The 57,671-nt window shown below is 34.9% G+C and carries 63 protein-coding genes (1 of these 63 running past the window's edge); 36 read left to right on the forward strand and 27 right to left on the reverse strand.

Going from position 1 to position 57,671, the window contains the following annotated elements; genetic code table 11:
* Positions 1-8 precede the first annotated feature (8 nt).
* The 5 genes from BM383_RS10375 (at position 9) to BM383_RS10395 (ending at position 5,021) form a co-directional block, all read left to right on the forward strand.
* Positions 9-437, forward strand: coding sequence for a DUF305 domain-containing protein (locus BM383_RS10375; protein ID WP_093025225.1), 429 nt, complete (start codon positions 9-11; stop codon positions 435-437).
* 170 nt (positions 438-607) lie between these two features.
* Positions 608-1,630, forward strand: coding sequence for a DNA topoisomerase IB (locus tag BM383_RS10380; protein ID WP_093025226.1), 1,023 nt, complete (start codon positions 608-610; stop codon positions 1,628-1,630).
* A 94-nt stretch (positions 1,631-1,724) separates the two neighbouring features.
* Complete coding sequence (locus BM383_RS10385) at positions 1,725-2,564, forward strand: universal stress protein (RefSeq protein WP_093025073.1); 840 nt, start codon at positions 1,725-1,727, stop codon at positions 2,562-2,564.
* 127 nt (positions 2,565-2,691) lie between these two features.
* On the forward strand, positions 2,692-3,597 hold the full coding sequence (locus BM383_RS10390; RefSeq protein WP_093025074.1) for a formate/nitrite transporter family protein: 906 nt from the start codon (positions 2,692-2,694) through the stop codon (positions 3,595-3,597).
* A gap of 197 nt (positions 3,598-3,794) precedes the next feature.
* The gene (locus tag BM383_RS10395) at positions 3,795-5,021 is read left to right on the forward strand and encodes an MFS transporter (RefSeq protein ID WP_245766569.1); all 1,227 of its coding nucleotides are present in this window, start codon (positions 3,795-3,797) and stop codon (positions 5,019-5,021) included.
* On the opposite strand, the gene BM383_RS10400 is transcribed toward BM383_RS10395, so the two are convergent.
* Positions 5,022-6,002 (reverse strand): NAD(P)H-quinone oxidoreductase, encoded by a 981-nt coding sequence (locus BM383_RS10400; RefSeq protein WP_093025228.1) that lies wholly within the window; start codon positions 6,000-6,002, stop codon positions 5,022-5,024.
* Positions 6,003-6,153: 151 nt separating this feature from the next.
* Here BM383_RS10400 and BM383_RS10405 point away from each other — a divergent pair, with 151 nt between their 5' ends.
* From BM383_RS10405 to BM383_RS10430, 6 genes are all read left to right on the forward strand, one after another.
* Positions 6,154-6,573: an organic hydroperoxide resistance protein gene (locus tag BM383_RS10405; RefSeq protein ID WP_093025075.1), complete on the forward strand. Its 420-nt coding sequence runs from the start codon at positions 6,154-6,156 to the stop codon at positions 6,571-6,573.
* A gap of 2 nt (positions 6,574-6,575) precedes the next feature.
* Positions 6,576-7,052, forward strand: coding sequence for a glutathione peroxidase (locus BM383_RS10410; protein ID WP_093025076.1), 477 nt, complete (start codon positions 6,576-6,578; stop codon positions 7,050-7,052).
* Entirely contained in the window at positions 7,052-7,498 is a 447-nt protein-coding gene (locus tag BM383_RS10415) for a MarR family winged helix-turn-helix transcriptional regulator (RefSeq protein ID WP_093025077.1), read from the forward strand. Before BM383_RS10410 ends, BM383_RS10415 begins: the two co-directional genes overlap by 1 nt.
* Before the next feature lie 114 nt (positions 7,499-7,612).
* Positions 7,613-8,578 carry a thioredoxin-disulfide reductase gene (trxB, locus tag BM383_RS10420; protein WP_093025078.1) on the forward strand — a complete coding sequence of 322 codons (966 nt, stop codon included), beginning with the start codon at positions 7,613-7,615 and terminating at the stop codon, positions 8,576-8,578.
* A gap of 251 nt (positions 8,579-8,829) precedes the next feature.
* Complete coding sequence (locus tag BM383_RS10425) at positions 8,830-9,678, forward strand: hypothetical protein (protein ID WP_093025079.1); 849 nt, start codon at positions 8,830-8,832, stop codon at positions 9,676-9,678.
* Positions 9,679-9,895: 217 nt separating this feature from the next.
* Positions 9,896-10,780: a hypothetical protein gene (locus tag BM383_RS10430; protein WP_093025080.1), complete on the forward strand. Its 885-nt coding sequence runs from the start codon at positions 9,896-9,898 to the stop codon at positions 10,778-10,780.
* 358 nt (positions 10,781-11,138) lie between these two features.
* On the opposite strand, the gene BM383_RS10435 is transcribed toward BM383_RS10430, so the two are convergent.
* The 3 genes from BM383_RS10435 to BM383_RS10445 form a co-directional block, all read right to left on the reverse strand.
* Complete coding sequence (locus tag BM383_RS10435; protein ID WP_093025081.1) at positions 11,139-12,824, reverse strand: PspC domain-containing protein; 1,686 nt, start codon at positions 12,822-12,824, stop codon at positions 11,139-11,141.
* Between the two features lie 4 nt (positions 12,825-12,828).
* Positions 12,829-13,161 (reverse strand): PadR family transcriptional regulator, encoded by a 333-nt coding sequence (locus tag BM383_RS10440; RefSeq protein ID WP_093025082.1) that lies wholly within the window; start codon positions 13,159-13,161, stop codon positions 12,829-12,831.
* A 96-nt stretch (positions 13,162-13,257) separates the two neighbouring features.
* Positions 13,258-13,722: a DUF4870 domain-containing protein gene (locus BM383_RS10445; RefSeq protein WP_093025083.1), complete on the reverse strand. Its 465-nt coding sequence runs from the start codon at positions 13,720-13,722 to the stop codon at positions 13,258-13,260.
* A gap of 148 nt (positions 13,723-13,870) precedes the next feature.
* Here BM383_RS10445 and BM383_RS10450 point away from each other — a divergent pair, with 148 nt between their 5' ends.
* From BM383_RS10450 to BM383_RS10460, 3 genes are all read left to right on the forward strand, one after another.
* Positions 13,871-14,326: a DUF4442 domain-containing protein gene (locus tag BM383_RS10450; RefSeq protein ID WP_093025084.1), complete on the forward strand. Its 456-nt coding sequence runs from the start codon at positions 13,871-13,873 to the stop codon at positions 14,324-14,326.
* Between the two features lie 58 nt (positions 14,327-14,384).
* A complete protein-coding gene (locus BM383_RS10455) occupies positions 14,385-15,185 on the forward strand; it encodes a TIGR00266 family protein (protein ID WP_093025085.1) in 801 nt (266 codons plus the stop codon).
* Between the two features lie 85 nt (positions 15,186-15,270).
* A complete protein-coding gene (locus tag BM383_RS10460) occupies positions 15,271-15,468 on the forward strand; it encodes a hypothetical protein (protein WP_093025086.1) in 198 nt (65 codons plus the stop codon).
* Positions 15,469-15,524: 56 nt separating this feature from the next.
* Here the strand turns inward: BM383_RS10460 and BM383_RS10465 are convergent, their stop codons facing one another.
* Positions 15,525-16,466 (reverse strand): hydrogen peroxide-inducible genes activator, encoded by a 942-nt coding sequence (locus tag BM383_RS10465; RefSeq protein WP_093025087.1) that lies wholly within the window; start codon positions 16,464-16,466, stop codon positions 15,525-15,527.
* Between the two features lie 256 nt (positions 16,467-16,722).
* On the opposite strand from BM383_RS10465, the gene BM383_RS10470 reads away from it, so the two are divergent.
* Entirely contained in the window at positions 16,723-17,202 is a 480-nt protein-coding gene (locus BM383_RS10470) for a Dps family protein (RefSeq protein ID WP_093025088.1), read from the forward strand.
* 58 nt (positions 17,203-17,260) lie between these two features.
* On the opposite strand, the gene BM383_RS10475 is transcribed toward BM383_RS10470, so the two are convergent.
* From BM383_RS10475 to BM383_RS10505, 7 genes are all read right to left on the reverse strand, one after another.
* Positions 17,261-17,680: a DUF2141 domain-containing protein gene (locus BM383_RS10475; protein WP_093025229.1), complete on the reverse strand. Its 420-nt coding sequence runs from the start codon at positions 17,678-17,680 to the stop codon at positions 17,261-17,263.
* A gap of 116 nt (positions 17,681-17,796) precedes the next feature.
* Positions 17,797-19,125, reverse strand: coding sequence for a DUF58 domain-containing protein (locus BM383_RS10480; RefSeq protein WP_245766570.1), 1,329 nt, complete (start codon positions 19,123-19,125; stop codon positions 17,797-17,799).
* Positions 19,125-20,129, reverse strand: coding sequence for an AAA family ATPase (locus tag BM383_RS10485; protein WP_093025090.1), 1,005 nt, complete (start codon positions 20,127-20,129; stop codon positions 19,125-19,127). Before BM383_RS10485 ends, BM383_RS10480 begins: the two co-directional genes overlap by 1 nt.
* A gap of 4 nt (positions 20,130-20,133) precedes the next feature.
* Positions 20,134-21,327 (reverse strand): DUF4350 domain-containing protein, encoded by a 1,194-nt coding sequence (locus tag BM383_RS10490; protein ID WP_093025091.1) that lies wholly within the window; start codon positions 21,325-21,327, stop codon positions 20,134-20,136.
* Positions 21,328-22,101 (reverse strand): DUF4129 domain-containing protein, encoded by a 774-nt coding sequence (locus BM383_RS10495; protein WP_093025092.1) that lies wholly within the window; start codon positions 22,099-22,101, stop codon positions 21,328-21,330.
* A complete protein-coding gene (locus tag BM383_RS10500; protein WP_143106404.1) occupies positions 22,040-22,963 on the reverse strand; it encodes a hypothetical protein in 924 nt (307 codons plus the stop codon). The genes BM383_RS10495 and BM383_RS10500 overlap by 62 nt, the downstream gene beginning before the upstream one ends.
* Positions 22,938-23,912, reverse strand: coding sequence for a stage II sporulation protein M (locus BM383_RS10505; protein WP_093025094.1), 975 nt, complete (start codon positions 23,910-23,912; stop codon positions 22,938-22,940). Before BM383_RS10505 ends, BM383_RS10500 begins: the two co-directional genes overlap by 26 nt.
* 40 nt (positions 23,913-23,952) lie before the next feature.
* On the opposite strand from BM383_RS10505, the gene BM383_RS10510 reads away from it, so the two are divergent.
* Positions 23,953-24,678 (forward strand): RDD family protein, encoded by a 726-nt coding sequence (locus BM383_RS10510; protein ID WP_093025095.1) that lies wholly within the window; start codon positions 23,953-23,955, stop codon positions 24,676-24,678.
* A gap of 8 nt (positions 24,679-24,686) precedes the next feature.
* Here the strand turns inward: BM383_RS10510 and BM383_RS10515 are convergent, their stop codons facing one another.
* Positions 24,687-25,430, reverse strand: coding sequence for a peptidylprolyl isomerase (locus BM383_RS10515; protein WP_093025096.1), 744 nt, complete (start codon positions 25,428-25,430; stop codon positions 24,687-24,689).
* Here BM383_RS10515 and BM383_RS10520 point away from each other — a divergent pair.
* Positions 25,429-26,070: an NUDIX hydrolase gene (locus BM383_RS10520; protein ID WP_093025097.1), complete on the forward strand. Its 642-nt coding sequence runs from the start codon at positions 25,429-25,431 to the stop codon at positions 26,068-26,070. The two genes, BM383_RS10515 and BM383_RS10520, sit on opposite strands and share 2 nt — an antisense overlap.
* Positions 26,071-26,119: 49 nt before the next feature.
* Entirely contained in the window at positions 26,120-26,947 is an 828-nt protein-coding gene (locus BM383_RS10525) for a lysophospholipid acyltransferase family protein (RefSeq protein ID WP_093025098.1), read from the forward strand.
* A gap of 19 nt (positions 26,948-26,966) precedes the next feature.
* Here the strand turns inward: BM383_RS10525 and BM383_RS10530 are convergent, their stop codons facing one another.
* Together BM383_RS10530 and BM383_RS10535 are read right to left on the reverse strand one after the other, a co-directional pair.
* Positions 26,967-27,608: a hypothetical protein gene (locus tag BM383_RS10530; protein ID WP_093025099.1), complete on the reverse strand. Its 642-nt coding sequence runs from the start codon at positions 27,606-27,608 to the stop codon at positions 26,967-26,969.
* Between the two features lie 3 nt (positions 27,609-27,611).
* Complete coding sequence (locus BM383_RS10535) at positions 27,612-28,106, reverse strand: RNA polymerase sigma factor (protein WP_093025100.1); 495 nt, start codon at positions 28,104-28,106, stop codon at positions 27,612-27,614.
* Between the two features lie 262 nt (positions 28,107-28,368).
* Here BM383_RS10535 and BM383_RS10540 point away from each other — a divergent pair, with 262 nt between their 5' ends.
* Positions 28,369-29,697, forward strand: coding sequence for an NAD(P)/FAD-dependent oxidoreductase (locus BM383_RS10540; protein ID WP_093025101.1), 1,329 nt, complete (start codon positions 28,369-28,371; stop codon positions 29,695-29,697).
* Between the two features lie 230 nt (positions 29,698-29,927).
* Here BM383_RS10540 and BM383_RS10545 read toward each other — a convergent pair whose 3' ends face one another.
* The 5 genes from BM383_RS10545 to BM383_RS10565 form a co-directional block, all read right to left on the reverse strand.
* Positions 29,928-30,581 (reverse strand): DUF2459 domain-containing protein, encoded by a 654-nt coding sequence (locus BM383_RS10545; protein ID WP_093025102.1) that lies wholly within the window; start codon positions 30,579-30,581, stop codon positions 29,928-29,930.
* A 36-nt stretch (positions 30,582-30,617) separates the two neighbouring features.
* Positions 30,618-31,580: a hypothetical protein gene (locus tag BM383_RS10550; protein WP_093025103.1), complete on the reverse strand. Its 963-nt coding sequence runs from the start codon at positions 31,578-31,580 to the stop codon at positions 30,618-30,620.
* Positions 31,581-31,664: 84 nt separating this feature from the next.
* A complete protein-coding gene (locus tag BM383_RS10555; protein ID WP_177229104.1) occupies positions 31,665-32,933 on the reverse strand; it encodes an erythromycin esterase family protein in 1,269 nt (422 codons plus the stop codon).
* Positions 32,934-33,014: 81 nt separating this feature from the next.
* On the reverse strand, positions 33,015-33,413 hold the full coding sequence (locus tag BM383_RS10560) for a hypothetical protein (RefSeq protein WP_093025105.1): 399 nt from the start codon (positions 33,411-33,413) through the stop codon (positions 33,015-33,017).
* Positions 33,414-33,537: 124 nt separating this feature from the next.
* Positions 33,538-34,080 carry a cupin domain-containing protein gene (locus tag BM383_RS10565; protein ID WP_093025106.1) on the reverse strand — a complete coding sequence of 181 codons (543 nt, stop codon included), beginning with the start codon at positions 34,078-34,080 and terminating at the stop codon, positions 33,538-33,540.
* 556 nt (positions 34,081-34,636) lie between these two features.
* On the opposite strand from BM383_RS10565, the gene BM383_RS10570 reads away from it, so the two are divergent.
* From BM383_RS10570 to BM383_RS10595, 6 genes are all read left to right on the forward strand, one after another.
* Positions 34,637-35,005: a hypothetical protein gene (locus tag BM383_RS10570; protein WP_143106405.1), complete on the forward strand. Its 369-nt coding sequence runs from the start codon at positions 34,637-34,639 to the stop codon at positions 35,003-35,005.
* Between the two features lie 102 nt (positions 35,006-35,107).
* Positions 35,108-35,533, forward strand: a complete 426-nt coding sequence (locus BM383_RS10575; RefSeq protein ID WP_093025108.1) for a hypothetical protein — start codon at positions 35,108-35,110, stop codon at positions 35,531-35,533.
* Positions 35,534-35,546: 13 nt separating this feature from the next.
* Positions 35,547-35,960, forward strand: coding sequence for a hypothetical protein (locus tag BM383_RS10580; protein ID WP_093025109.1), 414 nt, complete (start codon positions 35,547-35,549; stop codon positions 35,958-35,960).
* Positions 35,961-35,968: 8 nt separating this feature from the next.
* Complete coding sequence (locus BM383_RS10585; protein ID WP_143106406.1) at positions 35,969-36,376, forward strand: hypothetical protein; 408 nt, start codon at positions 35,969-35,971, stop codon at positions 36,374-36,376.
* Entirely contained in the window at positions 36,373-36,996 is a 624-nt protein-coding gene (locus BM383_RS10590; RefSeq protein ID WP_143106407.1) for a hypothetical protein, read from the forward strand. Before BM383_RS10585 ends, BM383_RS10590 begins: the two co-directional genes overlap by 4 nt.
* Before the next feature lie 89 nt (positions 36,997-37,085).
* Positions 37,086-37,583, forward strand: coding sequence for a DUF4265 domain-containing protein (locus BM383_RS10595; protein ID WP_093025112.1), 498 nt, complete (start codon positions 37,086-37,088; stop codon positions 37,581-37,583).
* A gap of 87 nt (positions 37,584-37,670) precedes the next feature.
* Here the strand turns inward: BM383_RS10595 and msrB are convergent, their stop codons facing one another.
* Entirely contained in the window at positions 37,671-38,162 is a 492-nt protein-coding gene (msrB, locus tag BM383_RS10600) for a peptide-methionine (R)-S-oxide reductase MsrB (RefSeq protein WP_177229105.1), read from the reverse strand.
* A gap of 4 nt (positions 38,163-38,166) precedes the next feature.
* Positions 38,167-39,030: an alpha/beta hydrolase gene (locus BM383_RS10605; protein WP_093025113.1), complete on the reverse strand. Its 864-nt coding sequence runs from the start codon at positions 39,028-39,030 to the stop codon at positions 38,167-38,169.
* 275 nt (positions 39,031-39,305) lie between these two features.
* Between BM383_RS10605 and glgB the strand changes: the two genes are divergently transcribed.
* From glgB to BM383_RS10655, 10 genes are all read left to right on the forward strand, one after another.
* A complete protein-coding gene (glgB, locus tag BM383_RS10610; protein WP_093025114.1) occupies positions 39,306-41,213 on the forward strand; it encodes a 1,4-alpha-glucan branching protein GlgB in 1,908 nt (635 codons plus the stop codon).
* An 85-nt stretch (positions 41,214-41,298) separates the two neighbouring features.
* Positions 41,299-43,701, forward strand: coding sequence for a glycoside hydrolase family 31 protein (locus BM383_RS10615; RefSeq protein ID WP_093025115.1), 2,403 nt, complete (start codon positions 41,299-41,301; stop codon positions 43,699-43,701).
* A 29-nt stretch (positions 43,702-43,730) separates the two neighbouring features.
* Positions 43,731-44,537 (forward strand): M48 family metallopeptidase, encoded by an 807-nt coding sequence (locus BM383_RS10620; protein ID WP_093025116.1) that lies wholly within the window; start codon positions 43,731-43,733, stop codon positions 44,535-44,537.
* Positions 44,538-44,635: 98 nt separating this feature from the next.
* Positions 44,636-44,905: a TIGR03643 family protein gene (locus BM383_RS10625; RefSeq protein ID WP_093025117.1), complete on the forward strand. Its 270-nt coding sequence runs from the start codon at positions 44,636-44,638 to the stop codon at positions 44,903-44,905.
* On the forward strand, positions 44,902-45,582 hold the full coding sequence (locus tag BM383_RS10630) for an SDR family NAD(P)-dependent oxidoreductase (protein ID WP_093025118.1): 681 nt from the start codon (positions 44,902-44,904) through the stop codon (positions 45,580-45,582). The genes BM383_RS10625 and BM383_RS10630 overlap by 4 nt, the downstream gene beginning before the upstream one ends.
* A gap of 105 nt (positions 45,583-45,687) precedes the next feature.
* Positions 45,688-47,007, forward strand: coding sequence for an MFS transporter (locus tag BM383_RS10635; RefSeq protein WP_093025119.1), 1,320 nt, complete (start codon positions 45,688-45,690; stop codon positions 47,005-47,007).
* 62 nt (positions 47,008-47,069) lie between these two features.
* Positions 47,070-47,738: a hypothetical protein gene (locus BM383_RS10640; RefSeq protein WP_093025120.1), complete on the forward strand. Its 669-nt coding sequence runs from the start codon at positions 47,070-47,072 to the stop codon at positions 47,736-47,738.
* A 150-nt stretch (positions 47,739-47,888) separates the two neighbouring features.
* Positions 47,889-48,587, forward strand: coding sequence for a hypothetical protein (locus tag BM383_RS10645; RefSeq protein WP_093025121.1), 699 nt, complete (start codon positions 47,889-47,891; stop codon positions 48,585-48,587).
* Positions 48,588-48,733: 146 nt separating this feature from the next.
* Positions 48,734-49,267, forward strand: a complete 534-nt coding sequence (locus BM383_RS10650) for a DUF6252 family protein (protein WP_093025122.1) — start codon at positions 48,734-48,736, stop codon at positions 49,265-49,267.
* 25 nt (positions 49,268-49,292) lie between these two features.
* Positions 49,293-50,330, forward strand: coding sequence for a hypothetical protein (locus BM383_RS10655; protein WP_093025123.1), 1,038 nt, complete (start codon positions 49,293-49,295; stop codon positions 50,328-50,330).
* A gap of 107 nt (positions 50,331-50,437) precedes the next feature.
* Here the strand turns inward: BM383_RS10655 and BM383_RS10660 are convergent, their stop codons facing one another.
* The 4 genes from BM383_RS10660 to BM383_RS10675 are packed head-to-tail and all read right to left on the reverse strand — an operon-like array spanning position 50,438 to position 53,387.
* A complete protein-coding gene (locus BM383_RS10660; RefSeq protein WP_093025124.1) occupies positions 50,438-51,163 on the reverse strand; it encodes a head GIN domain-containing protein in 726 nt (241 codons plus the stop codon).
* A 40-nt stretch (positions 51,164-51,203) separates the two neighbouring features.
* The gene (locus BM383_RS10665) at positions 51,204-52,259 is read right to left on the reverse strand and encodes a DUF4097 family beta strand repeat-containing protein (protein WP_245766571.1); all 1,056 of its coding nucleotides are present in this window, start codon (positions 52,257-52,259) and stop codon (positions 51,204-51,206) included.
* Between the two features lie 13 nt (positions 52,260-52,272).
* Entirely contained in the window at positions 52,273-52,839 is a 567-nt protein-coding gene (locus tag BM383_RS10670) for a hypothetical protein (protein ID WP_093025126.1), read from the reverse strand.
* The gene (locus tag BM383_RS10675; protein ID WP_093025127.1) at positions 52,830-53,387 is read right to left on the reverse strand and encodes an RNA polymerase sigma factor; all 558 of its coding nucleotides are present in this window, start codon (positions 53,385-53,387) and stop codon (positions 52,830-52,832) included. The genes BM383_RS10670 and BM383_RS10675 overlap by 10 nt, the downstream gene beginning before the upstream one ends.
* A 249-nt stretch (positions 53,388-53,636) precedes the next feature.
* Here BM383_RS10675 and lon point away from each other — a divergent pair, with 249 nt between their 5' ends.
* Positions 53,637-56,087 carry an endopeptidase La gene (lon, locus tag BM383_RS10680; RefSeq protein ID WP_093025128.1) on the forward strand — a complete coding sequence of 817 codons (2,451 nt, stop codon included), beginning with the start codon at positions 53,637-53,639 and terminating at the stop codon, positions 56,085-56,087.
* A 59-nt stretch (positions 56,088-56,146) separates the two neighbouring features.
* Here lon and BM383_RS10685 read toward each other — a convergent pair whose 3' ends face one another.
* Positions 56,147-57,671: the 3' portion of a S41 family peptidase gene (locus tag BM383_RS10685; protein ID WP_093025129.1), read on the reverse strand. It continues 11 nt past the right edge of the window; the window shows 1,525 of its 1,536 coding nt (coding positions 12-1,536); its start codon lies off the right edge, out of view; the stop codon is at positions 56,147-56,149.

Raw genomic sequence — 57,671 nt, forward strand, 5'->3', positions numbered from 1 at the left:
TTTTATTAATGTTGTTATGTTCGTTCATAGCCATGTACATTACTATGTATTTGAATGCATATGAGTTAGATCATGTATACTTCAGTTTAACCCGATTGTATATGACGTGTTTGGGTATAGCTTGTATGGCGGTTATAATGCTTACCCTAATGCTAGGAATGTACAAGAATACAAAGAAAAATTTAGCCATTTATGGTGGTAGTTTGGTGTTGTTTGTAGGCGCCTTGTATTTGGTTCGAGCACAAAAACCCGTGAACGACGTACTATGGATGAAAGCAATGATACCACACCACTCCATAGCTATTATGACAAGTAAACGAGCAGATATTGAAGATCCTGAAGCCAAGAAATTAGCGAAAGAAATCATTGAAGCACAAGAACGCGAAATAGCCCAAATGAAGAAAATATTGTACCGTTTAGAGCACGAGAAAGAGTAAGTAGGGGATGATTCTTGTTTTGTAAGTATCTGAATACTTGAAAGGGAAGGTGTTGGGTTTGGTTGTATCCCTACATACGATCAATAACCTTCACAGTTTTTAAGACAACTTTACCACAATGCTAAGCAAGGGATGTATGCTTGCAAGCTACATTTATGGTAAAAATTGTTATGAATACGCAATGCCCACCACAGTTGATCTATGTATCGGATACCGACCCGGGTTTTACCCGTAAGAAAAAGGGCAAAAAGTTTCTGTACCTAGATCAGCAGCGAAACCCTATTAGCAGGCCCGAAGTGCTTCAACGTATCGAAAAGTTGGTCATTCCGCCCATGTGGGAAAGTACTTGGATATGCCCTAAAGATAACGGACACATACAAGCTACGGGAAATGATTTAAAAAAGCGCAAGCAGTACATTTACCATACCGAATGGGTAAACTACCGCCAGCATAGTAAGTTTGATAAATTATTTGATTTTGGAAACAGTCTTTCTTCCATGCGTCGTAAGATTAATGAGGATTTAAAAGAACCTGATTTTACCTATCGAAAAACGCTTGCACTTGCCGTTAAATTGCTTGACTGTAATTACTTGCGCATTGGTAATGACTTCTATTTGAATGAAAATGAAACCTATGGACTCACCACCATCCGAAGAAAACATTTGGATGTCATGAAGGGAAAAGTGCATATAGAATACAAAGCAAAGAGTAACAAATACCGCAAAATAGATGTTACCAACAAACGATTGGTCAATCTACTGAAAGAGATCAACGAATTACCGGGCTACGAAGTGTTTAGATACAAGGAAGGAAGCAAAACACATCGTATTTGTTCAGATGACGTTAATCAGTACATTCGTGAAATCAGTGGACACAATTTTTCGGCTAAAGATTTTAGAACTTGGGGCGGAACAGTTACAGCTATTGATGAGTTTGAGAATGCCAAACAATACTGTGAAGCAGGAGCTAATCGCAAACTAGACACTGCCATTGTACGTCGTGTCTCCAAAATACTGGGAAATACAGTGGCAACGGCTCGTGCCTATTATATTCATCCTGTAGTGCTTCAAACATTACTAACAAAAGATATAGCCGAATTTGATACGCCCGAAGTACAAAAAATGTATACCCATAGCTATTTGAAAAAGCACGAAGCTATCGCCTTAAAAATGATTGAGGCGGGAGCGGAATAACGGTAACTACTATAGTTGGAGTGTGCGTAAATTAACACAGTTTTTTGGCCTTTTTGAGCGTTTTGTTGTACCTTTAAGGTAAATAAACAAAGCCATGAGACGAGTTTTAATACCCACCGATTTTTCAGAGAATGCAAACAATGCATTAGAGTTTGCAGTGGAACTTTACAAGTATGAAGAATGTACCTTCTATCTATTGAATACGATTTACGATTCAGACAATGTGTTGCATAGTAGCATTTATGAGGTATACAAAGAGCGTTCGTTAAAAGAATTAAACGCCATTGTTGCTAAAATGAAAGAGAAACACCCAGAAACACCACTTTATTTTGAGAAAATAAGCACAGTAAATCTCTTAAATGAAGAGATAGAAGCTATTGTAAAAGAAAAGCACATAGATATTATTATTATGGGAACCAAAGGAGCTAGTGGCGTACAGGAATTTCTGTTTGGAAGCTATACCGTAAGTGCTATGAAAGTAGCGGAATGTCCGTTATTGGCAATTCCGGAAGGGTTTACTTTTAAAAGCCCTAAGGATATTGTGCTGGCTACCGATTATGATGTGGATTTTGAAAATTACCACATGGAAGTGTTGAAAGGTATTGCCACGAAGCACAAAGCCAAGTTGCACGCTTTGCATGTGAAAACAGATGCCAAACCAATGACTTTTGCGCAACAACAATCCAAGAAAGCACTGGAACAGAACTTTGAAGGCATGCAAATGAGTTTTGAAGAAGTGGATGATGCTAGCGTACAAAAAGCTATTTTCAGTTACCATAAAATCCATGATATAGGGCTGTTGGTGATGATCAAAAACAAACATAGCTTTTGGGAACGTTTGTTTTCCGGTTCGGTGATAGATAGTATTGGTTATAAAATAACATTTCCTTTTTTGGTATTGCCAAGCAAGTCCGTTATCAAAGAAACGGCGTAAGTACCGTTCATATGTAGTAGAGACATCCTTAAGGTTTTATTAATTTTGAAACAGATCAGTGTTAATAATCCTTTAAGGATGTTTTTTTGATAGTGGTTTGAAGTAATTTAGACACTTTACACGACCTATGAGCGAAGAATTACAAGAACAACAAGAAAAAAGAGAGGCTGATAAAAAGCAGAAGAATATTGATAAGGAAATTAAAAAATCTAAATCAAGCAATACCGATACGGCAAAGTCTCATGGTGAAATTCTTCGTGAACAGATTATAGAAGGCTTAAAGACCTATGACAGGCAATTGGCTAGTATTTTTACTTCCTCACTTACTGCGGGTATGGAAATAGGCTTCAGTTATCTATTAATGGGCGCTACCTTTAGTTTTTTTAGTGATTATTTCACAGAAGATGTCTTGTTCAAAATCATTTCGCTTGTATATCCGCTAGGTTTCATCATGGTGATCTTCGGACAATCTATTTTATTTACAGAACAAACCTCTTTACTTACTTTACCGGTTTTAAACAACAAGCGTAGCACAGGAAGTTTACTGCGTCTTTGGGGAACGGTAATTGCCGGAAATCTTATTGGTGGATATATTATTGCTTTGGTATTAATTTGGATAGGTCCACGTTTGCATTTATTTGATGCGCACATTATGGGTTCTATAGCCAAACACGTTACCGAATTTCCTCCGTTCGTGATCTTTGTGAGTGCTATTTTAGCTGGTTGGATGATGGGCTTACTATCTTGGCTGGTCACTTCTTCCAGAGATACCATTACCCGTTTTATGATCATATTTATCATTACCGCAACCATGGCGTTCACAGGTTTACATCATAGCATTATTGGTAGTATTGAAGTATTTTCAGGTTACATTGCAAGTCCGGATGTAAGTCTTGGAGATTATTTGAGCTTTGAATCCATTGCCCTATTAGGAAATGCCGTAGGAGGAGTGGTATTTGTAGCATTATTTAAATATCGTGCTTTTGTGAGTAACGTGGATATTTACAAAGGAATGAATAACAAGGATAGATAGTGAAATAAAATTGCTGTATATAAATCGTTTATATAACTATTGGCTGAAAATAAAGTGGTGAATTTCAGTCAGCAATTTAGAACATGAATACCTGAAATTCATACCCATTATCTTTATGGGGTGTAAAAGACAACGTTGTATTTCTTAAAAAAATCTTAAATAATAATTCTGTAATAGTTTTGGTACTTTCTATTCAAATGAAAGGACTAATTTTGATGCTTCATTTTTCAGCAATAGCATCGTATATGATTTTTAAGAAAAGCTTAATTTCCTTAGCTATAGGAGGTTTTGGGATAGGGTTAACCGAATTTGTAATGATGGGGATCTTACCAGATTTGGCTAAAGATTTTAACATCACCATTCCAGAAGCCGGACACTTTATTTCTGCTTATGCAATAGGGGTAATGATTGGGGCACCTATCTTAGTAATGATTGCGGGTAACTTTCCGCCTAAAAAAATATTAGTAGCGTTAATGATGGCATTTACTGTTTTTAACGGACTCTCTATTTTTGCGCCTTCGTATGAGTTAATGATGGTAACCCGCTTGCTATCGGGCTTACCACATGGTGCTTTCTTTGGTGTTGGGGCAGTAGTAGCTAGCCGTTTGGTAGATAAAAGTAAAGAAGCCAGTGCCGTAGCCATGATGCTCGGAGGGCTAACCATAGCTAATATCTTTGGTATTCCGCTAGGAACCTATGTGGGGCATAATATTTCATGGCGATTAACTTTTGCAATGGTTGCATTTGTAGGCTTGTTGGCTATTACCTCTATCTATTTTTGGATGCCTAACCTAGAAAAACGCGCCAAAACCAATCCGTTAAACGATTTGCGCGTGTTTAAAAATGTAGAGCCTTGGCTAATTTTGGGAATTACAGCTATTGGAACAGGAGGCTTTTTTGCTTGGTACAGTTATGTAACACCTTTGTTAACAGAAGTAAGTGGTTTTGAAGATACCGGATTAACCATTGTGGGTATTTTAGCCCTAGCAGGATTGGGTATGACTTTTGGTAACTTTGCCGGGGGTAAACTTGCCGATGTGGTTTCGCCAGCCAAAGCAACTGCTGTGTTACTTGCTATAATGGGACTTTGTCTCTTAGGAGTGTCTTTTGCTGCAGAATCTCAAGTGCTTACCCTTGTCATGGTATTTGTAACCGGATTCTTTGCGTTTTCTACCGCTTCACCTATTCAGATGTTAATGATCAATGCTTCTAAAGGCTCAGAAATGTTAGCTTCCGCAGCCAATCAGGCAGGTTTTAACTTAGGGAATGCCATCGGTGCTTTCTTGGGTGGATTGCCTATTGCAGCAGGTTTGGGCTATACATCGCCAGAATGGGTTGGCGCTGGTTTAGCATATTCTGGGGTAGTGATTACTCTCATCATTCTTATCAGAAGAAATAGAAACAGTAAAGCAGCTGCTGTATAGTTAAAATGTATTGGTTAATACTATTTTGCCAATGTGTGTGCTACTTTCCATAAGTTGATGCGCTTTTGCTGCTTCGGCCAATGGAAAGCATTTGTATAGTATTGGTACTACTTTTTTAGCAAGTAATAAAGGGTATATATATTCCTGTACTTCTTTTATAAGCTGATGTTTTACAGATAGTGGTTGTGGTTTTAGCATGCTGCCAGTAATGGTTAATTGTTTGCTCATTATGGTGGCAATGTCAATGGTAGACTCAAAGTTTTCCATTCCGTTGATACAAACCAAGCGTCCTTTTTCTTTGAGTAACACCAGGTTTTTCATTGTATAACTACCGCCAACCATGTCTAGAATTACATCTATAGAGGCTGAAGGTATTGCAATTTCAAAAGGAGTTTCTTTGTAAAGAATCACATTGGTAATTCCCAAACTGTTCAGAAATTCTTTCTTAGCTACAGAACCAACGGTTGTATAAACGCTAGCACTCATTGCTTTAGCTATTTGTAATGCTAAAATACCAACACCACTTGTTCCGCCATGCATTAAAAAGGTTTCTTGAGAAGGATTAAATTTTCCTAATTGAAAGATATTTAGCCAAATAGTACATAATGCTTCGGGTAAAGAAGCTGCTTCTACGTAACTAAATTCTTCGGGAATAGGCATGCACAGTCCGGCATCTACACTAATATATTCGGCATAGCCGTTGCCTTTTACCAAAGCACATACACGATCGCCAATACCAAAAGTTGTAACGGAGTCACCAACGGCTATTACTTCTCCGGCTACTTCGAGTCCGGGAATTAAGGAATCATCTGCTATATTTTTATAAAAGCTAGGATTTTCACGTGTCATCAAATCACTTCGGTTTACGCCAATAGCATGTATTTGTATCAATACTTCAGATGCAGAGGGATTGGGAGTGGTTACTTCTTTGAGCTGCAATACTTCCGGGCCACCGGCTGCAGTGATAACAATTGCTTTCATGTACCTTAATTTGTTTCCGAAAGTACAAAATGCAAGTTTTTTGAATCCTAAAATAGCGTTAAAAGCAATATAGGTTTTGGAAGCATTAGAAAAAGCACTACTTTTATATCGTGAACGATATAATCGAATACAATTTATAAAATTAGTTGATATGAAAACATTATATGTAACAGAGGTCACCTCTACAGGCGGAAGAAACGGACACGTACAAAGTACAGACGGCGTATTGGATTTTGAAGTGAAAATGCCTAAAGAACTAGGCGGAAGCGGAGAAGGCTATACCAATCCCGAACAGCTTTTTGCAGCGGGTTATGCCGCTTGTTTTGGAAGTGCGCTAGATTTAATAATCTCTAAATCTGGAATCAAATTAGAAAGTGAGCCCGTTACCAATGCCAAAGTAGGCATAGGACCTAATGATAAAGGTGGGTTTCAATTGTCAGTAACCTTAGCGGTAAGTATTCCAGACTTAGCAAAAGATAAAGTATTGAAATTGGTAGAGAAGGCTCACGAGATTTGTCCCTATTCAAATGCAACGCGTAACAATATTGATGTACAACTAGAAGTCTTATAAATATGAGTACCTTTTATAGTTTAGCAGCCACCACTCCACAAGGCAAAGAGTTGACTATGGAGACGTTGAAAGGAAAAGTAGTTTTAATTGTCAATACAGCTACCAAATGTGGATTAGCACCTCAGTTTGAAGGTTTGGAAGCATTGCATCAAAAATATCAGGATAAAGGGTTGGTTGTTTTAGGGTTTCCTTGTGATCAGTTTGCCGGACAAGAACCGGAGTCTAATGATACGGTTGAAGCTACTTGCAAGCTGAATTTTGGAGTGACTTTTCCATTGATGGCTAAATCAAAAGTAAATGGGAAAGAGACCAATGAAGTCTTCAAATACCTTAAAAAAGAACTAGGCGGTACTTTTGGTAGTGCTATTAAATGGAATTTTACTAAATTTCTCATCGATAAAGAAGGAAATCCGGTGAAACGTTATGCGCCTACTACCAAACCGGAAGCTATAGAGCAAGATATTTTAAAGTTGTTGTAATGAAAGAACTTCAGGAAGTAGATTTTCAAAAGTTAGATAATCAATTGTGTTTTCCATTGTATGCGGCTTCGCGATTAATTACGAAATGTTATCAGCCTTTATTAAAAGATTTTGAGCTTACCTATCCTCAATATCTGGTGTTAATGGTATTGTGGGAACAAGATAAGGTCCCTTTGAATTATTTGTCTGAAAAATTGTATTTACAGTCCAATACGCTAACACCATTGGTAAAACGTATGGAAGAAATGCAGTTGGTAACCCGTCAACGATCTAAAGAAGATGAACGCAGTGTACTCATTTCTTTAACGGAAAAAGGACAATCTTTAAAGTGCGAAGCCAAAGAAGTCCCCACACAATTGGTAGCAAATTTTGATAAAATGACTACCGAAGAGTTAAAATTGTTACACCAATTGTTATACAAATTGATTGGTAACTTTGAAGAATAAATAGATGCTGTAGAGGCTGTTTATCATCATATAAACAGATTCAATAGCAGATATGTTTCATAGTTATATGAAAAACAATATTTTTGTTCGGATTCAAAAAAAAAGTAAAACAAGATGTCAAACACTATAGAAAATGTAACCTGTCTTATTATAGGTTCGGGACCTGCTGGGTATACAGCGGCTATTTATGCAGCGCGTGCTAACATGAACCCTGTGATGTACCGAGGAATGCAACCGGGCGGACAGTTAACAACCACTAATGATGTAGAGAATTTCCCTGGTTATCCTGAAGGAATTACTGGACCCGAAATGATGATGCAGTTAGAACAACAAGCAAAACGTTTTGAAGCTGATATTAGAGATGGTTGGGTTACTAAAGTTGACTTTTCTGGACCAACGCATAAAGTTTGGGTAGATAACGGAAAGAAAGAGATTCATGCAAAGTCCGTAATCATTTGTACCGGAGCTTCAGCTAAATATTTAGGATTACCGTCTGAGCAACATTATCTTGGAGTGGGTGGTGGAGTATCGGCTTGTGCCGTTTGTGACGGATTCTTCTACAGAAATCATGATGTAGTGATTGTTGGAGCAGGGGATTCTGCTTGTGAAGAAGCTCATTATCTTTCTAAACTTTGTAAAAAAGTAACCATGTTGGTAAGAAGAGACGAGTTTCGTGCTTCTAAAATCATGGCAGAACGTGTTCAGAAAACAGAAAATATTGAGATTCTTTTCAATACAGAAACAGAAGAAGTTATTGGAGACGGACAATTGGTAAGTGCTATCAAAGTGAAAAATAACGTAACTGGAGTAAGTACTGAAATTCCAGCAACCGGATTCTTTGTAGCTATTGGGCATAAACCAAATACAGACTTGTTTGTAGATTACCTTGATTTAGATGAAACAGGTTATATCATCAACAAACCAGGTACAGGTAAAACCAATGTGCCGGGAGTTTTTGTAGGAGGAGATGCTGCAGATCACGAGTACAGACAAGCCATTACAGCAGCTGGTTCCGGTTGTATGGCAGCCTTAGATGCAGAGCGCTATTTGGCAGAAGTAGAAGCGAATCAAGAAGCATAAGTAGAAAATATTTTTCATTTTAGATAGAAAAGAGGTCTTTTTAAAGGCCTCTTTTTTTTATGGAGTTTACTATTTCGTTTTAGTTTAGTGAGGCTTCGTCGATAAATATGAGCGGTTTGAGTTTCATAAAAGAAGGTTGGTAGTGCTTTTTACAGCATTAGTATAAGATAGAGGAAAAAGCTGGCTGAATTCTGTGTCCAAATTTATTTTAGCAGCCTAATTTATTAACCAACATTTTTAATTTTCTTTCAATGAAAAAATTACTTCTTTTTTTGTCCATGGCTTGTGCCATTTCATTAGTTTCATGTGGAGACGATGATGAAGATCCGGTAGCAACAGCCATTACTGTAAGTTCAGATGTAACAAGTGCAGAGTATGGGAGCACATTTACCTTTACTGCAGAAGACGACCTAGGAAATGATGTAACCTCAGAAGCTACTTTCTACGTAGATGGAACTTCAATTTCTGGAACAAGCTATACTCCAGATGCTATTGGTACTTATGAAGTGTATGCAGTTTATGAAGATTTAACAAGTACTTCAATCACTATTGAAACGGTTGTTCCTGCAGAACCAGATAATGGTTTTGTGGTTAGTGATGGAAGCACCTATACAACAGATGCATCATTATTTATTTTCTACGCTGATTATAGTGATTATGGATACAATATTTGGGTGACTTCTGTGTACAATTCAGAGACTGAAGAGGAAATTGATATTTATTTGGCAATATCTTCAGATGAAACCTATCCAGGAGATGGTTCTTACGTATATGATAGCAGTTTGTCATCATTACCTATGGCTTATATAGCTGGTTTATATTATGGGGATACCGAAATAATAGCGTATAGTGCTGGCGACATGGATTTGGAAAGTTTAGATTTAACTATAGCAGATCTTTCAATTGATGAAGATGGATTAACAGGTACTTGGAGTTTAGATTATGATATAGAAACTGAAGAAGGAACAACTGTCTCTGGAAACTATACTGGAGCTTGGGAGTTTCTTGACTATACCTCATATACAAGTTCTAAAGTTAGTCAAGAAAAAGACTTTAAATTTAAGAGAGTTTCTTTACCCGCAATTTCTACTAAATTTTAAGTTAGTTTATTGAAATATTCTCAAGGGTATTAGCAAATTTTTAAAATTTTTGCTGATACCCTTTACTTTTTTCTACATAATCAGTTATAAGAGGGTAAAAATGGATTTCTTTCAAAAATGAGGGACTACCAATGTTTTGTGAACATTAAATTGTGATTAATTTTGCGAAAAGTAATACATTAGCGGCATTAGAATTATTAACCACTAAAATTTTATTATGAAAAAATTATTTTTATTTCTTACAGTGGCTTGTGCATTATTAACATCTTGTGGAGATGATGATGAAGATGCAAGTGCTACAATGATTACTATTTCTGCAAATGCAACAACAGGTGTTCCTGGTGATACTTTTACATTTACAGTAATGGATGATCTAGGAAACACTGTAACTAGTAGCTCTACTATTTATGTAAATGGTACAGCAATTTCAGGATCTACTTACACAGCTGATGCTTCTGGGACTGATGAAGTTTATGCAATGTATGAAAATTTAACTAGTGCTTCTATTTCTATTGAAGTTGCAGCCGTTGCTGAAGAAAATTCAATTTTTTATGATGCTGCTAACTACTCAGTTAACAATAGCGCATTAGTATTCTGGGGAGGTTATGATGACAACGGAACTACAAAGGCTTACTGGTCTTTATTAGCTTTCACTGGTACAACAATTGATGATGCTAATGTTGAGGTGTCTGATAACTATTTAGATGTAGAATTTTTAACTGCTTTAGATTCTGAAGGTAGTTTAGTTCCTCCAACTCCTTCTACAGCAGAATATTTAGACGTTTATCAAATGTACGTTGATGGTACTGCTGTTGTAGATTTAGAAAATGATGTAACAGTAACAGAAACAAACGCTGATTTTGCATTAGGTACTACTTTTGAAGATTTAACAGAAACTTCTGTAGAATATTCTTTAGATGTTGATTTAGATGGTGTAGCTACTACTTTCATGTACGATGGAGCTCTTTTAGGTGTTTATGATGCATCTGGAAGCAGAATTAACATGAATGAGGATGTAAGAGGAGTTATTTCTGGTACATTATCAACAAAAGCTGAATTAGAAGCTAAGAAAGCAGCATTTTTCGCTCAATTAGCAAAATAATATATTTTAGCATTAAGCAGCTTTAAAGGCGATTCTTTTGAATCGCCTTTTTTTATATATGGTTTTAAAGGTAGCTTGTTATAACTGGAAAGTAATTCAATTTAGATTATCCGATATTTATATTGTTGGTTTGATGATCATTTAACAGTTATAACTTATCAAAACGAAAAGAGCGCAGATAGATTCTATCTGCGCTCTTTTCGTTTTCCACTGCTTTGACGTTTGAGGTCAAAGCAGTTATCTTTTCAGTTTAAAACCACATTACCAATTGGCATAGTGTTAAAATAAGTGTTACCAGGAGTTTTGATAAAATTTCCATAGTAGTTGAGTTTTTTAGTTTAGTTAGATGTTTTTAAAATTACTCACTGTCCGAAGCTCTTCTTTCAACTTCTAAAACAGGTTCAGGATCTGTATCGGTTTCAATTACGGTATTGTCTTCTTCCAATGTTTCATCTTCCGTCACTTCAGTTTCGGATTCCGGGAAGTCACAATTCACACATTCCAATTGCTCTTTCCCCATGAGCCATTGATAATCTGGCATATCTCTGTCGTAAATATCAAAATTATTATCTACGCTACGTAATACACGTTTTAGAGATGCATCTAAATCTACATGTGTGTTGGTAGGAAGATAAACCGTTACATAAATGCGTTGTTCAAAATAACCATTTTCTACCTCGGTAAAAAGGTAATCATTTAATTCTAAAGTATTGTTATTAAATGAATAAGAATATATGATGTCGTTTGCCGCATCTTTTGCTGCTCTTAAATTAGCACCTTCAGATCTTTTTGAAATTCTTATAAAACCAACAGAATCGCGGGTATGTTCTATATCTAAATAAACAGATGTTTTGTAAATCTTTTGTTCTCCATCAACTTCTACATATTGAATTCCATTACTGCTAGAAATATTATTGTACAGTTTTCGGTCACTTAATAATATGGTAAGCGTATTGTCTTGAGAAACGTTTAACTCATAGTTTTCACTTATAGTAGTTCTCGTACTGGTTTCCGCGGCTTTCTTCAACCCAAAAAATATTAATCCTAAGACAGAAAGAATCCAAACTCCGAGTAAACTGTATTTAGCTACATTTCCAATAGATTTGATGCTAGAGAAAATAATTTTTAGACCTAGAATAAACAGAAACAAAAATGGAATTCCAATAGCAAAAAAGATACAAAGTGAGAAAAACCATAATGGGATGCCACTTAAGAAATACGTTTGCACGTGTGTAATGGGAGGAAACTGCATAAAGCTAGTGCTTCCTACCGCAAAAAGACTCAAGATTAATCCTATCAAAGTACTCGCAGCAACAATTATGATAAGAATTCCAAAGAATTTCCCAATGACTTTTAGAATGGACACTAGTACATTTCCAATAGATTCAAAAACCGTTTGCGAACCCGACTTTACTTTTCGACCCACTTTTTCATAATCTACGTTTTTCACGCGCTCGGTAACATCGTCAAATCCTTCTTTTACTTTTTTCTCGATATTGCTAATGTTTACCGGCTCCCCCCGCATGGCAAGCTTTTGTGCTGTGGTAGTAGCTTCGGGCATTACAATCCAAAAGATGATGTACACCAAAATGATACTAAAGAAACTAGCAAACAGTAACAAAATCCATAACAGACGAACCCACAATGCATCAATACCTAAATAATAAGCCAACCCAGAGGAAACCCCAGAAATATATTTGTTATCAGGATCTCTTAACAGCTGCTTATTGTTTTTGGTACTTTTCGTTTTTTTAGCCGGTTCGTCTTCAAAAATTTCCTCGTCTACCATGTAGTCTTCTGGTTGCCCCATAATGGTAATCACCTCGTTCACATCAGTAATGCTAACCACCTGACGCTCGTTTACCAGTCTTTCTGAGAATAGTTCTGCAATACGAGCTTCAATATCAGAAATGATTTCATCCCTTCCTTGCGAATCAGAAAACGATCGTTTTATGGTGTTTAAATAGTGTTGCAACTTTGAAAATGCTTCTTCATCTATATGAAAAAACATGCCTCCTAAGTTTATATTTATTGTTTTGTTCATGATGTTACTGTTTTTGGCTTGTTACAATGGTTACTGCGTTTTGGAGTTCTTCCCAAGTGGTATTGAGTTCTTTTAAAAATATTTTTCCTGTTTCTGTAAGTGAATAATATTTTCTTGGTGGTCCGCTGGTTGATTCTTCCCAACGGTAACTTAATAATCCAGAATTTTTCAATCTGGTAAGTAAAGGATAAATAGTACCCTCTACTACCAGCATTTTAGCGCCTTTTAAGGTTTCCAGAATTTCTGCAACATACTTGTCTTCATCTTTTAGAATGGATAAGATGCAGTATTCTAGAACACCTTTGCGCATTTGCGCCTTTGTGTTCTCAATTTTCATAAGCCTGATCTTTGAATGTAATTAAACTGTTCATTTTTTGTGATTGATTGATGATTAATGATTGATTTTTGATTTGATTGATGAATGAACTCTATGCTATTTTATAATATTTAACGTAAACGGAATTTTATAGTAAATACCTTCATTGGCTTTCATAGCAGCTAAAACAGCGCAGATAATTCCGTAGATCCAAAGGGAAATAAGTAAACTACCGGCCGTCAAAAGCCAAAAAATATTTCCGTGGATATGATCAAAACTATCCCAGAAAAAATTGTCATTTTGAAATGTAATGTGAAACATATCCCAAGATGCGTCCATGTTTAAAAGCGCAAAAGGAATTCCAAGAATAAGGAGCAATAGTAGATGATATACTATGATACTTATTTGCAGATTCAAAGCTTGTTTTCCATGATGGTCTATAAAGTCACTTCGGTCTTTGTTAATAGCCCAAAGTACGATAGGAGCAATAAAATTCCCTAGCGGAATAAAGTATTTACTAAATACAGAAATGTGTATAAAAGTAGCTACGTTTTTGTGATGTTGATTGATTGATGATTCCATAGCATATTATTTTCTTATGCAAATATATATCTAAAAAAAGGTATTATGCAAAACATAGTACCTAAATTTAACATTTAATTAAGAGGTTGGTTTGGGAGTGCATTTCGTTTATTTTTAATAAATTAGACTACTTTGTAAATATGATATTATGGAATTTACTCCTAAAAAGTTCAATGCATTCTTAGCGCTAAAGTTGCCATCTGCTTGGCTTTGTGGCGTTCGGGTTCAACAAATTTCTGATGAAAAATGTACAACATCTGTAAAACTAAAATGGATTAATCAAAACCCATTTAAATCCATGTTTTGGGCTGTCCAAGGAATGGCTGCAGAATTGGCTACAGGTGTTTTAGTTATGCAAGCGATTCAAAATTCAAACCAAAAAATATCCATGTTGGTGGCTAGTAATAGTGCTACATTTCATAAAAAGGCAAAAGGGAAGATTGAATTTTTAGCTTTTGATGATCATGAAATTAAGACTGCCATAACACAAACGTTGGCCACGGGAGAAGGACAAATATTTACCATAAATGCAACCGGAATAGATGAGGAAGGAGATACTGTTTCTGAGTTTTCTTTTGTGTGGACCATTAAACTGAAAAAATAATTTGTAACAAAACAGAAAGTTCATTTACCAATAAATAGAATAACTTAAAAATTAGCTTATGACATCACACGAAATAGATTATGAGATTTTTGGAGAAGAAATGCAATATGTGGAAATAGAACTAGATCCTCAAGAAGCAGTAGTTGCCGAAGCCGGAACTTTTATGATGATGGATAATGGAATCAAAATGGATACCATTTTTGGAGATGGATCTAACCAGAATCAAGGGGTGATGGGAAAACTGTTTTCTGCCGGAAAACGCATGCTTACAGGGGAAAGTTTGTTTATGACGGTTTTTTTGAATAATGATTTTGGTAAGAAAAAAGTAAGTTTTGCATCTCCTTATCCTGGGAAAATTGTACCTATTGACTTAACCAATTATCGAGGTAAATTCATTTGTCAAAAAGATGCTTTTCTATGTGCAGCAAAAGGTGTTTCTGTTGGCGTAGAATTTAGTAGAAAATTGGGAAGAGGTCTTTTTGGTGGTGAAGGGTTCATCATGCAAAAACTAGAAGGAGATGGAATGGCGTTTGTGCATGCCGGAGGAACTTTGGCTAGAAAAGAATTAGCTCCCGGTGAAGTAATGAAAGTAGATACCGGTTGTATTGTTGGGTTTACGCAAGACATTGATTATAATATTGAGTTTATCGGAGGAATCCGAAATAGTATTTTTGGTGGAGAAGGATTGTTTTTTGCCACGCTAAGAGGTCCGGGAGTTGTTTATGTACAGTCGTTACCTTTTAGTCGATTAGCTGGAAGAGTGCTTCAGGCTGCTCCACAAATGGGAGGCCGTGATAAAGGTGAAGGAAGTATTTTAGGTGGAATTGGTAATTTGCTAGATGGGGATAATCGATTTTAACTAAATTGTTAATATTTTAACATTTATGTAGTAATATTCGATACCAATTTTACGTTAATTTGCATATCATTTAAACCTAACAATTATGGCCAGAGCTATGTTGGAGTACACCAAAACTGTGCTTTCTAAAGTAAGTTTTGATGCTGTACTCTTCAAACGTGAACTCGAAAAAGCTGCAAAAAGGTTATTACCTTACGAAATTGAAGAATTACGTTTGTGGCTAAAGAGTTTCACCAACCAAAACCCCGAACTGTCAGATTGTTTATTGTTATTAAATAACTAAAAAAGAAAGCCACTTATGATAAGTGGCTTTTTTAATTTTCGATATTTTATTAGTATTTATTTCTTTGAAACCGGACTAATGATTTGTACATTCTGAAAAGCAATTGCACCTCTAATAACCCCCATAATCACTTCGCGCAAAGCATCTATGATATGTAATTTTAACTCACTTCTGTGGTAAATTAAACTCACTTCTCGTGCTGGTACGGGTTCGTTAAAATGGTGAAGATTTGATTTTTCAGTTTCTTTTAAATCTGTTGTGTGCAAATAGGGTAGAAGCGTCATACCAAGTCCTTCATTTGCCAAGCGAATCATGGTTTCAAAACTTCCACTTTCAAGCTGAAAACGTTCATCATTAAAATCCTTCGCGTTTTTACAAAGATTAATTACTCCATCTCTAAAACAATGACCATCTTCCAATAAGAGAATATCTTCTATGGCAAGATCTGTAGTGTCTATTTTTCTATTGCTATACAAGCGGTGATTTTGTGGAATGTAGGCTACAAAAGGTTCATAATACAAAACACGTTCTTTAATTTGTTCGTGCTGTAGCGGAGTAGCTGCAATTCCGGCATCTAAACTTCCATCTAATAATTTTTGAATCATAAGTTCAGTGTTCAATTCTTCAATTTTCAACTGAACTTTGCTGTATTTTTTAATGAAGTTATTCAAAAACATAGGCAACAGCGTTGGCATTACCGTAGGAATGATTCCAATTTTGAATTCGCCACCAATAAATCCTTTTTGTTGCTCTACAATATCTTTGATTCTACCAGATTCATTTACAATATTTTTAGCTTGTTCAACAATCATTTTACCAACCTCTGTTAATTGGATTGGTTTTTTTCCACGATCAAAGATCAAGATATCTAACTCATCTTCTAGCTTTTGAATTTGCATACTTAAGGTAGGCTGTGTAACAAAACTTTTCTCCGCTGCCAGTGTAAAGTTTTGGTATTTGGCAACCGCTAAAACATATTGTAATTGTGTAATGGTCATGCTCCAAAAAATTTAGTCTGTAAAATTACTAAAACTATTGATAAAACTTATGATAAAAATTATTTGTATTGAAGAATACTTTCGCTAATATGATTTTCCAAGAACAAGTTTTGAATTTTTTTTTGGGATATACCTATTAAAATGTAATCATTTCAAATGATGTTTCTATAAGAACTTTCAATGGAAATTATATTCAAACGGTGTGATGTTTCGTAAATTTGAAGAAGTAGAAAAGAAATAAAAAAAATATATAAAAATGAGCTACAATAGTTTGGGATTAGATTCCGTTAAAACCGAAAAAATTGCAGAACAATTAAACGCTTTGTTAGCCAATTTTCAAACCTATTACCAAAATCTTCGTGGGATTCACTGGAATATTAGAGGTAAACGATTTTTTGATCTTCACATAAAATTTGAAGAATTATACACCGATGCAAATACAAAAGTTGATGAAATAGCAGAACGTATCTTAACCTTGGGAAGTACGCCACTGCATACTTTTGAAGATTATGTACAAGCATCTAAAGTACCTGTTGGTAAAAATATTCATGATGATGAAAAATCAGTGAATCTAGTTGTGAATTCATTAACTGAGCTATTGAAAATCGAAAGAGAAATTCTAGAAGCTTCTGATGATGCTCATGATGAAGGAACCAATTCTATGATGAGTGATTTTATCACGGAACAAGAAAAAACAGTTTGGATGATGAAAGCTTGGTTAGACGAGAAAATTTAACCTAATTTCCAATACATAAAAATGAGAACGGCTACCTATTTCGGTAGCCGTTTTCTATTTAAAATCGTATGTTAAATGTTTGGTCTTTATCGGTAACTTCAAACTTAGCATCCATAAATTGTGGCGGACCGAAAGCCACAATATTGTTGCTCATTCCATAATCTTCTTGTGGCATTCCTGTAGCGGCATAATCCATTCGATCGTTATCATTTTCATCGTGTAACACCAATATTGCATAGGTTCCAGGTGTAACATTTTCAAAAGTAACCGTAGCCACACCATCGTTGATAGTGGAAGTAGCATTCATTACCCCTTTTCCTTTCATAAAGGTACTTTTATCATGTAATGCAAAAATTACTTTTCCATTGTTGTTATGAGCGTTTTCTACCGTAGCGGTGATAGAGATTCCTTCATTGGTTTGTGCAAATCCTGCAACCGAAGAAACAATGATAAATAGAAGTGTAGCAAGTGTTTTCATAATGATTGTTTTTTTAGTTTTAATTTCTTTGAACACTTCAAAAGTGCATAGAAATACATCATTATAAAATAGTTAACTACCGAACTGTAAATTAATAGGGATGAACTGTAATAGGTTTACAATAAGCCTCTTGCTTTGATCTCTAAATATTTATTAATGGTATTTACCGTTAAGTTTTCAGGAGCTGTTAAAATAGCTTGGATACCGTGTTTTCTTAATTCGTTTACAATTAATTTCTTTTCGTAAGCGAATTTTTCCGCAATGGTTTTTTCAAAAATATCAAACGTGGAGCTAGCAGGTTTTTCTGTTAATTTTCTAAGTTCGGTATTTTCAAAAAAGATGACAACTAGCAAATGATTTTTAGCCAAAGCAAGCAAGTAAGGCAATTGTCTATGCAGGGCATCTAGAGTTTCAAAATTGGTATATAAGAGTAGTAAACTTCTGTGGGTTATGGTTCTTCTTAATTCGGTATACAATCTTGCAAAATCTGATTCTACAAAATTGGTGTCAAGATTATAGAGTGTTTCAAGAATCAAGTTCATTTGTGACGGTCTTCTTTCAGCAGCAACTTTATTTTCTACTTTGTTAGAAAACGAAAGCATACCTGCTTTATCTTGTTTCATCAAAGCAATGTTGCTAATAACCAAGGTTGCATTTACTGCATAATCCAAAAGACTAAGGCCATTAAATGGCATTTTCATAACCCTACCTTTGTCTATAATGCTATAAACCGGTTGCGATTTTTCATCTTGAAATTGATTGATCATCAATTGATTTCTCTTCGCAGTTGCTTTCCAGTTAATGTTTCGTATATCGTCACCGGGTATGTAATCACGAATTTGTTCAAACTCCATGGTTTGTCCAATTCGGCGTATTTTTTTTAATCCGTATTCATGTAAACGATTGGAAAAAGCCATCAACATATATTGCCGTAATTGTAGAAAAGATGGATAGTTGGGAACCATAGCATCTTTACCAAATTGAAATCTTCTTGCTACAAGATTTAATGGAGAATTACAGTAAAGGTTTAAATTTCCAAAGTGATATTCGCCTCTTTCTAATGGTCGAAGGTTATAAGTTATTTTCTTTTCAGAATTTCCCTTTAGGTGAGTCTCTATTTCAAAATCACGTTTTTGATACTGAAAAGGGAGTTCATCAATCAGTTTTATAGCAACCTTATAATTGTATTGGTTTTCTAAAGTAATGCTGATTTCATTATCATCACCATTACTCAATTTTTCAGGTAATTGACGTTTGGCGTTGATTCCTTTTTGTTTGTAGAGTAAAATGAGATCTATAACAAATAATGCGATAAAAACATAAAAGAGCATTTTGGCAATGTTATAAATGCCTTCATACCCATAGCCCAGCATGAATAAGATGATGAGTATAATGATAGCGGTAAAGAAACGCGCTTGTAAATATATGTTTTTAAAAAACTTCACTAGCGTGGTATTTCAATAGTTTCAAGAATTTGGTTTACAACTTTCTCTGTGGTAAAACCTTCCATTTCTCTTTCTGGAGTTAATACTAAACGGTGTTTAAGAACAGCCTTTGCACAACGCTTAATGTCATCTGGAGTAACAAAATCTCTGGCATTAATGGCTGCATTGGCTTTTGCAGCATTCAATATAGAAATGGAAGCACGTGGAGAAGCACCTAAATATAAATTAGCATTGTTACGCGTATTGCTAATGATGGCCGCTATATATTTAATTAAATTATCTTCTACTACGATCTCTTTAATAAGATCTTGATAATGCGTTATTTTTTCTGCTGTTAAAACAGGTTGAATTAAATTGAAATCAATGAAATCTTTACGTTGGTGGTTACCAAGTAAAATGGCTATTTCCTCTTCATTGGTTGGATAACCTACTTCTATTTTGAAAAGAAAACGGTCTAACTGAGCTTCAGGAAGTCTGTATGTACCTTCTTGTTCTATAGGGTTTTGTGTGGCGAAAACTAAAAATGGTGCTGACATTTTATTGTGAATACCGTCAATAGTAATTTGGCGTTCTGCCATAACTTCAAATAAAGCAGCCTGAGTTTTTGCAGGTGCACGGTTAATCTCATCAATCAACACAATATTAGAAAAGATTGGACCTTTTTTATATTCAAATTCATTTGTTTTTACGTTGAATATAGAAGTTCCCAAAATATCACTAGGCATCAAGTCTGGTGTAAACTGAATTCTACTAAAATCTACATCCATAGTTTTTGCCAAAAGTTTTGCTGTAATTGTTTTTGCTACTCCCGGAACACCTTCAATCAGTGTATGGCCATTAGCTAGAATAGAAATCACCAAAAGATCTACCATATCTTGTTGGCCTACAATTACTTTAGCAATTTCTGCACGTATGGCGTCAACAGCTTCTTGTAATGGTTGAAGATCTATTCGGGTATTAAAGTTTAGATTTTCGTCTTTTGGTTCTATAGATTCGTTTTCCATGGGTTTAAGAGTTTAAAAAGCGTTCAATTTTGGTATTAAGGTCTACCAAATCTTGTTCAGTATGAATAGCTTTATTGTTCAAATATTGTATGTAATGAATGATGTCTTTGGTTTCTTCCAGGGATTTGCCTGATTTCACAGCTAGATTTTCAACAAACTTTTTATTCAATTCCAGCGTGTTCAAGTAGAAGTTTGTTCTTATATATTCTAAAAAGTAGATAATTTTTTTCTGAATGATATTGGTGTAATCTTTATGCTGAAAATACAAACTTCCAATGGTTTTTGTGAATTCTAAAGAAGTGTTTTCTAGCGGTTGGATTACAGGAATAATACGCTGAGTGCGCTTCCCTCTGAAAATGATAAAGATAATTAATGAAATAATGGCGGTATAAATAGCCCATTTCAATGCATCTTGCTGTAAAACGTAGCGTAGCGGAGTGGTTACCACTCTTCTGCCGGCTTTGTAATAGTTATCCCAAATAATATCATTATCCAAAATATAGGAAAGTGCAGAAGAGGCATATGCTTTGTTTCCGTTTAAAATATGATAATTAGAAAAAGCATAGGGGTTGGTATGTAAATAGAAAGCTCCTTTTTGATTACCAAACGGTATTTTGACAAAATTAAGTTCGACTTCCTCATCATCTTTAGTAAGATCTTGAGTGTATCCCAGTGCTACTGTTTGTAAAGTATCAATACTGCTGATCATAGAATTTTCAACTACGGTGGTAAAATGAACACTGTCTTTGGCAATCTGACGATTACTTAGGGTGTTTAAAATATTGGTAGCCATGGTGTTTCCGTAAGCACGTTGTATGTCAATTTTTAAAGTATCATTCAGATATCCGGAAATATTCATACCGCTTATAAAAACATCATTACCACGAGCTACAAAATCTAGCAGGGCATTCGTTTCAGTCTCATCAAAATAGAAATAATTATTAATCATGATGAGTGATTGGCGTTTGGTGGAATCTTGTAAATATGGATTGTTTGTGATATTTACATCTACATCTTGAACTTGATTGGGAAATTCATTGAGCTCTTCTCGAAGAACGTAGCAACCCAATGGAATTTTATCAAATGAGGTATAGCTATCTTTCCAGTTTACAGGTTTTGGTTTGGCAATTTCTACCACTATCAAAACCATGATCACCAGACCAATAATATATAATCCTAATTTAGCTCCTTTATCCATTTACTTGATTGACTGGTTCAGTTTGTCAAAATTATACGCGGTTTTCTTATAATCTGCTTCGTCTATTTGAAATTCTCCATACCATACATAATCATAGATATAGGATACTTTTTTAAAGAAATCTTTGGTTTCCGGGTTTTGAATTTCCGACTGGTATTCTGCATTGGTTTTATCAAAATGCCAATCTATAATACGTTTGCTAGAAAGCAATTGTAAAGATTTAAGATAGAGATAACGAACCGCAATTCTATAATCATGCTCTTTTACAGCTTTTTGAATGAGCTTATCAAAATCTACTTTTTCAATAGTTTCTTCAGTAAAATTAATTCCTTCAATTTTTCGGTCAGACTTTGTGAAAACAGCATTTACAGGCGCATCTAAAAGGTATTTTACGATGAGATAAATAATAATGACAGCAAAAATACCATACACTATGTATTCCAATATTTTAGGATCTATCCAACTGGTGTCTATACCAAAAACATCTCCTAACCATCGAAAGAATTTAGCCAATATTTCTTGTAACAAATTAGTACCTCCGCTATCATTGGTTACATAGTCAAAATCAGATCCGCTATATTTTTCCGGTAAATCCTCAGAAAAATTTTTCACGCGAATGTTTGAGCTATCTTGCTTTACAGTTTGCTGTGCATAACAGTACAACTGAAAAAATACAGTTGCAAAGGATAGTGAAATGGTATATTTAGTTTGTTTATTCAGAAACGCCAATTTTGTCAATTCTAGATTGTAAATAGGTATTGTATTTTTTCTCATGCATGTTATAATACAGTACTCCATATGCTAATTGTGAGAGTGACTGAGAAAAAGTAAATGTAATGATAAAAATACAAAAGCTTAGTGTGAAAACGACAGTAGCTGTGGTACTTTCATAAAATTCAAATTGATCTTGAACCGAAAAGTAAACGAAAAAGAAAAACAAAAAACCTGGGATGGACAATACCAATAAGGTTAACAGCGTATTTAGCAAACCAATTACCAAGCCATAACCAATAACCAATAAAAAGTTAGAGATAGAAAAATCCCATCCTTCTCCCATGGCCGCCGAAAATCCTTTATTCTTTTCAAAAATAGATACAAATGTTAATCCGTAAACAGCAGAGAGCAGAAAACTTAATCCATATTGAACAAACATTCCGATAAGAGGAATGAAGCTTACAATCATAGTTATAATTATATAACCAATATAAAATAATACTCCTATAAGCATGAAGGCTACAATAGTGCCTAAGTTCTTTTTAATGGCTTTCCATACCTCACTAGAAGTGGTTTTTCCATTGTTGTTTACATAGTGTACTATATATGAACTGGAAAAACTGTAATTAATGGCATACGTGCAGAATAAAACAATCACCAAAAAAATAGCACCAGAAACCAAATATATCATATTGGAATCTTCATTATTGTTCATTCCAAACCTAAAATCTCTACTGGCAAGTCCCATAAACCCGGTAACAAGCAGGTAAGAACAGCCCAGCATAAGAATAAAACTTATAAAGTTGTATTTAAGATACTGATTTAAAAACGGTTTTATGTTTTGTTTTATGAACGCGAAATAGACATTAATTAAATCGCCAAATGACAATCTATTTCTAAGTTCTATGAATGAATGCTGCATTTTTTCGATTAAGAATTATAGGGTAAGCAATATAATAATAAACAACCAAACTAAAAGATAAAAAGATAATACTATAGGCTAGAAATGATGGCATTTGCCCTCCGTACCTAGTAATAAAACCTTCAATAAAACCTGCAATGATAAAGAATGGTATGGTACTCACCACAATTTTGAGTCCGTCTTTAGCACCTTTCATAAAAGCGACTCTTCTGGAGTATGTTTTGGGAAACATAAAACTATTTCCCATGACCAAACCGGCACAACCGGCAATAATAATTACCCAAATTTCAATAGTGCCGTGTAACCAGATGGTGCTTGTTTTTTCGAGCAACCCATACTTATAAAAAAAAGTAATAAAGCTTCCAAGCATAATACCATTACTGAATAAAATATAAATAGTTCCGGCACTAAATAATATTCCAAAAGCATAAGCAATGAGTCCCACTCGTATATTATTGATAGTGATTCCAAGAAAACTACCCATTTGACTTCCGCTTTTGTAAATAGCCATGGGTTCACCATTTGCAATATTTTCTATAGTGGTATTCACATATTGATCGCCAAGAATAAGCCTCGCAAAGCTATCGTCATTCAAAGTAGATACAGAGCCTACAAGTATTGCGGCTATGAAAAACAGGAAAGTATATAAGAGTGTTTTATGGTATTGTCTAAAGAACAGCGGAAACTCAAACATCCAAAATTCTTTGATTTTGTTTTTTGATTCTTTTTTGGTGGTATATATTTTTTGATGCGCCTCGGATGTCAAAGAATTTAAATAGGTCAGCGTCTTACTTTCAGGATAATAAGTTTGTGCATAAGACAAGTCATTAGTAAGCTGAATGTAATAAGATGCTAAATCATCAGGATTTATTTTTATATTGCCACGTAAAGCTTTTTCAAATAAAATCCATTTTTCTTTATTTTGCTTAACAAAAGAAGCTTCGCGCATTGTAAGAAATAGAATTAATTTTTAACGAATATACAGTTGAATGACCAATTTAGCAATAAACACTGCACAAAATGTAAACATTGCGTATAAAACCGTTGGCTTAGGAGAACGAATTGTTGCATTTTTAATAGATGGTATAATACTTTTAACCTATTTAGGAATTATAGAATCTATCATGGAGATTTCTAATATTTTTTCTTCGGATCGCTGGACAGAAATTGGGTTTTACAGTTTATTTGCACTTCCTGCACTTACCTACAGTTTGTATTGTAACATCTTGTTTGATGGCAGAACAGTAGGGAAGATCATTATGAAGATCAAGGTGGTGAGAGAAGATGGTAAACCTACCGCATGGAATCATTATTTAGTAAGATGGTTGTTACGCTTTATAGATATATGGATGTTCTTTTCAGCTATTGGTGTTTTGAGTATCATGTTCTCAGATAAAAAACAGAGAGTTGGTGATGCCGCTGCGGGTACTATTGTAATTTCTACCAAAAATTCTCAGAAAATATCTAGTACTATTTTAGAGGAATTAGATGAAGACTATACACCGGTATTTTCTAGTGTTATTCAATTGACAGATAAAGATGTAAATATCATCAAAGAAGTGTATCAAATAGCAATTAAATCAGCAGATTTCAGAACACTTTCCATGTTGAGAGCAAAGGTTTCTGAAACCATTCAGACCAATTCAGAATTATACGATAAACAATTTATAGAAACCGTGTTGAAAGATTACAACTACTATACACAGCAAATGTAAAGGAGATTTTAATCTTTCAAAATCTCCACCGTCATCATAACATTTTTATGGGGCCACTCGCGTGCATCTGTTGCTAACTGACTTATGGTGTCTACCACATCCATGCCGTCAATTACATGACCAAAAGCGGTGTAATCACCATCCAAATGGTAAGCGCCGGGTTTTTGAGCTACAATAAAAAACTCAAACGGAGAGGCAAGTTTATGCGGATTGTCTATTTCGCTACTGGGCATGGAAACCACACCACGGTGATGCTTGTGACCTTTTCTGGTATCTGGTGGCAATAAATAATGACCTATTTTATTCCTTTTCTTTTGCGTCTTATACATATCGGTATTCCCTCCTTGTATGATAAAATTTGGCACTACACGGTGAAAATAAGTACTATCAAAATAGTGTTTTCGGGTTAGATAAATAAAGTTAGCCCAGTGATATGGCGTGTTTTTATAAAACTGAATATCAATGTTACCATACTTTGTTTTAATACGAACTTTATCCTCTTTCAACGTTTTTGCATAGTTGAAGAAAAAGTCGATAGCATTATCCTCGGTCAATTTAAAATCTTCCTTTACATCCTCTTCAGATTTGGTTTTGGTGGTTTCTGTAGCCGTTGTGTCAATGATATCTTGAGAAACTGTATCTTTTGTAACTTCAGTTTTAACAGTTTTTGCAGCTGTCTTAGGAGCTTCTTGGCATCCGGTTGCAAAAAAAAGTAGTACTATTGTAAGTATTGAAAAAGCTTTTAACGGCATGAAATTCGATGTTTTTAAAGAATTAGTTCCAAAAATACAAAATATACCACTTCCCGGAAAAGAGGCACATTACAAAATGACTCCGGAAGAAAGAATACAACAGGTAGCAAAAATCGATTTTTCTAAAAAGAAGGTAAGGCAAGCCGGAGTTCTTTCATTATTTTATCCGGATGCTGAGGAAGAAACAAAGTTGCTTTTAACCTTGCGTCATGCATATGAAGGGGTGCACTCCAATCAAATTTCATTTCCAGGCGGTAAAAAAGAAAAAGAAGATGAAAATCTGAAAATAACTGCTTTACGAGAAACGGAAGAGGAGGTAGGGGTAAGACCAACTGAAATTTCTGTGATTCGACCACTGTCTGAGGTGTACATTCCGCCAAGTAATTTTTTAGTTCAGCCTTTTTTGGGATACACATTGACATCGCCAATGTTTAAAATTCAGGAAAAAGAAGTAGCGGCTTTGGTAGAAGTGGATTTTGAAGATTTTTTGGATGATGCACGCCTGTTTGCTGCAAAAATGAAAACTTCCTATGCAGAAAGTATTGAAGTGCCGGCATTCAATTTTAACGATTTTACAGTTTGGGGAGCCACGGCCATGATGCTGAGTGAAGTAAAAGAACTATTCAAGGGAATACTATAACGTTTGTTTTTTGTAGATTTGCGTTTATGCTAAAATTTGAGAGATAATTATGGGTTTATTTAAAAAAAATCCTTTTGGACATATACTTTTTTTAAAAAAATGGTTAATACGTGTTGCGGGGCTAATGACACACCGCCGCTATAACGGTTTCAATAAGTTACAAATAGAAGGTTCTGAGATCATTAAAGAATTGCCAGAGACCAATGTACTTTTCATTTCAAATCACCAAACATATTTTGCCGATGTGGTTTCTATGTTCCATGTTTTCAATGCAAGTTTGAAAGGGAGAACAGATAGTATTAAGAATATTGGTTATTTGTGGAATCCAAAATTGAATATCTATTACGTAGCTGCAAAAGAGACCATGAAAGCAGGTTTTTTACCTAAAGTTTTGGCATATGCAGGATCCATAAGTATTGAAAGAACCTGGCGTTCTCAAGGAAAAGACGTAAACCGACAAGTGAAAATGAGTGATATTACCAACATTGGTAAAGCACTTAACGATGGTTGGGTAATTACGTTTCCACAAGGTACTACAACTCCTTGGAAACCTATTAGAAAAGGTACCGCACATATTATTAAAAAGTATGAACCTATAGTAATTCCAATTGTTATAGATGGTTTTAGGAGATCTTTTGATAAAAAGGGAATCAATATCAAAAAGAAAGGAATCTTACAGTCTATGGTGATTAAAGAACCTTTAGAAATTGATTATAGAAACGAGTCTATTGATTCTATTGTAGAAAAGATAGAATATGCAATTGAGCAACACCCTTCGTTTTTAAAAGTAATGAGTCAAAAAGAATTGAAAGAGCAAGATGAGCTCAATCAATTGAGAAGATATAGTGCAGAACATGGAAAAACCGAACTTGATTAAGTTCGGTTTTTTTATTTTATTAAACTTCTATTTGCTTTAACTCCTTGTAATTTTTGTTGAGTTTCTTCAATAGAATTCCATAAATGAGTCGGTAGAAAAGCCAAATGACTACAGCAAAAATTATTACGAAGATAAAACTCATCCCATAAATAACTGTGTAAAACATAGTTTCATTTCCTTTGGCAGCAAATTCATCGTGTAGTTGAATCAGTTGTTCATCATAGTTCATTTCTAAAAAGATGATCACAAAACTGAAAATAACAAAATAAACAAGGTTAAACCACACATAATAGTTGACTGTTTTACGGGTTCTAAGAATATTTTTCATTAATGTTTTTGCATTATCTATAGTAGAAATTCTACGATAATTCATAAAGAACAATAGAATGAAAACAAACAAAGCAGCATTACCAAAATAGGTAAGTACTTTCATAAGCGTAAGGTCTTTAATGGAATTGTAGGCTTCCATACCTTCAGAATCTTTGAGGGTAAAAGAAATTAAACCCCAAAATAGAAATTCTAGGATACTTATCACAAATATCCATTTTACGATAGAGGATGATCTTTTCCAGATCATTTTATGTATATCGTCATACGAAAGTTTTGGGAGCTCTTGCTCCTTGCGCTTCCAGTCTTGTTTTAATAAATCTAACTCGTCCATAATTTAGGGGTTCAGTACGGTCCTTAGTTTGGTTTTAATTCGGTTCATCTTCACTCGGGCATTTACTTCAGATATTCCTAAGGTTTCAGAAATATCTTTATAATCTCTGTCTTCCAAATACAAAAAGACCAAGGCCTTGTCTATATCGTTCAACTCTTTGATAGCATCATACATTAACCGTAGTTGTTGTTCTACTTGGTCATCATATTCTTCAGCTTTAATTTTAAAACTGATGGGTTCTATTTCTTGAGTTTTTATTTTCTTCTTCGATTTTCGGTATAGCGTTATGGCGGTGTTTAGCGCCACACGGTACATCCAGGTAGTAAACTTAGCGTCACCACGAAATTTGGGGTACGCTTTCCATAACTGAATGGTAATCTCTTGAAAAAGATCATTATGAGCATCAGCATCCGAAGTATACAGCCTGCAAATTTTGTGTACTATATTTTGATTTTCTTCTAAAAGGGTTACAAATGTATGTTCCTGTTCTTTGTTCACTCAGTTGGTTTGTTTGTGTATAAGTAGCAGCTTTTTAAAAAATGTTACAAGGAAAGTTCAATTCAAATTTTAATACTCTTTTCTAAGACTATCTTAAGATAAACATAAAAGTTGTAATCCGAAGCAATATATGATTATTATCAGCTAACTTTACTCAAGAATTAAGAAGCAAAGCATCGCTTCTTCTTGATTATAATTAATGTTCAACAAGAATACTAAATATGCTCAATAAAGGTGTATTTAGAATTTAATACTACTACATATGAATATACCAGACACCAAATTGCCCAGAGTAGTTATAGTTGGTGGAGGGTTTGCCGGTATTTCACTGGCAAAAAAACTAAAAGATCTTCCTATTCAACTAGTGATGTTTGATCGTCACAATTACCACACATTTCAACCCCTTCTTTACCAAGTAGGAACCAGCGGATTAGAAGCTGATTCCATTGGATATCCCCTAAGGAAGATCATGAAAAATCACAAGAATTTTCATTTTAGATTAGGTGAAGTACAAAATATAGATGCAGATGCAAACATGATAAACACCAGTATAGGAAGTTTGCATTATGATTATTTGGTGGTGGCTACCGGAACCAAAACCAATTATTTTGGAAACAAGGAAATTGAAGCCAACGCCTTGCCTATGAAAACCATACCACAAGCGTTAAATATAAGAAGCTTCTGGTTACAGAATTTCGAAAAGGCTAGTATGACGGAAGACCCGAAAGAACGAAAAGCATACTTAACGTTTGTCATCGTTGGAGCAGGACCAACCGGAGTGGAATTGGCTGGAGCATTGGCAGAATTAAAAAGAAATGTGCTTCCAAGGGATTATCCGGATATCGATATAGAGAATATGGAAATTCACTTGCTTGAAGGTATGGGCAAAGTTTTACCACCTATGAGTGACACGGCTTCTAAAAAATCGGAGGCTTTCTTGAAAAAATTGGGTGTACAAATTCATTTGAATACCATGGTTACTTCCTACGATGGAACCACCGTAGAAACCAAAGACGGTATGAAGCTGAAAGCAAAAACATTTATTTGGTCTGCGGGAGTTACAGGAAACCCAATTTTAGGAGTTAAAGAAGGAACTATTCACGATAAAGCACACAGGTATATAGTAAACAAATACAATCAAGTAGAAGGCTACAACAATTTATTCGCCATTGGAGACATTGCTTTAATGATGTCTGATGAATACCCTAAAGGGCATCCACAATTGGCACAACCGGCAATTCAACAGGGAGCCTTGTTGGCAAAAAACATCAAACGAATGTTGAATAACAAACCAATGGAAGAGTTTGAATACGTAGACAAAGGTTCTATGGCAACTATTGGTAGAAACAAAGCAGTGGCCGACATTAAGAAGCTACATTTTGGAGGTTTCTTTGCGTGGTTTATTTGGATGTTTGTGCACCTATTCTCTTTGGTAGGTTTCCGAAATAGAGTTATTGTGTTCTTTAACTGGATGTACAATTATATCAATTTTGATAAAGCATCAAGACTTATCATTCGTCAGTTCCATAGAAAACCAACAGAACAAGATGTAGTGACTACAGATGATACTACAGAAGTTGTATCTCAATAATGTAGAGAGTTACAATTATAGAATAACAGGAAAGCTGCTTAGAATTTATTTTTTAAGCAGTTTTTTTATTTAGAACGCATAGTGATTTTTTAGACCACTTATTTTCGATTAAAATAAGTAGCCAGATGATCAACCCAAGAATCAGAAGTAATAATTGATCAAGGTAAGTTTCCATAACTACAAAGTGCTTTGCACTCTCAATATATGAAAAACAGATAAAGTTTGAAAATTTATTCGTTAGCGTAATGTTGCATCAACCCAAGGTCAAAAGGAGTCCAAAGACAGGCTTTTAAATTACTTTGTTTAAAAGCAGCGTTTACCCAAGTATTGCAAGTTTTAAAACAGGAGTAACTTCCCTTGGCTTTATAAAAATTATCTTGAGAAGCATAACCCTTGTTTGCTAAAAGTTGTATGCGATGCGCTGCAGTATTTTGAAAGGTTCCGGAAATGTAGACATTCAAAGCCGTTAATTGTTCTTGATTAATATGGATAGGAATCCATTTCTTTTGAACACTACGGTAGCGGGTTACGTGCATGAGGGTACTACTTTTTAAAAACAGAGCGCCGAAGGCATTTTTAAAAGTCAAGTCGCCCCAAGTAGGGGTATTCAAATAAAAGTTTTCATCACCCCAGCCAAAAGCCACAAATTTATCACTAGCCTTTTGATGCAATTGCAAAGCTAGGTTCTCTGTCAAAAGTGTTTTAGGAAGTACAATATCCATATGCACTCCATTTGTAGTGAGGTAAATGGTATGAGGAGTAGGTAGCTCGGAAGGTTCGGTAGATACCGTTATCAAAGAAGTGATCACCGCAATGATGAGGTATCCTAATGGAAGTAGCAGTACAAAGCCAATGTATTTGAAGAGTTTTTTAAAAAGTGTCATTAGATGGAACTTCTATTTTGTAAGGGATATAAAATACTACTCTGTGTAATACTCAAATTCATATGTAGTACAACCATAGTATATACCGTCACTATAACTTTCAATATGCGTAATATTATTGAAGTTGTCATACGTAATTTTTCTAGTACTGATGTTTTCTTTACCATCGTCAGTTGTTCTAATCTCTTTAACCCAATTTTCATGTTCATCATAAAAAGTTTTTGTTGTTGAGCTCATTGCATAATTTTGAAAATGATCTGTCCGTTGGATAAGTTTATTGTTTTTATATACATACTCAATAAAATTCATCAAAAGATTTTCTTCCCTATCAGGCTCTAGATATTTTTTTATTTCCGTTGTAAGTCCATTTTTATTTTTATAAACATACGTGGTTTCATCATCCATACCATCTGTGGTATGGATTTTAAAGATATCTAGTGAATCACTTAGAATTTCAATCTCTGTTCTAACAACAGTAGTATCATTAAGTATTCTTTTTATTTTGGTTTGTCCTTTATATTCAAACTTAATGGTACTAGTAAAATGTGAATAAGAATTACCATCTAAAAATAATTCACTTACATTAATACGATCTATATTGCCTTCTGAATTATAACGATAGGTATACTTTGCATGTTCTTCTTCTCCAACATAGTTAACATATTTATTTAAACGATGAACAGTATCGTATTCATAAATTTCTACGTGATCTAAAACGTCGTTGGTATACACTTCCTTCTTGTCTATTTTATCAAAATCATTGTAAATATAGAGTGTTTTTCTTCGTCCAAATTGGTCTACATAAAATTGGTAATACAGATACCCTTTTTCATTAAACTTAGCAATCAAAGTATCCTTACTACCACAATAGGTTCTAGTTAAAGATTTTACATTTCCCAAAAAGCCCATTTCATTTAGATGTTCAGCTGTAGCAATGTCCTCTTGAGCTTGGACAAAATAAGTGCATACAAGGAAGATTACGTAGATAATATTTTTCATTCTTGATTGTAATATAGTTCTTGTTGCTAACAACAATGTTTTAGGGAATACAGGTTATTCACGTTTCTAAAATAGTAATTTTTCTTACAAACCTTTAGTGAGACTTACTTGTCTTATAAAAATCAAACCATCATACATCGTCGCATAAGCATTTTGTGTACATTGATATTTCATGGCCTTTAAAAGTAATCCGGGACCACCTACATACAAATGCGATGTTTTTTTAGTAATCAACTTTTCCATATCGCGGTGTGTCATGGCAGTTGAAAAATCAAAATAAAAACAATCCATAGGAACTTTATACAAAGTTGCTGCTGCCAAAAAATTTAAGGGAGCTGTAATGGTGTCTACCACTCGTGTTTTGTCAGCATCATACCCAACAATAGCTCCCGAACCAAATTCCATACCCATTGCATAATAGTGGTTGGCATAAACATTTTTAAGATGCTTGCCGAGTGAGGGTACTAGTGTGCCCGTTTCTTCTCCAAAAAGCGTGATATTGTTTTGAGGAAGTTGAGAAATGTGCTCGTTATGTGCCCATACCACAGCCTTAGAAGGGTGAAGCTTTAGCACTGCTTGCACCATACCTGCCATGTGTTGGTCTCTGTAACCCCAACTGAGAGTACTTCTAAACTCAAGGTAATTTAACATGGCTTGAAGTAGTAGTAAAGCATTGGTCTTTTCTTTAAAATCAGCATTCGAATCGATACGATGTTGCAGGTTTTTTAGCGTATGAATGGTTTCCTGATGATCTTCTCCTTTTTGAACTCCTTTGAAAGTAGCCACAGCAGTTATCGCTGCTTGTTCTGTAGCTGTCAATGAATAATTGTTATAGGCTAAAAGATCGTTCAGTAGGGGAGTCAATTGATAGTTAAATTTGCAATCCATTCCATAAATATGCACTTTATTGTTGGGAGTTTGTGTTTTATTAAAAGTATACAACCACTCAATCATGGCTAGCATTTCGGGAGTGGTATTCATGGCTTGTTGTGCATTTTTTAAAAGAGCATTGGCATTGCCTGTTCCGTCTTGTATGTAGCGGTCTAGCATAGCGGCACAGCCATAACTTTCTTCTATAAAGAAAAGTTTTACGTTTCCATAGCGTACTAAGGTTTTTAACAGCCCTCCTCTTACGGTATTGTTTTCGGCATGCTGATGAGAAGACTCTCCAAAACCATAGACCGTTGCTTTTTTAAAAATAGCAGGAGCGTTCGCATAGAAAAGAGAGTCTGATATTTGTTCTGTAGGAATAGCAATAGCGTTAGAACGAATCCAATCCAGTACATTCTTTTCCTTTTGTGCAAACAAAAGTGAACCTATGAACAAGCATAATATTAGTGAATAAGATTTCATCCTACCAAGTTTTTGAATCCCTAAAATCATATCTAATTATTTATAAGTTAGTTGCTTTCTTTGTTTAGGTAATTATGGAAATTAGTCTTTATACTTCTCTTTATAGAGTTGCTCAGCTCTTTCATGCAAATCGTCTGTCATTTCTAGAGGTACTAGCGTTTGCTGTTGAATTGCCCAGGCTTGATTACCAATATCACTACTTTGAAGTACAATGGTATCGCCAACTACGGTCCATCCAATTGCCCAGGCACTTCCATCACCGGCATTGGTATTAACAGCTTGTATATTTCCTTGTTTGTTATAAAGATGAACTATTACATCAGCATAAGTGTCTTTCTCTTTTTTAGTACGATTTACCGTAGTAGAGATTTTAAAATCTCCCGAAGGGGAAGTTATTTTTTCACTTTCATAATCTGTAAAAAAACAACTGCTCATACTAAAGGCGGCAAACAGCATTCCGATATAATAGAAACGATTCATTACTTAATTGTATAAAAAAAATAACACGTCTTCGAATATACATAATATTGTAATATACAACATGGTTACTCAATAAAAAAGCAGCAAATGCATAGCCGAATAGGCTGATAGTGTCACTATATTTTCAGGAAGAACAATACATGGTGACCAATTTTTTTTGAACACCAAGGAACTTTCCAAAACCGGCAAGTAGTAAAATGGCTGTATGCTGTAATTGTTGAGGGATTTTAGGACTGTAAGCATCCATCATTTTAAGGGCTATGGCTAGGTGAAGTTTATTTTTAGGAAGTCCATCACGGGTAATTTTGCCATGTTCAGCAATTCCATAAAGAATTTTCAAAGCGCAAAGTGTTTGTTTAGGCTGCAATATCTCAACATCAAAGATGACAACTTCATTTGAGTTATTAAAAAATCGATGTGAGCAGAAAGGTAAAGCTATTGCAGATTGTTTCGTGGTAAGCAACGTTTCTTCGGTTCCTAAATACAAGCTTAGCGTACCTCGAATCACAGTAAATTTTTCTTCAATTTGCGTGTGATAATGTAAATCGGTTTGTCCTCCTCCAGGCTCCAAATATGTTCTAAAGATCAATTTTTCGCTGGTATGCTGTAGTACTTCAATACGGTCTTTCAGTATAGGATTTGAAAAAGTGATACGAGTAGAATGCATATAAAAGTACGGTAGCTAATTCGTAAACAAAATTACAATTATAACCGTGAAATTGTAGAAAGATGGAATGATTTTGTTTTGGGTTGAAACGTATCAAACAATAAAAAACTGAAATAAAATTAGCTTTTTGAAACCTCTTCCAACCGAACAACAACCGAACGATAACCGAACAACAACACAAGAATGACACAAGAACAACACAAGGATGACACATGCTCAACACAACAAAAACAAAAGTTGCGACAGTTTTAAAGATGTTTTAAAGGGTTTAAGTTGTTGATTGTTAGGTTTTAATGGTGTTTTTCTAATCAAAGTATGTGTACAGTTCGTGTACAGTTTGTGTACAATCGTAGTGAAGTGGTTGTACATTTCATTAATTTTCTTTATAGGAATAGACAGCAGAACACCAAAGTGTATTTCAATAGATAAGGATTAAACTACTAGATAAGATACTTTAATGAATAGTTTTTTGGGACGTACAGAGTGAATTTTAGAAACATTCGTTGTATAAAAAAATGCTTTGTATATTTACGCGTCCCCAAATGCCCCATAACTCTTGAAAAAGATTTTAGTCTTAAAAATTGTAGCGTCCATCGCTTTTGTAGTGATGATGGTAAGCCTGTTCAAAATGATAAAACACAGGCAATATAGAAATCAGGAAATAGCAGCAAATTCATTTACAACATTTGCTGTCATAGAGAAATTGGCTCCTAGAGCCAGAAGAGACGTGATCTTGGAAGAGGATCTGGTCTATTTTTATTTTGAAAAAAATGATTCAGTATACCATAAAATAAAGCACTTAAGTGTGAACGGAATTAAAAGATTAGAGATCAAAGCAGGTACTAGTTATCCCATAACCGTATCTAAGAGTAATTATAATATTTATGAAATAGATTTTACCAAAAGCGTACCTGCGGTTGAATAGTAGGATGTTTTTTGAATAAAATGTAGTGCTTAAATAAATGCCTTCCATTAAAATCTTTGGTATCTTTGAGTGGGGTTTACAGGCCCTATCAAACAACGCAAGATGCAAAAGACATACAGTGGCACCTATTGGTACACAGGAGCGGTACCAAAGGATTTGAAAAACGTACGAACGAATTTTCAATTGGAGTTAGAAGCAACCAATGACCTGAAGTTTACAGGAACGGTTGAAGACGATGTAACCACAGGTGGCACACCGGGTATTGGGAATATTGAAGGAGAATGGAAAAAGAATACCATAGTGTTTGTAAAACAAATGCCGGTATTTACACATTTCAATAGCGATGGGAGCATGGTAACAGGGAGACCGCCACACCAACCCATCTATTACAAAGGAAATGTAGATACTGTTACAGGTAACATCCGTGGAACTTGGAAGGTAAAGTTCTCTGTGAGCTTTTCAAAAGGAAGACTCTGGATTTTACCAAGCGTTAAGGGAGAATGGGAAATGAGGCAGCATACTGAGTGAACAATTGAATGTAATGAAAGAACCTATCTACAAAGCAGCGGTATTATTCGTAGTTTCAGCACCCATTCTATGGCTTATAGGAGTGTTATTAAAAGAACTCTCCATCGTATTAAATATTCATGATACCTATTTTGTGATCGCAATGGATGATTATATGCTGGTGCTGGTAGCATTTTTTGTGGGAGTCGCATTTTTGTTCGGATTGGCTGGATTGGTTCGCATTCCATGGAATGAAAATCAAATAAGACGCTACACAGCATTCAACTTTATCATAGGATTATGTTTAACCATGCTGGGAATCATTGCAGCATTAGAGGATGTTTCAGGAGATTGGTGGATACTTACAGTAGGGCTGCTCATAGCATTGGCGATTAGTACGCAACTTGTAATGGTGTTTCATGGTATTATAAAACTGATGAAGAAATAAAGAAGACTATGCAAAGAATTTCATTCCCAATAATGCTTTCAAATACCATGGACTATAAAGATGGTGAAGCGTTATTACCACTGTTTGATGCTTATTATAGTTCTCCAAAAGAACAAGTATATAGAGACTATTATCATCAGAAAGAATTTGTAGATTGTAAGGGCTGTGTTTACAAAGTGGTGGATAGAAAAACTCCGGAAAGTTTCTGGAGAAACCTATTCTATTTTATACCTGGAGTATACAAGGTAGAATTGATCTTTCAGAATACCTACAAAACCATGGACGTAGTAGCAGTAAAAAACAACCTTATCCAAGGTATTAGAAAATTTGATACTTCTGGAATGAACGATGTTTCAGAAGAATGGATTCAACAAATAAAAAAGGCGAATACAATCAAAGAAATTTTAATGGGATGAAAGCACTGAATCAATGGATAGCGCTCATACTTTGTTGTCTGAGTTGGTATGCACAAGCTCAAAATATGAAAGAGATCAATGCAGCAATCGGACTTTCTGATACGCTGACCTATGAAAATGAAATTCGGATTTATCAATCAGAGAGCATAACTAATTATAGTTCATTGTTGAGGTTGTACGAAGAATCAGAAGATAACTGGAAAGTGACGTATGATGAACATTTTGCCAAAGTACCTGGAAATCCTAAAGAACGCGTAGAAACGCATAGGTTAAAAGGGAAGCAAAGTTTGCATTACGTGTTTTTAGCATTGTTACGAAGCTATATAGATCAATTACCAGACCAACGCAGCATTGAATGGAAACTGAAAGAGCGAGGTGTCATCTACAAGGAAAACTACAACGGAGAGGAAACCTATCAGTTAGCTAACAAAGTAACCACAGTGCTAGACGGAACGGGGTATACAGTAATGACCAAAGTATATGGGAAGGCGCATAATTTCTCTTTTAGTAATCCCGATACCTATTACAAGTTATACCCAGAAGTTGATGAACTGGTTTTTATGAAAGAGATAATAGATACCATCCGAACTGAATTTGGGATTTGGCAAGTACAAGAATAGTATACTAGCGATGAATTACTAAAAGATAGTTCTCCAAAATTATACTACTTTTGATGGTGTACTACTAAAAACTTTCCTATACTTAACACATGGAAGAAACAAAAAAGACCAACGATAAAAAAGAAGCTGTGGTGCCTGTAAATGTGGCGTTACCCAATCACTGGGCAACGAGTGCAGAAACTTTGTGGGCAACACCTTTAGGAGAAGATTTATACCAAATAGAAAATGTACCGTTCTACGCTTACGGACTCAATTATAAAGACATTGTAAAAGCCAATATCATTGGGAAAGCCGAAATACCATTGGCGCATGAATTAGTGAAGAAAGGCGGTCACCAAACATTTCGGTTATCCTTTGCAACAGGAATTCAAAAAGAGTTTCAAGAGAAGATTTTGAATGGTTTTAAAAGCTTACACGTTACCTACGAAAGAGCAAACGAAACCTATGTTGCTTTAGATATGAAACCGCAAGGCGTTTTTAAAGAGGTATTTGCGGTATTGAATAAATTAGTGGAAAATGGCATCTTAAGCTTTGAAACCTGCGAAGCAAGAGTATTTGGTACTTTTGATGACAAACCGAAATTGTAAAAGCAACATTATCTGTTGTGATATCATGAAAATATCAATACTACAATCATTAAAAAAGCCGCTTTTTAAAAGCGGCTTTTCTATATGTTATTCTTCTTCTTCAAAATCGATACTGGCAGAGTTTACGCAGTAACGCTTTCCGGTTTCGGTAGGCCCATCGTTAAAGACATGCCCTAAGTGTCCGCCACATTTAGCACAAAGAATTTCGGTACGTATCATTCCGTGACTGTAATCTTGAACATATTCTACGGTGCCTTCAATAGCGTCATCAAAACTAGGCCATCCACAGTGACTTTCAAATTTTTGATCACTTTCAAATAATTTGGTACCACAGCCTTTACAGCGGTAAACACCTTCTTCAAAATGAAGATTGTATTTTCCTGTATTGGGCATTTCGGTTCCTTTTTGGCGCAATATTTTGTATTCTTCGTTGGAGAGTTGTGCTTTCCATTCAGCATCTGTCTTTTCAACGGCATACTGTTTCTTATCCATATCTTTTTTTTCTTTTTGTGTGTTTTGTGCTTTACTATTACAACTTACAAAAATAATAGCGAACAAAGCAATAATTACGTTTTTCATGGGTTTAAGCGGTAATAAATGAAACAATTTCTTTAATCACTTTTCGATCACCAAGTATCTTGCGGTGACCTAATTTTTTAGTCTCAAATAATGTGCCATTTGGTAGGTGTTCCACAATTTCACGCGCTGCTGTTACAGGAACGTCTACATCGTCTTCATCATGAATTACCAATACCGGTATGTGCACTTCTTTTGCTGCTATATACGAGGAAAAATCGTTTAGGGTTCTATTGATCTGTTTTTCTACTTTGTATTTCATCATGGCTCCAATTTCGGGTTTCATACGCATTTGTTTGATAAAATCACGAATAATATCATCGATGACGTTACCGCTACCCACAGTGACCAATTTCTGAAAACTTAGATTTTCTTTACAGCAATTGAGTAAAGCCATGCCTCCAAGAGAATGTCCAACAGCAGCTTCAAAAGGACCAAATTGTTTTTCGATTTCAAAGATCACTTCTATGAATTCTTTCATATTGGTTTTGGTCCCTTTTGATTTTCCGTGTGCAGGAGCATCGAAACTAATGGTACTATAACCATTTTCAACCAAAGCATCAGCTATTTTAAAAAGTTGAGTTCCTCTTCCACACCAACCATGGCTTAAGAGTATTTTCTTATCAGATTTACCATAGGTGTAGATGATTATTTCTTTGTCAATTGCAGGAATATATAATTTGGTTTGTACCGAGTTTGCATCCATTTCAAATTCACGACTGGGCATTTTAAATTTGATGGGAAGCATAAAGATGTTACCGGCGTAAAAGGCTGCAAGTTTTTTAGAAACAAACTGCAAACTCTTTCCAAAGTAAACTATAGGTTGTGGTATTTGTATGCTTTGTTGGTGTATTCCTTTTTTCTGATCCATAATTGGTTATTTCATTTTTTTTGAAAATTTAAAGACTTTTCATTCCGTTCGTGTCAAGTAATTATCTTACATTTATAACACTAGTAAAGTTAAAACTTTCTAATTCTTGAAAAATGCTATGAAGAAAAATTTGCCGCCTCAAAGTCATTTGTACAAATTTAGTAGATGTAAAATAGAACCTCAAAGAATCTAGCCAAAGCTTTACTCCCCTGACAATAATACCTGTTTAAACGAAACAACTAAACATAATTACTAACTATCTAAACCATTGTTAAATGCATCAGGTACAACCGTATTCTTTATTTACAGATTATGACATTCATTTATTCAAAGCAGGCAAACATTACAAACTTTTCGAGAAACTAGGCGCACATTTAGTTACGGTAGATGGTGTAGAAGGTACATACTTTGCGGTTTGGGCACCATCAGCAAAAGAAGTTGCTGTAATTGGCGATTTTAATTATTGGAACGATGGAGAACATCAACTCAATGTTCGTTGGGATTCTAGTGGTATTTGGGAAGGATTTATTCCACATGTAACCAAAGGAGTTCGTTACAAGTATAAGATACATTCTCATCATGATGGTGTAGTTACAGAAAAAGCAGATCCATTTGCACTGTTTTGTGAAACCCCACCAAATACAGCGTCTATAGTTTGGGATCATAACTATAAATGGAAAGACGATGAGTGGATGCAAAAGCGTAAAGAGTTTAATGATCTCGATAAACCATATTCAGTTTACGAAGTACATTTAAGTTCCTGGAAAAAGAAGGTAGCCGAAAATAGAAGTCTTACCTATAAAGAAATGGCGAAAGACTTAGTGAAATATGTGAAGATGATGAACTTCACTCACGTAGAATTTATGCCTATTATGGAATATCCTTATGATCCTTCTTGGGGATATCAGATTACCGGATATTTTGCACCAACATCTAGGTTTGGAAGCCCACAAGACTTTATGTATTTGATTGAAGAATTTCATAAAAATGATATTGGTGTCATCCTTGATTGGGTTCCGTCTCACTTTCCTGCAGATGGGCATGGTTTAGCTAATTTTGATGGTTCTGCCTTGTATGAACATCCAGATTGGCGAAAAGGATACCACCCAGATTGGAAAAGTTGCATTTTCAATTACGAGCGAAACGAAGTACGTTCATTTCTAATAAGTAATGCTATTTATTGGTTACAACAGTTTCATGTAGACGGTTTGCGCGTAGATGCGGTAGCTTCTATGATCTATTTAGATTATTCCAGAGAAGAAGGTGAGTGGGAACCTAATATGTTTGGAGAACGAGAATACCTGGCAGCAGTATCGTTTTTAAAAGAAATGAACGAAGCTGTGTACGGCAATTTTGAAGGAGTACAAACCATAGCCGAAGAGTCTACCGCATTTAGTGGTGTTTCTAGCCCAACGTATTTAGGTGGTTTAGGATTTGGAATGAAATGGATGATGGGTTGGATGCATGATACGCTTCAGTATTTCAAAAAAGAATCGATTCATAGAAAATACCATCAAAACGATATAACCTTTAGTTTAAATTATGCATTCTCGGAGAACTTTATGTTACCGTTGAGTCATGATGAGGTAGTGCATGGAAAAAGCTCATTGTTTGGTAGAATGCCTGGTGATGAATGGCAACGTTTTGCTAACTTAAGAACCATGTATTCGTACATGTTTACTCACCCGGGAACAAAATTATTGTTTCAAGGAGCAGAGATTGCACAAAGTGAAGAATGGAATTTTCAACACAGTCTGGACTGGCATTTATTAAAGTATGATTACCATAAAGGTGTGCAAACGCTCGTGAAAGATTTGAATAAATTGTACAAAACGGTTCCGTCACTTTATGAAAAGCAATTTTCACATGAAGGATTTGAATGGATCAATTTTACAGACGGAAATAGTTCAATTCTAAGTTACATACGAAAAGGGTATGACGAAAAAGATGACGTAGTGGTTGTGTGTAATTTTACGCCGGTAAAACGTGAGAACTTTAGACTGGGCGTGCACAAATCAGGAAAATTAAAAGAGATATTCAATTCAGATCTTAAAAAATACAAAGGCTCTGGAGTACGTAATACAAGAGCGTTGAAAACCGATGAAATTAGCTGGGATGGTAAAGAGCAAAGTTTTGAAATTACATTAGCTCCGCTAAGCGTCATGGTTTTTGCATTTTTGTAAATAATTGACACATATAATTATAGAATAATTAACAAGAATCTGGTATTATAATTTTAGCTTTATAAGAATATAAACTCATTGCCATATGATTACTAACACCCAACTCGAATATAGAGGAAATCAGTTCCCAAATGCAATTAAGTCGTTTGAACAAACCATAAACAATCTGTTTTTTACAGCAGAAAATGGCGTGGTTCTTTGCGTTACGGTTCTTAGAGATAGTTTGTTACGCTTTCGATTTACAACAGAAGGTGTTTTTGAAAATGATTTTTCCTATGCAATAGATGAAGAATCTATTCATGGTTATAACAAGCTTGAAGTAGTAGACGATACGTATAAATACACCATCATTACCAATAAGGTAAAATGTATTATCAACAAAGCAGATATGCGCGTTGGTATCTATGATTTAGAAGGAAATTCTATTCTGGAAGACGAATTAGGATTCCACTGGGAAGAAAATTACGAATACGGTGGTAACATTGTAAAAATGAGTAAATCAACCGTAGATGGCGAAAGTTTCTATGGTTTGGGAGACAAGCCTACTCATTTTAATTTAAAAGGAAAGAGAGTTTCCAATTGGAATACAGATGAGTATGCATACAATACAGATAGAGATCCACTTTATAAAACAGTACCGTTTTATGTAGGACTCAGAAAGGGAATTGCATATGGGGTTTTCTTTGACAATACATTCCGTACCTATTTTGATTTTTGTCAAGAGCGAAGAAACGTCACTAGTTTTTGGGCAGATGGAGGAGAAATGAACTATTATTTCTTTTATGGCCCTGAAATGCAGCAAGTAGTTTCTGTATATACCGATCTTACCGGTAAACCAGAATTACCTCCTTTGTGGGCTTTAGGATATCACCAATGTAAATGGAGTTATTATCCAGAAGCAAAAGTTAGAGACACTGCAGCTAAATTTCGTGAATTACAAATTCCGTGTGACGCTATTTATTTGGATATAGATTATATGGAAGGCTTCCGTTGTTTTACTTGGAATAAGAATTATTTTCCAGATCCAAAGAAAATGGTGGCCGATCTTATGGAAGATGGCATTAAAACCATTGTAATTATAGATCCGGGAATCAAGGTTGATCCAGAATACAGTGTTTTTCAGGAAGCTCTAGAGAATGATTATTTCTGTCACCGCGCCGATGGTCCTTATATGCGAGGAAAAGTATGGCCGGGTCGTTGCTACTTCCCAGATTTTACAAATCCTGAAGTACGTGAATGGTGGACAGATCTTTTTGAAGAATTAATAGAAGATATAGGAGTGAAAGGTGTTTGGAACGATATGAACGAACCAGCAGTTATGGAAGTTCCTACCAAAACATTCCCTTTAGATGTGCGTCATGATTATGACGGTAACCCTTGTAGTCACAGAAAAGCACACAATGTATATGGTATGCAAATGTCTCGCGCTACGTATGAAGGCGTTAAGAAATTTGCTTATCCAAAGCGTCCGTTTGTAATTACACGAGCAGCATATTCTGGTACTCAGCGTTTTACTTCTTTTTGGACAGGAGATAACGTAGCCAATTGGGAACATTTATGGTTGGCCACAGTACAAGTACAACGTATGTGTATTAGTGGAATGAGTTTTGTGGGGACCGATATTGGTGGATTTGCAGAACAGCCAACTGGAGAGTTATACGCAAGATGGATTCAGCTGGGAGTCTTTCACCCATTTTGTAGAACGCACTCTTCAGGTGACCACGGAGAACAAGAACCATGGTCTTTTGATGAAGATGTATTGAATATTTCAAGAAAGTATATAGAGCTTCGCTATACGTTGCTACCTTATTTGTACACTGCTTTTTGGAGATATGCTACAGAAGGGGAACCGATTATAAAACCATTAGTATATTTTGATCAAACCGATGTTCAAACGCATTACAGAACAGACGAGTTTATTTTTGGTAGAAAAATATTAGTTTGTCCAATTCTGGAGTTTAACGTACAGGGTAGAAGAATGTATGTTCCAAGAGGAAAATGGTTCAACTATTGGACAGATGAAGTTGTTACAGGAGGAAGAGAAATGTGGGTAGAAGCACCGCTTCACATTATGCCAATGTTTATCAAAGAAGGAGCCATCATACCAAGATATCCTGTTCAGCAATATGTTGGAGAAAAAACAATCGATGAATTAACATTGGATGTTTATTATAAACTAGGAGAAGAGAAATCATTGGTTTACGAAGATGCTCAAGATGGTTATGACTATACCAAAGGTCGTTATAGTATTATGAACTTCAAGTTGATAGGTAAAAAAGATGAGCTTGTAATTCAACAACATCATGAAGGAAAATTTGATACCGATTATAACGATCTAAAATTCAGACTGCACGGAGTGCCATTTGAGATTACCAAGGTGTTTATAGATAACGAAGAGGTAAGTTTGAAAGATTTAACATCAGATTCAGAAAATGCTATAAAAGTTAACAAGATTTTCAGTGATATCAGACTCGTAGGAAATAAATAGTATAGTATCTTTGATAAAAACTTACCAGAATGAAAAAGATATTTTTACTAGGAACATTGGCTTTCTTTGTGTTCTCTTGTAAAACAAATCCGTTTACAGGACAGAATACATTAAATTTTTATCCGAATAGTCAAATATTCCCTACAGCATTTGCTCAGTATGATGAATTTCTGAATGAAAACAAAGTAATTAAAGGAACATCAGATGCACAAATGATTCAAAACGTAGGGCAGAAAATCGCGTTGGCAGCTGATAAGTGGTTAACGGCGAATGGTCATCCTAATTATTTGGATGATTATGAGTGGGAGTACAATTTAGTACAAGACGAAACGGTAAATGCTTGGTGTATGCCAGGCGGAAAAATAGTTTTCTATAGTGGAATTTTACCCATAGCACAAGATGAAACAGGTATCGCTGTGGTAATGGGACACGAAGTGGCACACGCCTTAGCAGATCATGGAGCACAAAGAATGAGTGCTTCTACGATTCAGCAGGTAGGAGCTGTTGCCGGAAATGTGGCTATAGAAGACGAGAAAACATTAAGCCTTTTCAATACAGCTTATGCTGCCGGTACACAAGTTGGAGTAATGCTTCCGTTTAGTAGAAAGCATGAAACCGAAGCCGATAAAATTGGATTACAATTAATGGCAATTGCTGGTTATAATCCTGATGAAGCTGCAGAATTATGGAAACGTATGAGTGCAAATGGCAGTAGTAGTACTCCAGAATTTTTAAGTACGCACCCATCAAACGAAACCAGAATAGCTAATTTAACTCAGTGGGCACCAGAAGCGAAAGCTGAAGCTCAAAAGTTTGGAGTGACCTCGTTTAAATAATTAATTATAAAGTTCGTTAAAAAGCATGTCATCATTGGCATGCTTTTTTTGTATTCAATAGTATTTTGTTTAAATTTATTTTAAAAAAATTAAACAAAATGAATAACGAAAGAAAAATAGATAGAATTATAGAAATGGCTTGGGAAGACAGAACGCCCTTTGATGCCATTAAATTTCAGTTTGGATATTCAGAAGCTGATGTCATCAAATTAATGCGTACCGAACTAAAGCCTTCTTCTTTCAAGCTTTGGAGAAAACGGGTACAAGGAAGAGCAACCAAACATTTAAAGAAACGAAATTTTGAATCAGGTAGATTTAAATGCTCTAGGCAAAAAAATATTTCAAACAATAAAATAGCTAAACGATGAGAAAAATTTTGGTTATTGGTGGAAGTCGTGGTATAGGAAAAGCGGTAGTAGAGGGTTTAGTAAAAGATCATGAGGTAATAAGTTTTAGCAGAACCGAAGGTAATTTACCCGAAAGTGTTCAGCAATATGAATTAGATATTTTGAAGGATGAATTACCAGATATCGAATCATTGGATGGTTTGGTGTATTGTCCTGGAAGTATCAATTTAAAACCTATAGCGTCTTTAAAAATTACCGATTTTCGAGAAGATTTCGAAATCAATGTTATAGGAATTGTTCGTTGTATTCAAAAGTATACGAAGATCTTAAAGAAAGGAAATAACCCTTCCGTGGTTTGTTTTAGCACTGTTGCCACACAACTAGGAATGCCATACCATGCAAGTATCGCTGCCTCAAAAGCTGCAGTAGAAGGTTTGGTAAAAACCTTGGCTGCTGAGTTTGCTCCTTTAATTCGCGTAAACGCTGTGGCCCCAACCGTCACAAAAACTGATTTGGCAGAAAGATTGTTCAGAAGTGATAGTATGAAGGAAAAATTGAAAGAGAGACATCCGTTACAGAATTATTTACAGCCTGAGGACGTTGCTTCTGTAGTTCACTTTTTATTATCAAACGCCAGCAAAAGTATTACAGGGTCTATTTTACCGGTGGACAACGGGATTGTTTCTGTAAAATTATAGACTCAATTTTTTAATTGATTGCCTAAAAATAATATTGGGGAACTTAGTAAATGAAAAATAAATTGTTAATTTCAATTTTCAAACTAACTATTTACTAGCAAACCAATGAACAATCAACTAGCAAAAGGAAGCAAAAAATTGCTGAATGCCTGGGCATTTTATGACTGGGCAAATTCAGTATACAGTTTGGTAATCGCTTCTGCCGTTTTTCCTATTTTCTATGGTGGATTATTTACCGAATTTGGAAGTAATTATATTTCTTTCTTTGGTTTCACCGTGAAAAATTCTGCGTTGATCAGTTTTGTAACGGCTTTTGCTTTTTTGGTTGTAGCTATTATTTCTCCTTTACTTTCCGGAATCGCTGATTATGTGGGAAACAAAAAGTTCTTCATGAAGTTTTTTTGCTACATGGGAGCTTTAGCGTGTATTGGCTTGTATTGGTTTAGTTTAGACAGATTGTACATAAGTCTACTCCTATATTTTTTAGGATTGATAGGTTTCTGGGGAAGTTTGGTGTTTTATAATTCATATCTGCCAGATGTTGCTTTTCCTGAGCAACAAGATAAAATCAGTGCCAAAGGATATTCATTGGGGTATATCGGAAGTGTATTCCTGTTAGTTTTCAACTTAGCAATGGTAATGTATCCCGAAATGTTTGGTATTGTTGCCGAGACCAGTGGTAAAGCAGCCATGACAGCAATGCGCTATTCTTTTATTTCTGTAGGCGTTTGGTGGATAGCTTTTAGCCAATATACTTATTACTATTTGCCAAAAGGAAATCATGAGCGGCCAAAAGTAACCAAAGATGTATTACTGAATGGTTATAAAGAACTGAATAAAGTTTGGCAGAAACTATCCGAAAATATAAAATTAAAGCGCTATTTGGTCAGTTTCTTTGTCTACAGTATGGCCGTACAAACGGTAATGCTCGTAGCTACTTATTTTGGCGAGCAAGAAATAGCTTGGGGTTCGGACGATCAAAAACAAATGGGATTAATCATAAGTATTTTAATGATTCAGATTGTTGCAGTACTTGGAGCATTTTTAACCTCAAGAGTTTCCGCTAAGTTTGGAAATATTCCAACGTTAATTACCATAAATATTATTTGGACAGTGATTTGTGTTGTTGCTTATTTTGTAACACTACCCATCCATTTTTATGTTACAGCCGGTTTTGTAGGTTTGGTAATGGGAGGTATTCAATCATTATCGAGATCTACGTATTCAAAATTTTTACCGGAAACCAAAGACACCACATCTTTCTTTAGTTTCTATGATGTTGCGGAGAAAATAGGTATTGTTATAGGTATGGCGTTATATGGCGTAATTGACCAGATTACCGGTTCTATGAGAAATTCGGTATTGTTTTTAGTTGTTTTCTTTGTGGCTGGTGTATTGTTGATGCTTAGGATTCCTAAGAAATAAATTACGTTAAAGAATAAAAATGATTGTATTCGTAGCCAACTAATCAAAGCATATATCTATAAATGAAAAACAATTTTTTAAAATCGTTCGCATTATTGTTTGTTTTCGCAGCAGCAACTACTTCTTGTACAAGTGATGACGGTGAATCAATAAATGAAGGAGAAAGTACAGGAAATTATTTACCATTAGAAGTTAATAATGAATGGAACTATTCAGATGGGACGAACATCCTGTTATCTGATGAAGAAGAACATGATGGTCACATGTATTATATGTACTCTGCTGTAGATGATACATATGGAATTGAAGCTTCGCAAGGTTTTAGAAAGTCTGGCGCCACTTATTATATGTATACAGATGATTTAGAGATTAATTACGCAGGAGGTTCTATTACCACAGAAGGGTTCGAATTTGCAGTTCTTAAGGATGATCTTGAGGTAGGAGAAAGTATTACCACGGATATTTCATATGAATCGGAAACTACCATCCCTGACTATGGAACCACTAGTGTTACCGTAAATGCTACATATACCAGTACCATTGTTGAATTTCTTGACACATTAACAGTAAATGGAGAAGAATATACTGATGTAATAAAAGTTAAGCTATTATTGTCATTCAACGGAGAAAATTCTTCTACTTATTATTACTTTGGAAATAATGTGGGAGTTCTAAAATGGGATTCTGAATTAGGAGTTTCATCAAATTTAACGAGTTATTCATTGTATTAAAGACTCCCTTCTTGGTTAAACTATAGAATATTAGAATATTCACAAAAATGCGCTATCTATCTGGATGGCGCTTTTTTGTGAATTTTATGTACAAAATTTCACTTTTAAATAATAAGTGGTATTTTCCGAGAAAAATAAACCCATTTTACTATGAAAAAGAAAACATATTATTTACTTGCATTTGTGTGCGTCTTCAGCTTTATAAGTTGTAGTGATGATGATGACACTACTATAGACGAAGGAGAATCAACAGGAGATTACTTTCCATTAGCCAGTAATAACAATTGGGATATGGAAGACGAAAGTGGAAATGAGCAATCATTAACGTTATCAAGTACCGAGGAATTCAATGGTAATACTTATTATATGACGGATGCTTCTGTATTATCTGCAGCTACTGGCAGTGATATTGCAACAGCAGAAATGGGATTTCGTAAATCTGGTGCTACGTATTATAGCTACATAAAAGAATCTGAAATCGATTATTATGGATATTCATTCTCAAATGAACCATTTGAATATATGTATTTTCAAGACGATATGGAAGTAGGAGAAACTATGGAGAATGATATCAGTGTTTCTACTACCGGAGACACTCCAGTGGGTGAAACTACGCTATCTATAAATTTGTCTATTATAACAACTATGGAGCAGAAAGATGTAGCTCTTACAGTTAACGGTACTGCCTATGAAAATGTAATTGTATTACGTACCGATGCAACAGCTTCTCTTGCGGGCGAAGAGTTACAATCTATAACTACCTATGCATATTTTGCCGATCAAATAGGTGTGATTAAAACAGAAAGTTCTTCAAATACTTACGAATTGATAAGTTATCAACTTTATTAAAAACAGGCTTAATAACTGTAAAAAACCACTAAAATAACTAGTGGTTTTTCTTTTTTTAATAATAATTTAACTTCCTCTCAAAATTACTTTCAGGTACAAATAATTCCTTTATATTTGTGTTTTTGCAAAACAAACCAAACATGCTAATGAAAAACTTTACTAAAGTATCCTTTATTTTCGTGCTACTAGTTTCCTTATTTTCCTGTAGTGAAGAAGATATTGAATTAACACCATGGCCTGCAGATGCAGATCCTGTTTTTAGTGCAAATGTAGATGGTAGTGCCTTTGCGCAAGATTCTACAGGAGTAGATGCTTATGCTTACACCACTGAAATTGAGTATGATTTTAATGATGAAGATAACAATGTTATTGAAGAAGGCACCTATGATGCTATTAGAATTTTAGCAGCAAACGGTAGCAATAGTATCGCATTGGTATTTCCATCAGAAACGGTAGAAGGAACATATTCTATATCTAGTACACAAGGTTATTTTCTTGCAAATTATTTGATGAATACAGGTGAAGAATCAGCTACTAATAGAGCTAATTCCGGTTTAATTACCATTACATTACACAATCAAGATGCGAATTACGTAGAAGGATATTTTGATTTTGAAACCTCGGAACACCACATATCCGATGGAGTTTTCAAAACCTTTTATGCAGTAAGCGAAGAATAACCCAACACAACAATCAATACAGCACATGAAAATAAATTACAAATCTATACTGTATATTACGGTTTTGGCTGCATTAACCTATGCATGTGATAACGAACCCGTAGATTTAGGAGAAGAGATACCAGATGTTGTAGTAGGTACGCCAAATACAACTGATACTGATGGAGACGGATTATCGGATATTGCAGAAAACAAATTATCTGATCAAGATACTGATGGTGATGGAATTCCAGATTATTTGGATGAAGACGACGATAATGACGGAGTTTTAACAGCAGATGAAAATCCTGATACTAATGGAAACAAAGTTCCAGACGATGCGTTGGATACTGATGGTGATGGAATACCAAATTATTTAGATGCAGATGATGATGGAGATGGAATACCAACCCAGAATGAAGCTCCTCTAGCTTTACAGGATTCTGACGAAGATGGCGTTTTAGATTATTTAGATGATGATGATGACGGTGATGGAGTTCCTACGCTTGTAGAAAATGGAGTTACCTTACAGAATTCTGATAACGACGGGACACCAGATTATTTAGATACTGATGATGATAATGACGGTGTGCTAACTATCTATGAAGGTTATGAGGATGAATTGGATACCGATGAAGATGGAATTCTTAATTATTTAGATGATGATGATGACGGAGACGGCAAAACCACTGAATTTGAAGAGTCTGATCCAGATGGAGATGGTAATCCAAGTGATGCTGTAGATTCAGATGGAGACGGCACTCCAGATTATTTAGATATTTACAATTTTGATCTTTCAGCATGTGATGCAGGTGATGATCCTGAAAATCCACAAGAGATAGATAATTTTGCTTATTTTGATTTAACTGGATATACGGATGTAGTTACGGGTGGAGATGAGTCTATTACAGTTTCTTACCATGCTACAGAGAATGGAGCATATTTTAACAATCAGGTATTAAGTTCTCCATATCAAAATACAACACAATTAGAAGATGTTGTTTATATTCGTATTGCTGATGCAACAACAGGATCTTTGATAAAAATAGAAGAACTATATTTATTTGTTGTAAGTTGTGATTAATCACAACATTTAGTAAGCTGCTAATTCAATTTCTATAAATGTAAAACGGCCTCTAATCTCTTTGAGATAGAGGCCGTTTTTATTTGTTGAGGGATGTGGTTTTAAATTTAGTAGGAGGAGGAGATGTCTCCTGAACCTGTTGTTGAAAAATCTCGGGTGATAGGATTTCCAACGTACATAATATCACCAGATCCTGTGATAGAAGCTTTTAAATTGTTAGAACAATTAACTTTAATATCTCCAGATCCCGAAACATGAACATCAGCATCTTTGGTTTCAAGATCATTGGCAATAATATCACCAGATCCTGTAACACGTCCTTCAAAAAAATCGGTAGTTCCTGTAAGTTGCAAGTCTCCAGAACCAGTTACCGAAGCTTCTGTAGACTTTGCGTTTATAGGTAGAATAATATCACCAGAACCCGTTATAAGTGTTTTAAAGTCTTTGGATTCTAATGTAGTTTGCGATTTAATACTTCCAGATCCTGTTAGCGAAACTTCATATATACTCGTTACTGGAACCGTAATTTTCACTCCTTTATTGGAGCTAATATTTGTTCCGTTTTTGGTATAAATGTTTAGGCTATTTCCATTCACTTCAGTAATAATATACTGTAATAAATTTTCTTCAGCATTTATAGTAATCGTTCCTTCATCTCCGGATATCAGGGTTACATCGAAGGAAGATGATAAAGAAATTTCATCATAGGAACCAGTTTTCCTAGTTTCTGAAATAATGTTTCCGTTACCTCTTACGCTATTCCAGGGCGTACTGCATTGTACATTTAAAAAGCAAATAGTCGCAAGGCTCAAATAAGTAAAGAAAGATTTCATAATATTCGGTTTTTGATTGATTTAATTTTTTCGGTTACTATTATAGTTTCGTTAGATTCACACCTCCATAATCACTTCTGATATAGATGGTTTTTCCAGTATTTTGATATTTATAGTATCCTTGATATTTATGAGAAGTGTAGTCAGAATCTTTTAACGTGAAGTTTAAGTCTTCTTTTCCTGTGAGTCCGGCATAATCTAAGCTGATATCAAAGTTAAACGCAAAATCTGGATGATATCCCATACTGATTCCTGTATAGCTAGATCTTATTTCAACGCCTTCAGTTTTAACGCTAAGTTCTCTAATTTTAATGGATCCATAATCAGATCTAATGGATACTTTACCGTAAACGCTATCAATTCGTAAGGAAAGGTAGTCTCCATTTCCACTAAAATTCATAACATCTCCAACTGTTAAGCTACCATAATCACAATTGTATTCTACCTTGTCTGCTTTTTCAATTTTGGTTTTTGTATAATCAGCATTTAAGTAGAGATTCTTAGTTTTTTCTATAGTTAGATCGCTGTAATCAGCATTGATATTTCCGTCTTTAAAAATTCCAATGTGAGAATCTGTTGTATAATCACAGTTAAGCTCATTGTTACTTCCCCAAAGTTCTCCAATTTCTAGTTTTCCGTAATCACAACTGATTTTGGCTTTTCCGTTTAACTTATTTAAATAAATTCCTCCGTAATCATTGCTTAAATCAACTTGATTATTCACAGGAAGTTTTATAACGTAGTTAACTTCAACATTTACATTGTTGTTTTTCCAACCCCAACTCCAACCGTTTTCGTCAAAAATAGTTTTGGCACTGACCAAATTTTCATTTGCATCAAAAATAATATTGATATCGTTTAACTTGTCTATTACTTTTTGCTCGTTATTACCATTGGTTTTTATATGAACTTCTATAGCTGTTTTATTCTCATTCCAGCTGGTAATATTTAAATTTCCATAAGAGTTATTTATTTTCAAAAGAGCGCTGGACGAAACCATAAATTCTCTTTTGATGGTTTTCTCTTTGGTGTATTTACCGTTGAAATTTTTCTCTTTTGGAGTGCTTGCAAATGATATTTGGATAAATGCAAGCATAATAAATGATATTTTAAATAGTGTTTTCATGGGTTTCTGTGTTAAGGGTTTTCACTTCGTCTATGGTGTTCAAAACATTTTGTAATAATTCTATGCGCATTTGAAAGTTTGTAATCATCGCATAGATCAATTTTTTGTTTTCACCATCTTCAATTAATTCTTCTTCTAGTTTGTTGTAATCTTTTTCCAGTTTATCTAGCTGAATCATCGCATCTGAAATGATCTTTTTGGTTAAAGGAGATGATTTTTCCTTGTCCAGTTTTTCAAGTTCAGTATTGATGATGCTGGCAAAATATGTTTGCGCTTTTACTACTTCTGGAGATAGCGTTGCCACTTCGCTGTTTTGCTGTTCAAGGGTAAATAGCCCGGCAGAAATAAGTATTACTACAGATGCTGCAACCATCCACCATTTTTGTACGAAAGATTTTTTGGTCTTTGGTTTTAAAACAATGGATTCTTGTTTTTTCTCTTGTAAACGTTCGGCAAAATTTTGTGCATGATGTTGAGAAGGAAGTTCAGTATCAAAACTACCTTGTAAATCATCAAACAATTTGTCAATAGTATCTTTTTCTAAACGCATTGTGCTTCTAGTTTTTTTCTTAAACTCTCTTTTGCTCTTGAAATGGTAGTTCTGCAATTGGCTGCAGAAATATCCATAATAGCGCAAATCTCTTCATAATCATATCCTTCAATCAAGAATAAGGTCAAAGCAATTCTGTAATTGTCTTTAAGCGTTTTCATGATTTCCAATACTTTTTGAGCCTTCATATTGGTAAATTCATAATCGGCAGCAATACCATCATTAGCTTCAACCTTATATAAAACATCATCTATCGTTACCGATTCGTATTTGTTGTTTTTCCTGTAATGTTGAATACTGTTGTTTACTACAATTCGTTTTAACCAAGCACCAAAAGCAACCTCTCCTCTAAAAGAATCTAGTTTGGTAAATGCACTCAAAAAAGACTCTTGCATTACATCTTCGGCTTCAAAAGGATCTTTTACAATTCGCAAAGCTGTGTTATACATGGCTTTAAAATACAAGTTGTAAACTTCCAACTGCGCAGCTTGGTTTCCTTTTTTGCACAAAGTGATGAGTTGCTCAATATGTTGGTTAGTGTGGCTCAAAAAGTTATTCTTTGTAATAGAGATGAAGTTAGAAAGATTTTGTTACAGTTTCTTAAAACTTTTTTATTATGTATCTTGTTTTTATTTTGAAAGAGAAAAAACCTGTGGCATATTAATTGACCATAATACAAGCGCAACAACCACAAGGTAAATGTATTTGTGTTGATTTACAGTTTGTTGTAGCAATAATCGAATGTTGATAATCAAAGTTGCATGCATAGTGAATGACATGTTGACTTAGTAAAAACTATGAAGAAATTGAAAATTGGAAATTTTGACAATTTGTCATTACAAGGCATAGATGAAGATTCAGAGTTAATACCGTTAATGACTCCAGAAGATGAGGAGGAAATACAACGTGAAGAACTGCCGGAATCTTTACCCATATTACCGCTTAGAAATACCGTATTATTTCCAGGAGTAGTAATTCCTATTTCTGCTGGAAGAGATACTTCTATAAAATTGATTAACGATGCAAATGCTGGAGGAAAAGTAATTGGTGTTGTTTCTCAAAAAGATGAGAATGTAGAAGTACCTGAATTAGAAGATATAAATACAATTGGTACGGTAGCAAGAATATTACGCGTTTTAAAAATGCCCGATGGTAATGTAACCGTAATTATTCAAGGGAAAAAGCGTTTTGAGATCAATGAAATTATTCAAAACGAACCGTATTTAAAAGCGACTATCAAAGAGGTTCCTCAAGAGAAGCCAGATGAAGGTGATAGCGAGTTTACGGCCATCATAGATTCTATCAAAGAATTGTCATTACAAATTATTAAGGACAGTCCAAACATTCCTACCGAAGCAAGTTTTGCTATTAAGAATATAGAAAGTAATTCATTCTTGATCAACTTTGTGTCTTCTAACATGAATTTAAATGTAGAAGAAAAGCAGGAATTACTAGAGATTCATAATTTGAAAGAACGTGCATTGGCTACGTTGAAATTTATGAATGTGGAAGTTCAGAAATTGAATTTACGTAATGATATTCAATCAAAAGTTCGTCATGATCTTGATCAGCAGCAGCGCGAATATTTCTTGCATCAACAAATGAAAACCATTCAAGAAGAATTGGGCGGTGTTTCTTATGAAGCAGAAATTGAAGAAATGCGCGAGCGTGCAAAATCTAAAAAATGGGACGATAAAGTAAAAGAGCATTTTGAAAAGGAACTTTCAAAAATGCAACGCATGAATCCTCAAGTGGCGGAGTATTCTATTCAGCGTAATTATCTAGACTTATTTTTAGATTTACCTTGGAACAAATTCTCAATAGACAAATTTGATCTTAAAAGAGCTCAAAAAGTTCTAGATACAGACCATTATGGGTTGGAAGACGTTAAACGAAGAATCATAGAATACCTTGCAGTGTTGAAACTTCGTAATGATATGAAATCTCCAATTCTATGTTTGTACGGACCTCCTGGAGTTGGTAAAACTTCTTTAGGAAGATCTATTGCCAAAGCTTTAGGTAGAGAATATGTACGTATTTCATTGGGTGGTTTGCGTGACGAAGCAGAAATTCGTGGTCACCGTAAAACTTATATTGGAGCAATGCCTGGTAGAATTATTCAATCTTTAAAGAAAGCTGGAACATCTAATCCTGTTTTTGTTTTGGATGAGATTGATAAACTATCAGTAGGTCATAACGGCGATCCGTCTTCTGCAATGTTGGAAGTCCTAGATCCGGAACAAAATAGTGAGTTTTACGACAACTTTTTGGAAATGGGGTATGACCTTTCCAAAGTGATGTTTGTGGCTACTTCCAATAGTTTGAACACAATTCAACCAGCGTTGAGAGATCGTATGGAAATCATCAACGTTACTGGATATACTATTGAAGAAAAAGTAGAAATAGCAAAGCGTCATTTATTGCCTAAACAATTAGAAGAACATGGCTTAACCAAAGATCATTTGAAAATTGGTAAGCGAGAACTTGAAAAAATTGTAGAAGGATATACAAGAGAATCCGGTGTTCGTGGTTTAGAAAAGCAAATTGCCAAAATGGTACGTTATGCTGCCAAATCTGTAGCATTGGAGGAGGAGTATAATGTAAAAGTGACTGTAGAAGATGTAGAAAAAGTTTTAGGACCTGCTAGACTAGAACGTGATAAGTATGAAAACAATGATGTTGCCGGAGTTGTTACAGGTTTAGCTTGGACGCGTGTAGGTGGTGATATTTTATTTATAGAATCAATTCTTTCAAAAGGAAAAGGTACTATGAGCATTACAGGGAATTTAGGAACTGTAATGAAAGAATCGGCTACCATTGCATTGCAGTACATAAAATCAAATGCTGAAGAATTAGGTATAAATCCTGAAATTTTTGATAAATACAATGTACATATTCACGTTCCGGAAGGAGCGACACCAAAAGATGGTCCAAGTGCGGGTATCACTATGTTAACATCGTTAGTTTCTTTATTCTCTCAACGTAAAGTGAAGAAAAGCTTAGCTATGACGGGAGAAATCACTCTTAGAGGAAAAGTTTTACCAGTTGGAGGAATAAAAGAAAAAATATTGGCAGCAAAAAGAGCTCGTATTAAAGAAATCATTCTGTGTGAAGATAACCGAAAAGATATTGAGGAAATTAAAGCCGATTATCTAAAAGGTCTTACCTTCCATTTTGTTCGTGAAATGAGTGAAGTAATAGAAATAGCAGTTACAAATCAAAAAGTAAAGAACGCAAAGAAATTGTAACAAATCATATATAAAAAAATCCCGATCAGAAATGATCGGGATTTTTTTATGTTCCATATTTAATTATCAAAATCTATAGCAGGAATATATGTAGACGGATTTTCCAACTCTATATAAGCGGTATTAAAAGCTCTTATTTTTGATTTACTGTTGCTGAATTCTTTTACTGGAATGATGATGAGTTCTGTGGTTGATCTTCTAGCGGCATCTCCTGTTATTTGAGCAATAGCTTCGGCCAACAAGGGTTCAGAACTATCGCCTAAAGTTCCCATATTAGTAAGATCTTCTAATTGATAAGTGTCAGGCTCTAAGCCTGTATCTGCATATTCATAGAAACCATCTGCGTTTTCATTTCTACCTACTAATGGTTGCATTGCATAACTATTATTAGGATTTATTTGATCTTCTCTACTAGAACTGTAAACGTAAGAATTATTAGGATCGTCCACTAGCGTTATAGAAAATTCATTTTTACCTCTCGTATAATCACCTATTTGATAGACCTGAATATACGGATCGAGTGCGTTAATAACCAATTCACTAGCGGAAGCCGTTGAACCTGTAGTTAAGAAGTAAACACTTGATAAACCCAGTGTATTTAAAGAATTTCCATCAGAATTCGTATCTGTAAAATATCTGCTTATTTGTTCGTCAGATAACTGATCTTGTATTTTATCATTCCATCGTTGTTTTAAATAAAGTTCTCCGGTAAATTGGCCCGTTATCATGCTCGACATTAATTTAGAAGTATTAACGCTTCCACCGCTATTATATCTCAAATCAATCACTAAATCTGTTACACCGGCTGCTTGAAGCTCACCAAATGCTTGATTTAGTTCAGTATCAAAATTAGCAGTAAAAGCATTGTATATAAGATAACCAATTGTATGTCCGCCGATTTCAAAAGTAGTTGTAAGGTAAACGGGATTTTCGGTATAAGCTTCTTCATTAAGTAGTACAGAAACACCATTTTCTTCTATAGCAGCTCTTGGAGGGTTATAATCTGTAACAGATGCTTCATCCACAATTTCAGCCATATTTAAAGTATAGGAGGTGGCGTCACTAGATAAAAGGTCTGCATAATTATCTAAGGTTATCTGAGTTCCGTTTACTCCTGTAAATATATCTCCACGTTGAATATTTTTCCCATCGGCATCAGAACCAGGCATGATGTATTTGACAAAACCAAATACTTCCTCGTTATCGGAAAATTGAGCTAAACCATATTCTACACCATTTGTAGTATAGGTTCCTCCCAATGAGTTTACTAATTCAGTATAATCAGATGTGATATAACTAAATCTGTCAATGGCGCTAGAGGATCCGTATATTACAGAATGTTGATTACAAATATTGTAAAACAGACTGGAAGGTGAGTCAAACGAAGTAATAAAGTTGTTATATTCTGTGTTGGAAGAAAACCTATCGTCTGCAAGATCTGCAACATCTGCTTGCCAAAAATACCAAAAGTTCATTCCTTTCCATATAAAATCTTCCACTTCAGCAGAGGAAGTGTAGGTAGAAATGTTATCATCTCTATCATCACAAGATAGTACTAGTGCAGCTATTGCGAGGAAACAAATT

It is taken from the genome of Pustulibacterium marinum, from assembly GCF_900116665.1.
GTDB lineage: Bacteria > Bacteroidota > Bacteroidia > Flavobacteriales > Flavobacteriaceae > Pustulibacterium > Pustulibacterium marinum.

Excerpts from the sequence above, each read along its gene's own strand:
- BM383_RS10650 (WP_093025122.1), top strand. The coding sequence starts at position 48,734 with ATGAAAAACTTTACTAAAGTATCCTTTATTTTCGTGCTACTAGTTTCC.
- BM383_RS10490 (WP_093025091.1), bottom strand. The coding sequence starts at position 21,327 with ATGGATAAAGGAGCTAAATTAGGATTATATATTATTGGTCTGGTGATC.
- BM383_RS10555 (WP_177229104.1), bottom strand. The coding sequence starts at position 32,933 with ATGAAATCTTATTCACTAATATTATGCTTGTTCATAGGTTCACTTTTG.
- BM383_RS10495 (WP_093025092.1), bottom strand. The coding sequence starts at position 22,101 with ATGAGAAAAAATACAATACCTATTTACAATCTAGAATTGACAAAATTG.
- BM383_RS10615 (WP_093025115.1), top strand. The coding sequence starts at position 41,299 with ATGATTACTAACACCCAACTCGAATATAGAGGAAATCAGTTCCCAAAT.
- BM383_RS10430 (WP_093025080.1), top strand. The coding sequence starts at position 9,896 with ATGAAAAAATTATTTTTATTTCTTACAGTGGCTTGTGCATTATTAACA.
- BM383_RS10635 (WP_093025119.1), top strand. The coding sequence starts at position 45,688 with ATGAACAATCAACTAGCAAAAGGAAGCAAAAAATTGCTGAATGCCTGG.
- BM383_RS10385 (WP_093025073.1), top strand. The coding sequence starts at position 1,725 with ATGAGACGAGTTTTAATACCCACCGATTTTTCAGAGAATGCAAACAAT.
- BM383_RS10605 (WP_093025113.1), bottom strand. The coding sequence starts at position 39,030 with ATGGATCAGAAAAAAGGAATACACCAACAAAGCATACAAATACCACAA.
- BM383_RS10395 (WP_245766569.1), top strand. The coding sequence starts at position 3,795 with ATGAAAGGACTAATTTTGATGCTTCATTTTTCAGCAATAGCATCGTAT.
- BM383_RS10640 (WP_093025120.1), top strand. The coding sequence starts at position 47,070 with ATGAAAAACAATTTTTTAAAATCGTTCGCATTATTGTTTGTTTTCGCA.
- BM383_RS10460 (WP_093025086.1), top strand. The coding sequence starts at position 15,271 with ATGGCCAGAGCTATGTTGGAGTACACCAAAACTGTGCTTTCTAAAGTA.
- BM383_RS10580 (WP_093025109.1), top strand. The coding sequence starts at position 35,547 with ATGAAAGAACCTATCTACAAAGCAGCGGTATTATTCGTAGTTTCAGCA.
- BM383_RS10410 (WP_093025076.1), top strand. The coding sequence starts at position 6,576 with ATGAGTACCTTTTATAGTTTAGCAGCCACCACTCCACAAGGCAAAGAG.
- BM383_RS10625 (WP_093025117.1), top strand. The coding sequence starts at position 44,636 with ATGAATAACGAAAGAAAAATAGATAGAATTATAGAAATGGCTTGGGAA.
- BM383_RS10375 (WP_093025225.1), top strand. The coding sequence starts at position 9 with ATGTTGTTATGTTCGTTCATAGCCATGTACATTACTATGTATTTGAAT.
- BM383_RS10660 (WP_093025124.1), bottom strand. The coding sequence starts at position 51,163 with ATGAAATCTTTCTTTACTTATTTGAGCCTTGCGACTATTTGCTTTTTA.
- BM383_RS10465 (WP_093025087.1), bottom strand. The coding sequence starts at position 16,466 with ATGACCATTACACAATTACAATATGTTTTAGCGGTTGCCAAATACCAA.
- BM383_RS10390 (WP_093025074.1), top strand. The coding sequence starts at position 2,692 with ATGAGCGAAGAATTACAAGAACAACAAGAAAAAAGAGAGGCTGATAAA.
- BM383_RS10515 (WP_093025096.1), bottom strand. The coding sequence starts at position 25,430 with ATGCCGTTAAAAGCTTTTTCAATACTTACAATAGTACTACTTTTTTTT.
- BM383_RS10560 (WP_093025105.1), bottom strand. The coding sequence starts at position 33,413 with ATGAATCGTTTCTATTATATCGGAATGCTGTTTGCCGCCTTTAGTATG.
- BM383_RS10655 (WP_093025123.1), top strand. The coding sequence starts at position 49,293 with ATGAAAATAAATTACAAATCTATACTGTATATTACGGTTTTGGCTGCA.
- BM383_RS10415 (WP_093025077.1), top strand. The coding sequence starts at position 7,052 with ATGAAAGAACTTCAGGAAGTAGATTTTCAAAAGTTAGATAATCAATTG.
- BM383_RS10530 (WP_093025099.1), bottom strand. The coding sequence starts at position 27,608 with ATGGACGAGTTAGATTTATTAAAACAAGACTGGAAGCGCAAGGAGCAA.
- BM383_RS10585 (WP_143106406.1), top strand. The coding sequence starts at position 35,969 with ATGCAAAGAATTTCATTCCCAATAATGCTTTCAAATACCATGGACTAT.
- trxB (WP_093025078.1), top strand. The coding sequence starts at position 7,613 with ATGTCAAACACTATAGAAAATGTAACCTGTCTTATTATAGGTTCGGGA.
- BM383_RS10590 (WP_143106407.1), top strand. The coding sequence starts at position 36,373 with ATGAAAGCACTGAATCAATGGATAGCGCTCATACTTTGTTGTCTGAGT.
- BM383_RS10545 (WP_093025102.1), bottom strand. The coding sequence starts at position 30,581 with ATGACACTTTTTAAAAAACTCTTCAAATACATTGGCTTTGTACTGCTA.
- BM383_RS10550 (WP_093025103.1), bottom strand. The coding sequence starts at position 31,580 with ATGAAAAATATTATCTACGTAATCTTCCTTGTATGCACTTATTTTGTC.
- BM383_RS10505 (WP_093025094.1), bottom strand. The coding sequence starts at position 23,912 with ATGCGCGAAGCTTCTTTTGTTAAGCAAAATAAAGAAAAATGGATTTTA.
- BM383_RS10455 (WP_093025085.1), top strand. The coding sequence starts at position 14,385 with ATGACATCACACGAAATAGATTATGAGATTTTTGGAGAAGAAATGCAA.
- BM383_RS10510 (WP_093025095.1), top strand. The coding sequence starts at position 23,953 with ATGACCAATTTAGCAATAAACACTGCACAAAATGTAAACATTGCGTAT.
- BM383_RS10520 (WP_093025097.1), top strand. The coding sequence starts at position 25,429 with ATGAAATTCGATGTTTTTAAAGAATTAGTTCCAAAAATACAAAATATA.
- BM383_RS10485 (WP_093025090.1), bottom strand. The coding sequence starts at position 20,129 with ATGGAAAACGAATCTATAGAACCAAAAGACGAAAATCTAAACTTTAAT.
- glgB (WP_093025114.1), top strand. The coding sequence starts at position 39,306 with ATGCATCAGGTACAACCGTATTCTTTATTTACAGATTATGACATTCAT.
- BM383_RS10575 (WP_093025108.1), top strand. The coding sequence starts at position 35,108 with ATGCAAAAGACATACAGTGGCACCTATTGGTACACAGGAGCGGTACCA.
- msrB (WP_177229105.1), bottom strand. The coding sequence starts at position 38,162 with ATGAAAAACGTAATTATTGCTTTGTTCGCTATTATTTTTGTAAGTTGT.
- BM383_RS10525 (WP_093025098.1), top strand. The coding sequence starts at position 26,120 with ATGGGTTTATTTAAAAAAAATCCTTTTGGACATATACTTTTTTTAAAA.
- BM383_RS10405 (WP_093025075.1), top strand. The coding sequence starts at position 6,154 with ATGAAAACATTATATGTAACAGAGGTCACCTCTACAGGCGGAAGAAAC.
- BM383_RS10440 (WP_093025082.1), bottom strand. The coding sequence starts at position 13,161 with ATGAAAATTGAGAACACAAAGGCGCAAATGCGCAAAGGTGTTCTAGAA.
- BM383_RS10475 (WP_093025229.1), bottom strand. The coding sequence starts at position 17,680 with ATGAAAACACTTGCTACACTTCTATTTATCATTGTTTCTTCGGTTGCA.
- BM383_RS10665 (WP_245766571.1), bottom strand. The coding sequence starts at position 52,259 with ATGCTTGCATTTATCCAAATATCATTTGCAAGCACTCCAAAAGAGAAA.
- BM383_RS10425 (WP_093025079.1), top strand. The coding sequence starts at position 8,830 with ATGAAAAAATTACTTCTTTTTTTGTCCATGGCTTGTGCCATTTCATTA.
- BM383_RS10435 (WP_093025081.1), bottom strand. The coding sequence starts at position 12,824 with ATGAACAAAACAATAAATATAAACTTAGGAGGCATGTTTTTTCATATA.
- BM383_RS10630 (WP_093025118.1), top strand. The coding sequence starts at position 44,902 with ATGAGAAAAATTTTGGTTATTGGTGGAAGTCGTGGTATAGGAAAAGCG.
- BM383_RS10620 (WP_093025116.1), top strand. The coding sequence starts at position 43,731 with ATGAAAAAGATATTTTTACTAGGAACATTGGCTTTCTTTGTGTTCTCT.
- BM383_RS10595 (WP_093025112.1), top strand. The coding sequence starts at position 37,086 with ATGGAAGAAACAAAAAAGACCAACGATAAAAAAGAAGCTGTGGTGCCT.
- BM383_RS10500 (WP_143106404.1), bottom strand. The coding sequence starts at position 22,963 with ATGCAGCATTCATTCATAGAACTTAGAAATAGATTGTCATTTGGCGAT.
- BM383_RS10380 (WP_093025226.1), top strand. The coding sequence starts at position 608 with ATGAATACGCAATGCCCACCACAGTTGATCTATGTATCGGATACCGAC.
- BM383_RS10450 (WP_093025084.1), top strand. The coding sequence starts at position 13,871 with ATGGAATTTACTCCTAAAAAGTTCAATGCATTCTTAGCGCTAAAGTTG.
- BM383_RS10445 (WP_093025083.1), bottom strand. The coding sequence starts at position 13,722 with ATGGAATCATCAATCAATCAACATCACAAAAACGTAGCTACTTTTATA.
- BM383_RS10670 (WP_093025126.1), bottom strand. The coding sequence starts at position 52,839 with ATGCGTTTAGAAAAAGATACTATTGACAAATTGTTTGATGATTTACAA.
- BM383_RS10400 (WP_093025228.1), bottom strand. The coding sequence starts at position 6,002 with ATGAAAGCAATTGTTATCACTGCAGCCGGTGGCCCGGAAGTATTGCAG.
- BM383_RS10540 (WP_093025101.1), top strand. The coding sequence starts at position 28,369 with ATGAATATACCAGACACCAAATTGCCCAGAGTAGTTATAGTTGGTGGA.
- lon (WP_093025128.1), top strand. The coding sequence starts at position 53,637 with ATGAAGAAATTGAAAATTGGAAATTTTGACAATTTGTCATTACAAGGC.
- BM383_RS10645 (WP_093025121.1), top strand. The coding sequence starts at position 47,889 with ATGAAAAAGAAAACATATTATTTACTTGCATTTGTGTGCGTCTTCAGC.
- BM383_RS10565 (WP_093025106.1), bottom strand. The coding sequence starts at position 34,080 with ATGCATTCTACTCGTATCACTTTTTCAAATCCTATACTGAAAGACCGT.
- BM383_RS10470 (WP_093025088.1), top strand. The coding sequence starts at position 16,723 with ATGAGCTACAATAGTTTGGGATTAGATTCCGTTAAAACCGAAAAAATT.